The organism is Phenylobacterium sp. (assembly GCF_030693625.1).
Lineage (GTDB): Bacteria > Pseudomonadota > Alphaproteobacteria > Caulobacterales > Caulobacteraceae > Phenylobacterium > Phenylobacterium ferrooxidans.
Map to the genome: position 1 here is coordinate 1 of NZ_JAUYAF010000031.1, position 55,835 is coordinate 55,835.

Consider the following 55,835-nt stretch of genomic DNA (forward strand, 5'->3'; position numbering starts at 1 on the left):
GCGCCCCTCGTCCTGGAAATCGCCATCGAGGCCGCGATGGGCGCGGTCCGAGGAACAAGGAGACTTCACCATGGCGACCATCGGCACCTTCACCAAGGACGACGCCGGCAACTACAACGGCGCGATCAAGACCCTGACCCTCAACGTCAAGTCGGCGGTCCTGCGCAAGGCCGAGAAGACCAACGACAACGGCCCCGACTTCCGCATCTTCTCCGGCCAGACCGAATTCGGCGCGGCCTGGATGAAGACCTCCAAGGAGGACCGAGCCTACCTCTCGGTCAAGCTGGACGACCCGAGCTTCCCGGCTCCGATCTACGCCAGCCTGGTCGACGCCGACGAGGGCTACAGCCTGATCTGGTCGCGCAGCCGCCAGGCCGACTGACCTTCCGCAAAGCGCCCCGCCGGAACCCCCGGCGGGGCGCCGCTTCCCGAAATCCCCAAACACAGGAGGCCGCCATGACGCGCCCTCACGAGACCCCGCGCCCGGACCTCTACAGCCGGGTCACCAACGCCATCGTCGCCGACCTGGAGGCCGGAGTGCGGCCCTGGACCAGACCGTGGTCATCGGAACATCTGGCGGGCTCGGTCAGCCGACCGCTACGCTCGACCGGCGAGCCCTACAGCGGCATCAATGTCGTCCTGCTCTGGACCGAGGCCGTCGGTCGCGGCTTCATCTCGCCGACCTGGATGACGTTCCGCCAGGCGCTTGCGGCCGGGGGCCATGTCCGGAAAGGCGAGCACGGCTCCACGGTGATTTATGCCAACCGGATCACCCGGACCGAGGCCGGCGAGAACGGCCAGGATGTCGAGCGCGAAATACCCTTCCTGAAGGCCTACACGGTCTTCAACGTCGATCAGATCGAGGGCCTGCCACTCACCCCGCATGTTTCGCCCCAGCCCCCGGTCGACGTCGCCCGGCGCATCGACCATGCCGAACGCTTCTTCGCGGCGACCGGCGCCGAGATCCGCCACGGCGGAACCCAGGCCTACTACGCCATCGGCCCCGACCGGGTGCAGATGCCGCCCTTCGAATGTTTCGAGGATCCAGAGGCCTACTACGCCACCCTGGCCCACGAATGCACCCACTGGACGCGGCATCCCTCGCGGCTGGATCGGGACTTCGGCCGCAAGCGCTGGGGCGATGACGGCTATGCCCGCGAAGAACTGGTCGCCGAACTGGGCGCCGCCTTTCTCTGCGCCGACCTCGGGCTGGAACTCGAACCCCGTCCCGACCATGCCAGCTACATCGCCAACTGGCTGGAGGTGCTGAAGGGCGACCGGAAGTTCATCTTCACCGCGGCCGCGCACGCGCAGCGAGCGGCCGACTTTCTGAAGGGCCGGCAGCCTTGACGACATCGCGGGCGCCGCATTCGGCGGCGCCCGCGCCATGCTGTGCCATACTGCCGGGGTGCACAGCCTGCTTACCAATGCCGTTCAGTCGATCCAGATCGGCGTGGAGGACACCGCGTCGCCGGATCCACGCCGCATGCTGTCGGCGGTCCGGAACATCTACGCGGGAATCCTGCTCCTGTTGAAGGAAGAGCTGCTCCGGCGCTCACCGCCCGACAGCAACGGACTCCTCATTCGAGCCAGGCACGAATTCAAGACCCTCCCGGACGGTTCGGTCCATGCCGTCGGGAAAGGCCGCAACACGGTCGACGTCGGTCAGATCAGGGAGCGGCTGAACAGCATCAACACCAAGCTTCCCGCCGACAGCCTGACGCGCTTGTGGAGCGACCTGGAGAAGTTCCAGGCCATCCGCAACGACGTGGAGCACTACAGGACCAAGGCCACGACGGCCGAATTCCGAGCGGTCATCGCCATCGCCACGGCGCTGATCAGACTGATCGTGGTCGATCTCCTGCTGGAGGACCCGGCCACGCTGCTCGGCGATGGGTGCTGGGGCGTCATGCTGACGGAGGAAACGGTCTACGCCGAGCAGAAGGCGGCCTGCGCGGCTTCCTTGGCGGACATCCAGTGGAACACGCACGCACTCACCGAAGCGGCGCCGTTCCTCCGCTGCGGCTACTGCCAGTCAGAACTGGTCGGCCAGGCGGACAAGGCCAATACCTTGCAGGAGAGCGTCACCTTCGTCTGCGCGGCATGCAGTTCGGAGGACGATGCCGACGACGGCGAGTGGCTGATGGAGGCCGTGCTTCGCTCCAAGGGCATAGACCCCTGGTTCGACCCCTCCGACCCGGACGGCGCGCCGACCGGGGACTGCCCAGAATGCGGCAAGGGCGGCTTGGTTGTGGCCGAGGCGGCGTGCGCCCTTTGCGGCTGGGAACATTCCGGCGAGCGCTGCGCGGTCTGCCACGCCGAGGTTTCCGCCTGGGACGATTCAGAACACCCTGGTCTCTGCGGCTATCACGCCGACCTTTTCGCCAAGGATGACTGAGGCAGGGCGAAGCGTCGACGATCAGTCCCAGATCACTTGGCACGCCAGAAACTCGCTCAGGACCATCCGGACGGTCGCACCGTCCTCCTGGGTGACCCGGTAGCGATAACGGCCAGGCTGGACTGTCAGCCAGGCGTCCTCCTCGAAGACCTGATCGCCAACGACGAGGAGCCGCTGCATGGCGCGCGTGCCCACCTCGGGACATGCGGCGAGGCCGCCTTCGTCCCTGCCTTCGAACTGGTCGCGCTGCGCCGCCGTCATCGTCTCCAGCGGTCCGAACCATACCGACGCCGCCTCTTCCAGATGCGGTTCGTTGATCTCGAACGCGACATGGCCGCGGGCCTGCTTGAGCAGGACACGACGGACCCGGGCGACATCGAAATCCCAGACCGGACCATTGTCCGTCTCGCGACGCCCGGCCTCGATCAGCCGTTGCAGCTTCCGGTTCTTGTACAGGGCGCGAGCGATCTCCGGGCGCGCGATCCGGGCGGGGTCGGTGGTCCCGGTGAGCACGCATTCCAGGAGACAGGCGACGTACTCCTCGTCGTCGGAGAAGCCGCTGTTGCACTTGCGGCAGGCGGGAGCGACGGGGAGGTTTTCCGGGAGGGGCCGCTCCAGCAGCGTCTTCGACGGCGCATGGTCGCGCGTGCCGTCGTCGCCCCCGCAGTGCACGCAGTAGCCCTGGTAGCGCTGGTCGCCGAAGTTCTCGAACTGCCGCATGAGACCCTCAGGATGCGCGCGACTCACGAGACAGTCGACACCTCGCGACCCTGCAGAGATGACCTGCGCTGGCCCGGCTGGGGCGACGCGAAGCGGCGGCGGGCGAACGGTCGGGGGCGTAGGCTTACGCCTCGCGACCGCCGAGGGGAGGGGCCAGAGTGGCGCGGTCGTGGTCTATGGCAGGATAGCCTTGGCGGCGGCGGTGTCTTACGCGAGGCGTGATCGTGGCGCTGTTCAATGTCCGGCTGGATGACGACCTGGCGGGCCGCTTCGACGCCTGGGCCAGCCGCCGTGGCGGCCGTTCAGCGAGTCTGCGGGGCCTCATGTCTGCGGCCTGCGAAGGCGTGACGACGGGCGCTACCGGCTCGCCGCGCTGCTCGCGGCCGGAGAAGCTCACCGTTCGTCTGTCGGAGCGCGACGCGGCCGGAATGCAGGCCGAGGCGGTCAGCAGGGGCCTGACGCCGAATGCCTGGGCGGCGGCGGTGCTGCGCCGCCGACTTTCGGGCAGGCCGACCTTCCCTCCTGCCGAACGGGCGGTGCTGATCGCCCTTCATGGCGAGGTGCACCGGGTGGGCGTCAACGTGAACCAGATTGCCCGTGCCCTGAACACTGCGGTGGTCGAGGGTCGGGTCCTGGACCTGGAGCTCGGATATCTCGACGACCTGAGGCGCGAACTTCGCGGGCACATGGGCGCAATGCGCGAAGCGTTCGAGGGCAACCTGGCCTACTGGGACGGAGCGCCATGAGCGACTTCATCCCCGTGCAGGGGTTCGAGGACGTCTGGCGACCGGCCGTGCGCCAGCGGCAGGTACGTCCGCAGACTGTCCTTTCGAAGGCGGGGCTGGGCGCCGACCCGAGGCCGCGCCTCGCGCGGCTGGCGGCGAAAGCGCCGGAGGTCATGGTCAAGGTGACCGGGCGGACCCGCGACGCCGCGCATCTGCGAGCCCATCTCGACTACATCTCGCGCAACGGCGAGCTCCCCCTGGAGGGCCCGGACGGCGTCCTGTTTGGCGGGCGGCGGGAGGTCAGGGACCTGGCGGCCGACTGGGGCGTGGAGGCCATGGCCGATACCGGGCGGCGCGGCGGCAGTCCGATGAGCCATTCGCTTGTGCTGTCGATGCCGGCCGGCACGGACCCCGGCGTCGTCCGGGACGCGGCGCGCGCCTTCGCGGCGGACATGTTCGCAGGGCGGCACGACTACGTGTTCACATTGCACACCGACACCGCACGCCCACATGTTCACCTGTCCATATGTTCACGCGGGCACGACGGGCGGCGGTTCAACCCGAAGAAGGCCGATCTGGAGCTCTTCCGCCGTTCCTTCGCCCAGGCGCTCCGTGACCGGGGCGTCGAGGCGGAGGCGACACCCCGCCGCGCCCGCGGCGTCACGCGAAAGCCCGTGCGCGGCCCAGTCCGACGGATGCTCGAACGCCATGCGGCAGGTCAGGGGCCGGTTCCGAAGGTGGCCCGGGCCGCCCTTCGCGAGGGCGCCCGCACGGCGTTTCAGGGGGATCGTCAGCCACGGCCCTGGGAAACCGCCAGCCTGCGCCGTCAGCAACGTGTCCGGGAGCTCTATCTGGCGCAGGCCCGAGCCCTGCAAGCCTCGCCTGATGTGACGGACCGGAAGCTCGGCGATGCGGTGGCCGCCTTCGTGCGCGACATGCCCCGGCCGGACTTCGAGCGGCTCGCGCTGGCCCGCCACCTAAGGGCCTCCAACCAGGCTTCGAGGGAGTCTGCGCCGCCGAGGCCTCCGGCGGGGAACGGTCGCGAGCGCGACCGATGAACTGCGGGATTCTCGCGCCGCGCCGGGCGTGGCATGGAAGCGGCATGGACATCGTGGACAAGGCGCGCCGCTCGGCCATGATGGCCGGCATCCGGGGGAAGGATACCGCCCCGGAGCTGAAGGTGCGCCGCGCGGCCCATGCCCTCGGATACCGGTTCCGCCTGCACCGCCGTGGCCTGCCCGGATCGCCGGACCTGGTCTTTCCGGCCAGGAAGAAGGTAATCTTCGTCCACGGCTGCTACTGGCACCGGCACGACGGCTGCAGATACGCCACGGTTCCGAAGAGCAACCCGGCGTTCTGGGCCGAGAAGTTCGAAAAGAACGTGGCCCGGGACCGCCGCGTTCTTGAAGAACTGGCGGACCTCGGCTGGGATGCCATGGTCGTATGGGAATGTGAAACTCGGGATGCGACAGTCCTGAACGAACGAATCGCCTCGCATTTGGGGCAGCGCGGGATCGATGAGCTACAGAGCTGACATCAGGGCGAAAAAGCTCGAACGGATTAGGGCGAAGGGCGCTCCGCGGGTGCTCGAGCTCTGTTCGGGCTGCGGGGGCATGTCGCTCGGCTTGGCCGCCGCTGGCCTGGAGCTCATCGCGCACGTCGAACTCGAGCCGGGCGCGGCCGAAAGCTACGCCCTAAACTTCCCGGTCCCGCCGACAGTGCTGGCGGACGCGTGGTCCCAGGCCCGGGACATGGAAGTGGACGCCGCGGACGATCTCGTCCGCGAACTCGGTCTGAAGACGGCCACCGCCGAGAGCTTCGACGTCCTGGCGGCAGGCCTGCCATGTCAGGCGTTCGCACGCATCGGTCGCTCGAAGCTGGCCTCAGTGCGGGGGGAGGAAGACGCGTATCGGACCGACCCCCGCGCCAAGCTCTACAAGCGCTTCCTGGAATACGTGGATGCCACCCAGCCGGTGGCCATCCTGATCGAGAACGTCCCGGACATCCTGAACTTCGGCGGCCACAACGTGCCCGAGGAGATCTGCGCCACGCTTGAGCAGCGGGGCTATCTCACCGGCTACACCCTCCTGAACGCCGCCTACTACGGCGTTCCGCAGATGCGCGAGCGCCTCTTCCTGATCGCCATCGACAGCTCGCTGGGCGTCCGGCCGAGCTTCCCGGCGCCGACCCACCACGTGCAGCTGCCCTCCGGCTACGAGAGCGCCCGCAGCGTCGCCATGAAGCATGTTCCCGAGGATGGCCGCTTCATCCGCGTGCCGGCGCCGGCGGAGGGCCTTCCGCCGGCCGTGACGGTCAAGGCCGCCCTGGCGGACCTGCCCTACATCTCCGAACACGTCCGGACTCCGGAGCAGATGCGCCGCCGGAAGGTCAACGATCGGCTGCCCTATCGCGAATTCCTCGACCTCACGCCCTATCAGCGGCTGATGCGCGAATGGTCCGGCTTCAAGACGGGCGGGGAGGTCGCCGGCAACGTGGTGCGCCTCACGCCCCGCGATTTTCCCATCTTCAAGGCCATGCCCAAGGGGGCCGACTACCCGCAGGCCCGCAAGGTCGCCGAGGAGCTCTTCGAGGCCCGTCTGAAGCTGGAACGGCCCCGGCCGCCGAAGGGCTCGGCGCACTGGAAGGTGCTGCAGGCCGAGCACGTCCCGCCCTACGACCCCGGCAAGTTCCCCAACAAGTGGTGGAAGCTCGATCCGGCGCTGCCGTCGCGGACGCTGACCGCCCACATGGGCAAGGACACCTATTCCCACATCCACTGGGACTCCCGGCAACAGCGGACGGTCTCGGTCCGCGAAGCCGCCCGTCTTCAGTCGTTTCCGGACGGATTCCGCTTCTCCGGGGCCATGAACGCCTCCTACCGCCAGATCGGCAACGCCGTCCCGCCCCTGTTGGCCAAGGCCGTGGCCACGTCGCTCAAGCTTCTACTTGCGCGCGAGCCCGTGCGTGCGACCATCGACGATGCCGCCTGAACCACAGTCGAAAAGCGGTCACTGTCGTCGTCGCCCGATGTGACGGCGCGCTGCCGCGGACGGGGGAGGGCTGGTGCGCAAGATCGAGATCGTTCCGGCAGCCTCGTCGCTGCTCCAGTCCCTTCGCGGCCTTGGCTATTCGCCAGAGACGGCCATTGCGGACCTCATCGACAACAGCATCGCGGCAGGAGCGGCCACCATCGCGGTGGATCTCGACTGGAACGAGGGCGACCCGGTCGCCAGGATCCTGGATGACGGCCGAGGCATGGACGAGGATGCGCTGGTCAAGGCCATGTGTTTCGGCGGCGACGGGCCGACCGGTGGCCGGGCCCAGGACGACCTGGGCCGCTTCGGGCTGGGTCTGAAGACCGCCTCGCTGTCCCAGTGCCGGTGTCTCACCGTCGTGACCCGCAAAGCCGGCGCCTCGGCCACGCTGGCCTGGGACGTCGATGCCGTGATCGCCGCCGGGCGCTGGGACGCGCTGGTCCCCGATCCCCCGCCGGCGTCGGCTCAACTCGAGGACCTGTCGGCACACGAGAACGGCACACTGGTCCAGTGGGATCGGATGGACGCGATCGGGGGCTTGTCCGGCCTCGACCGCGAGGCCTTCTTTCAGCGGGTCAGGGACATCGGCGCCCACCTCGGAATGGTCTTTCACCGCTTCCTCGGGGGTGATGCGCGTAGGGTGGCCATATCGTTGAACGGTCGTCCCCTGAAGGGCTGGGACCCCTTCCAGCGCAGTCACCCCGCGACGATCACCATGCAGTCGGAGCCGGTGCGCCACGCCGGCAAGGTCCTGACGGTGACGCCGTACGTGCTTCCCCACAGGGACAGGTTTGCGAACGAGGCCGAGTGGGAGGCAGCAGGCGGCCCCGGCGGCTGGGGCGAGCGCCAAGGATTCTATGTCTACCGCGGCCGGCGCCTGCTTGTGCCGGGCGGCTGGCTCGGGCTGGGCGGAACCCGGGCCTGGACGCGGGACGAGGCCAGCCGGCTGGCCCGCATCGCCGTGGACCTGCCGACGGACCTCGACGCGGACTGGCGCATCGACGTCCGCAAGTCGCAGGCCCGTCCCCCGGGCCGGTTGCGTAACCGGCTGACAGTCATCGCCGGCCTGTGCCGCGACAAGGCCCGCGAGGTCTTTGCGTGGCGCGGCAGTCGCGCCAAGGGTCAGCTGCGCCATGCGCGCCCGCAGGACGACATCTGGGCAGCGGGGTCTGGGAGCGCGCGATACCGCATCCAGCGCGACCACCCCGCCGTCCGCGCCGTCATCGGAGCCATGAATGGCAATGCCGGCATGGTCGAAGGCCTGCTGTCCATCATCGAGCGCAGTGTGCCGGTCGAACGGATCTGGCTCGATGTCTCGGAGGCCGAAGGCGCGGCCTCGCCTGCGCTCCAGTCCGACGAGATCGCGACGCTGGCGGCCCAGCTTGCCGCGGTCATTGCCACTATGCCGGTTTCCACCCCCGTCGAGGAGCGTGTCGATCAGCTGATCCGGCACCTCCCCGGCGACATGTCGGCGCTGCGCAGCGCCGTCCTCCAGAACCTCAAGGCCACGCCATGACCGCTGATCCGCAGTCCACCCTGACCAACATGGCGCGTCAGCTGCTTACGTCGCAGTCTGGAGCCGTGGTCGATCGACAGGGCGTCGAAAAGGCCGTCGCGGCCGTCTCCCCTCTGGTCTCGGCGACATCGGGGCACACGTTCACACCGGATGAACTCGCCTCGGCGGCCAGGATTCTCGAAAGCCTTTTCGTCGTGGAGCAGGGCGCGGCGCTTGCCCTGAAGGATCGGCGCCGGCCGCCGGACTGGTACGTGGGCGAGCGCCGGCGTCCTGGGCCGTTCATGGACCGCTATCTCCAGAAGCTGGCGGAAGCCAACTGGCCAGTCCAATCGGTCGAGGAACTGCGCGAGAGCACCGCTCGCGTCCTCGAGGTTCTCGACGATCCAGGCCGGGAAGGACCCTGGGACTGGCGCGGTCTGGTTGTCGGCGACGTGCAGTCCGGCAAGACGGCGCACTATGCGGGCGTGATCAACCGGGCAGCGGACGCAGGTTATCGCGTGATCGTCGTGCTGGCCGGCATGCACAACGTCCTTCGCCTGCAAACCCAGGATCGCCTGGAGACCGATTTCCTAGGGTACGACACCGATCCGGCGTCCTTCGGGCCGGACGGTAGGCGCAAGGTGATCGGCGTCGGGCAGATCAACCCGCGCCTGATCGTCGACAGCCTGACCCTTGCGACGGTGAAGGGCGACTTCAACCTGCCGGTGGCCAATCAGGCCAATTTCGCGCCTCTCAGCCAGCCGTGCCTTCTCGTGGTGAAGAAGAACGGCAGCATTCTCAGGAATCTCAATCGCTGGATCACCCGGCTGCCCCAGGAATCCCGGGTCGCACCACTGCTGGTGATCGATGACGAGGCCGATCAGGCCTCAGTCGACACCAAGGATCAGCCCACGCTGCCGGACGGCACCTTCGACGAAGACTACGATCCCAAACCCATCAACGGCGAAATCCGCAAGCTGCTGGCCGCTTTCGACCGCTCGGCCTACGTCGCCTACACGGCGACCCCGTTCGCCAACATCCTCATGCACGACGAGCGGACGGCCGAGGACTATGGCGCGGACCTGTTCCCGTCCACGTTCATCGTGTCACTGACCCCCCCGGACGACTACTTCGGGCCAGTCGCGGTATTCGGGACCAACGACGAGGGCGACGCCGGTGGCCTTCCGCTCACCCGCTACATCGATCAGAGCGGCGAAGGCTGGATACCCGACACGCACGACAAAACACTGCGCCCGAGCTTTGGCGGGGATGACGTCACGCCACCGAGCCTCGACGCGGCGATCGACGCCTTCCTGATCGCGTGCGCGGCCCGTGCCGCCCGCGGTCAGACCCGCGTGCACAATTCGATGCTGGTTCACGTCTCCCGCTTCGTCGATGTCCACGAAGCCGTCTACGGCCAGGTCCTGCGCCAGCTCGACACCGTTAGAGCTCTCATCTCCGGTGGAGACCGCGAGACGCTGGGCCGCCTTCGGACCCTCTGGGAGGGCGATTTCGTGCCCACGATCGCGGCCGTTGAAACCACCGTTTACGGCCGCAGCACGGTCGACGTGTCGTGGGATGAGGTGCGGGCCTGCCTGTCGGACAGCGCCGACAAGATTCGCGTCGTGGTCACCAACGGGAAGAGCAAGACCGGCCTCGACTACGACGCCTATGAAGAAAGCGGGCTCTCCGTCATCGCCATCGGCGGCGACAAGCTCTCGCGCGGCCTGACCCTGGAAGGGCTGACCGTCAGCTATTTCCTGCGAATATCCCGGCAGTACGACAGCCTGCTGCAGATGGGCCGCTGGTTTGGCTACCGGCGCGGCTTTGCCGACCTGTGCCGCCTCTACACTACTCCGGACATGGAGGACTGGTTCAGGCATGTGGCCACCGCCAACCAGGAACTGAGGTCCCAGCTTGCCCACATGCAGCTGATGCTCGCCACGCCGAAGGAGTACGGCCTTCGCGTTGCCGGCCACAGCATCATGACTGTGACCGCGGCCAACAAGCAGAGGCATGCCTCTGCTCGGCCCGTCGGCTATGCAGGCGAGGGCAAGATCCAGACCGTCTTCTTCCGCGACAAGGCGACCGCAGACCAGAACGCCGTGCTCGCCGACGGCCTGATCGAGGGGCTCGGCGCCGGAACGCCTTCGCCCGTTCGTCCCGGGTCTGGAGCCGCAGCGCTTGGGGAACTCTGGACCGGCGTCTCAGGCCGGACCATCGCCGATTTTCTGCGCGGCTTCGCCTTTCCGCCGGAGAGCTACGAGATCGATGGCCCCAGACTGGCGACCTACATCGAGGATCAGATCCGCACGGGCGAGCTTACGGACTGGACGGTCTTCCTCGCGACGGGTGATCGCGGCGCCGAGGTCGAGCTGGGCGGCCGCAGGTTCCTGAGCATCCGGCGGACGCCTCGCGAGGACAAGTCGACGGACTCGCGCTTCATCGTCCGGACCATTCTGAACCCGCCGGACGAGGCGATCGACCTGACCCGCCCCGAGTTCGACGAAGCTCTGGCCGAGACCAACGCGCAGCGTGACCTGTCCGGGCAGGCTCCGACCGACCGGCCGTCCGGACCGAGCATCCGGATGCTGCGCGGTCGCCGGCCGAAGAATGGCCTGCTGATCGTCTATCCGCTCGATCCCGTCGTCGCGAAGACCGGCAGCGACCGGCCTCTGGTGGGTCTGGTCGTGAGCTTCCCGGACAGCCCAACCGCGATCCGCCGCATCTACTATGAAAACACGGTGAGTCAGCGGGAGCAGGATCTGTGAGCGCCGCCTGGGTCGATGAGCTGCAGGCGGCCTGGGCCGACCTCGCCTTGCATCCACCACAGACCCGGCAGTTCCGGACGCAGCGATTGGCGCCCGAGCTTCCTCTCGACATCTATGCAGCCCTGCGGGCGGCGGACGACGCACCCTGCCTCCTGGTCCCCGCAACGGTCGCACCTTCCGCTCTCTTCGAGGTCGGAGGCATGAGGCTGAGCGCTGCGCCCGGCGAGGACGGACCCCTCCTCGTCCTTTCCCTCGAAGACTCTGATCGGTCTGACCTCTTCGTGACCGTCTGTTCGGATGCAGTACAGGCCGCCGCGATAGAAGGGGAGGCCGACAGTCTGGCCGGCTTCCTTGCTCGCCTCGACGCTTGGCGTCGGTTCCTGAAGGAGCGCCGGACGGGCCTGTCCCGGCATGAGGTGGTCGGGCTCCTGGGCGAGCTCATGGTCCTGCGCCGCCTGATCCTCGGCAATCCGTTGCTGCAGGGGACATGGGTGGCGCCGGCTGACGGTCTGCATGACTTCGAGCGGCAGGGCCACGCGCTGGAGGTGAAGACGTCGCTGGGCGTCGCGACCTCGATCCGCATTTCCACGCTCGATCAACTCGACGATGTTGGCCTGCGGCAGCTCGATCTGGTGCATCTCCGCCTGATCGAGACTCCTGATGGCCAGTCGCTCGGTGCACTTGCGGACGAGATCGAGCAGGCCCTGCCTGGGGATGCTGCGAAGCGTGCCTTCAGCAACGCCCTCCTGCGTCGCGGCCTGATGCCAGACGACACCGGTGCCCGAGCGGCTCCGCTGGTGGAGCAGCGGGGCCTGTCTGCATTTCGAGTGGGCCCGACCTTCCCCAGGCTGACCCGCGCCGCCGTTCCCGGCGCGATCCGCGAGGCGGAATACGACCTTGAGCTGCGGGCGATCGACGGGCACACAGTCGATGTGGACGCTGTCTTCACAGCGTTCGCCGGGGGCGGGGCGGATGGTTGACGAGGGCGTGCAGCGCTTCGCAGAAGCGCTAGGTGCAGACGTAGAAGAGGGCTTGAGCCCCGACATGCCGTTCTCGGCAGGCGTCTTCACGCGACTTGTCCTCGAACGTCTCGAAGACGCAGGACACTTGGACAACACCTTCGACCTTCACCAGGAAGGCCGCCTCGGCAACGCCGCCTACCGGATCGACGGCTATGCGTTCGACGAGGACCGAGGCCGCCTTGACCTGTTCACGACGATGTATGTCGGAGAAACGGACCCCGGCCGCGTGCCGGCGGCGGACTCCGCACGGGCGTTCGAACGGGCCCTGCGCTTCGCAAGTGCGTGTCTTGAGGGGCTGGCGAGCAAGCTGGAGCCTTCGAACACGGACGCCAGCGACTTGGCGCGGCGTATCGAGACCGAGGCGTCCACTCTTACCGGCATTCGCATCGTCCTGCTGACCGATGGCGTGATGGCGGGTTCGGCGCCTGACGATTCCGACTGGCGAGGCCGTTCCGTCGAGTTCGAGGCCTACGACATCGTGCGCTTGCAACGCGTCCTCGGAGAGGGCGAGACCCGGGCTGACATCGAGGTCGACCTGGTGGCGCTGGGCGGCGCAGCGGTCCCCTGCCTGCACGTTCCGTCGTTTGACGGCGGCTATGACGCCTATCTGGCAGTCCTGCCGGGGGAGGTGCTGTCCAAGGTCTACGACCGATACGGCGTGCGTCTACTGGAGCTCAATGTTCGGGCCTTCCTGGGCCTAAAGGGGCGCAAGACCGTCAACGCCGAGCTGCGCAAGACGATCGTCGAACAGCCCTCCATGTTTCTGGCGTTCAACAACGGCCTCGTGGCCACCGCGGATGAGATCGAGCTCGTGCAGGACGGTGACGGCCCGCCCTCGATAAAACGGCTGAAGGGCCTGCAGATCGTCAATGGCGGCCAGACGACGGCGTCTCTCCATCGGGCCCGCCGCAAGGAGAGCCTGTCCCTCGAACACGTCGCGGTCCCAGTGAAGATCATCAAGGTCGGCGGCGCCGATCTGGCCGAGATGGTCACCTCGATATCCCGGGCCGCAAACAGGCAGAACACTGTCCAGCTTGCCGATTTCTCGGCGAACGACCCGTTCCACCAGGAGATCGAGACCCTGGCGAACAACACTTGGCTCGAAGACGGGAAGGGCAGGTGGTTCTACGAGCGCGCCCGCGGATCGTATCTCGCAGCCGAATCCAAGGCTGCGTATCGGAAGACCGAACAGAACGCGTTCAAGCTCCAGACGCCCAAGCAGCGGCGGCTCAGCAAGCTCGATGTCGCCCGCTATCTGACGGCGTGGGGCGGTTTGCCCTACCGGGTGTGCCTCGGCGGCCAGAAAAACTTCCAGTACTTCATGCAGCGGCTGAAGGACGGGCCGCCGCCACCGCCGGACACCGACTGGTTCAAGCGCCTGGTCGCCATCGGCATCCTCTACCGGAGCGCCGAACGGATCGTCCGCGCCATGAAATTCCCCGCCTACGGGGCGCAGATCATCGCCTACATCGTTTCCGGCCTCAGCCACCGCACCGGCGGGCGCATCGACTTCAACAGGATCTGGGCGCGGCAGGCGATCTCGCCCGAGCTGGAAGACCTGATCCGTTCCTGGGCGCCGGCAATGGATGCGGCGATGCGCGCCTCAGCCGGTCAGTTGAACCCGAGCGAGTGGTACAAGAAGGAGGCGTGCTGGACAGGGCTCCAGGATGCGCTGCCGCCGCTCGCCGATCCGTTGCCGCCCGAACTCACCTACAGTGATGCCGGCGGTGGAGGAGCGGCCGTGGCCCCCGGCGGTTCTGGCGTTTCCGCTGCCGATTACGAACGGATCGCACGGTGCATGGACATCGGCGGCGCGACCTGGCTCGAGGTCGCGGAGCGCGGACAGCAGTCCGGGGTGATTCACTGGAAAGTCGCCGGAATCTGCCGGAGCATCGCCAGCTATGCAGCGGGCGGATGGCAGAGGAAGCCGTCCGCCAAGCAGGCCAAACCCGCCCTCGACGCCTATGTGGCGGTCGAGCGAGCAGGGCTGCTGAACCCGGTTACGCTTGCGGAGTAGACGTCGGCGCCGATAGCCGGCGCCGCTCACTTCGTCTTGGGAACAAATTTCAGGCGCGGCGTCATGGACACCTTGCTCTGGCGACTGAGATCCTGGTGATCCCAACGTCCCGCCAGGGCGTAGTGCTTGAATGTTGCCTGGAAATCCTCTTCGTCGAAGTACCCGACCAGATCCCATTCGTCCTGCTGTGAGAACGGTACTGCGAAGACGTACATGTAGCAGCCCAGCCTGAACTCGCCGACGATGTGCGGAAGGCGCGGATGAGGTGCCCGCCTCGTGTAGACGGTTAGCTGCGCTGATGGGTCGGGGGGCAGAAACACGACTGCCGTCGCGACCTTGGGCAGTAGACGATCAGTGTTCGGGGTGTGCCGAACCCAGTTGATCGTCTCCTTCAGGAACGGCAGCTGGTCGTCCGCGACGACGGACAAGACCATCTTGGTGAGTGCTCGATAGACGGCCGACGGCGTGAGCGAAGCGCCCTTTCCGAGTTCGACGGTGAGTGCGCCGGACGGGTCGTGGCGCACGGTCTGCGCCGTGATGTTCACCTTGCTTCCATCGTGCACAAGGACATCTTCTCCGAACCAGAGCTTGGGTCGCCCGTCGACCTTGCCGCGCCCCTGCGTGCCCAGAAACACCCGCTGGATGTCGAGCATGGCAATCAGGGACGGCTCGGTGTCACACCCGAAATACTCGTTGCAGTCGTCGCATTCCTGCGCCGACTTGAGATGATCGTTCCCCAACGCGGTCGGTATGACGTGAGCCGCCTTCTTGAACGTGGCACCGTCAGCCGACGTGCGGTTGCAGAAGCGGCATCGGCGCGGAAGGAGGTCCTTGCCGATGACGGTAAGGCGATCGGTCCTCGGATTTGCGATGTCGTAGTGCGTCAGGAGCACACCGAAGAGCTCGTCGCCTTCGGGCTTTTCGTCGGGATGATTGAGCCCATGAAGAAAGCGCTCGACCTCCAGCCGTCCGGCGCTCGTCTCGGGTTGAGCTGGCAGCAGCAGGAAATACTCTCCATCGGCGAGCCGCCCGATGATCTGCTTCAGTTTGTTGAGTTGGGGAACGGCCCCGCCATGCCGCTCCACGAGCTTGTCGATCGAACCCTTCAGCGCCGGGGAAGCGGACTGTACGGCGTCCAGTTCGATTGTATTGCCGTCGGTCGTACCGAAGACAGAGACCACGTCCTGGACGGCTGTCGCCCCCTCGGCCGCATACCTGAAACGCATCTCAGTCCCACCGGTCTGGGTCAGGATGTAGAGAGACAGCTCGCTGTAGATCGTCGGTCCGGTCGGCGTGAACGTGACCCCGGCCACTTCGAACGCGCGGCGGGTGGCCGAGAGGTTGTTCGCTATCGGTGTCCGGGTTCCCTTTTCGAAGTCGGCAATAGTCGACACGCCAACCCCTGCGGCTTTGGCAAGATCGGCCTGAGACCATTGCAAAAGCGCCCGAGCGGCTCTGACGTCGTCGGCGCCCAACTCAATCTCTGCAGACATAACCCAACCTCAACGATTTTCGTTGATATAGCTGAATTTCACGGATTAACAACGGCGGTCCCTTAGCGGTGCGTAGACTTACGCCTTTCGGCGCTGGCGCCGCCGTGGATACCTGAGTCGTGCGATGGCCTTCGCCCGCGCCCCGCGGGCGGCCCGCCGCCAGGAGGACCAACATGTTTGAAGGCGCTCCCATGCCGCCGCGTCTGCTGCGCACGTCCGAAGCGGGCCGTTTTCTAGGTTTGTCCGGTCGGACGCTCGAGAAGCACCGCACCTACGGCACCGGGCCGACCTACCGGAAGATCGGCGGTCGCGTCGTCTACGCGATCGACGATCTCCAGATCTGGGCGGACAAGGGCACGAAGTCCTCGACCTCCGATCCCGGCCAAGGCCGCGTCCACCCCGCCCGTCCGCAGGAGGCGCGGGCGTTTGGCTGAGTGGACATGCCCACGTGATCACACGTACGCGCTAGCGCTCTCCAAACGGGTGCTTTCCGTACTTCCGCATCAGATCGTCGAACGCCTCGCCCATCAGGGCCTGAAGACTGGAGCCCTGCTCCAGCGCTAGCAGATGAAGCCCACGGCTCACCTCTCGGCTGAAATAGCCGCTGATGGCCTTCTTGCCGATCCGTGCGGGCGCCCTTCCGGGCTGCTGATCGGGTTCCGCCATTGCGGGCGGAGCCCTCCGCTGCTCCGACTTTATCGACGCGAAGCGGCTCATAGGCCTGCCGCCGGTGTCCGACCGTGCGCACGTGTGGGCATGTCCAGCTGTTCACATGTCCACCGCCACAAGGCTGCAATCTCCTTCGCGGCCTTGCCCTGGGGATCCAGCTGTCCGGCGGTCTCTCCCTTCGCGGTGCTGTGGTGGAACGCTGCGCGCTCGGGCAGAACTGCCGGCGCAATCGCAAGTCCGAAGGTGCCCCGGATGATCTCGGCCACTTCGCGGTAGATCAGCGGAGCATTGGGAGGTCCCGCCATCAGCACGACGAACGCAGGTGTCTGGCTTGTCTTGACGAGCTCGGCCGTTGCTTCGATCGCCGCGAGGTCGAACGCTTTCGGCCGACACGGAACGAGAATGAGGTCGGCCAGCTTCGCTGCCTGCCGCGCCATGGCGTCGGCATGAGGCGGGGTGTCGATGATCGCCAGCTCTGCGCCGAGCTCCCTCGCCCTCGACAGCTTCGTGGCGAGAAGCGAGGGCGCGCCGCAATCTATCACCTCGGGGTCTTTCCCGCCGCGCCACTCGCTCCAGCGGCTGGCGGTCGCCTGTGGATCGGTATCGATCAGCAGGGCGACCCGGTCCCCCGCAGCTGCGGCGGCCAAGTGCACGGCAAGGGTGGTCTTTCCGGCTCCGCCCTTCTGGCTGATTATGGCGATTGTCCTCATGTCCACCTCCACACAGGAGGCCATGTGAACACGCGTGCGAAGGGCTGCCAGTGGCTGCGCCGGCACGGCGGGGAATATCGCAGATTGGGATAGAAAAAGGCGGGTCGGCCGCCGCTGCTCAATACCAGCGGGGATCCTTAATCGTCATGCCAACCTGCTCTCCCGCATCGCCGCCGATGACGATGTAGGCCTCGCCGGGGAGAATGGGTCCGTCGGTCATCGGCGCCCCGTTGGCCGCCGCGATGGCCCTTCGGACACTCAGGCTCGTCTGCGCCCAGATGAGATAGGCCTGTCGTACGGGTGGGCCCGGGAAGACGGTGTCTGGGTCGAACCCCATGAACAGCTTAAACTTCGCCAGCACCTGCTCGCTCAGATCGTAGAAACCTGGCTGCAGGCGGTCGCGCTCGACCGCATCCTGGTCGAGGATGCAGTACAGCCTCTCCATCTGACGCAGTTTTTCGCCGCCCTGGGCGTCCATGGGCTCGGTGGTGTCCGGCCTCCCGTTGAAGCCTCTGTGCAGCCCTACATGGCAGTCCCGGCAGAGCGTGATGCCGTTGCCTGTCTGAAACTCCGCCTCCGGGAGAAACACCTTCCTGCAGATGTGATGGGCGGACAGGTTGCGCGTCGAATGGCAGTCGACGCAGCGATGGTCATCGCGTTCGCGGACCATCTCGCTCCAGCGCCGCAGGCACCGCGTCCGGCTCTGGCCAGCGGCGACAGCGTGATGCAGGCGGTCGAGCGCCGCCTGGACGCTTTCGATCGTCGTCGCTGGTCGGGCCATCGAGCTCCAGTCTGATGCGCCTTACGCGGCCCGGGAGTCGGCGATGGCGTGCAGAGACTCGGGCTTGAGGTGGGTATAGCGCTTCAACATCTTCCAGTCCTTGTGACCGGTCACCAATGCGACCTGCTGGATCTCGAAGCCGGCTTCGAACAGGCGGCTTGTTCCCTCGTGGCGAAGGTCGTGGAAGTGCAGATCCTCGATCTTCAGGTCCTGGCAGGCGCGCCGAAACGCTGTTCCCGCCGAGCGGTGATTGACCGGGAAAATACGTTCTTCCGAGTTGGTGCGGGATTCTCGCTGCTCCTCGATCAAGCCGAGAGGATCGAAGCCGGACACCTTGAGGAGCGGAATGCGCTGATCATTGCCTTTCTTCTCCCGGGGATCCTTGCGGTCCCGGATCATGAGCATCCTTGTCCGGGTGTTGAGGTCGTCCCAGGTGACGCGGCAGATCTCTTCCTGGCGCATCGCCGTCGCGATGGCGAACTTGACGATCCGCGACATCGGGATCGTCAGCCGATCGTTGCCGTCGAACTCGGCGAACAGCTTGGTCAGCTCATCCTCCGTCGGGCGCCGATCACGCTCGTTGCTCTTGCCGACCAGCCCCAGACGCTTGAGCGCGATACGGGCCTGATCCACCGGCTCCGCCGAAGCGGCAATTCCATGCACGGCGGCGGCGTGCGAGAGCACCAGCCTGATCGCGCCGATGTCCATGCTGACCGTTACCGGGCCAGCGCCCTGGCTGGCGCGGGCGCGACCGAACTTGATGAGACGATCTCGATCGAGGTCGACGACAGCCTTCTTCCCCAGCTCACGCTTGAGCATGTCGAGCGTGGCCGCCTTTGATCGGCCGGGCGCCTTGCCGACTTCGGTCATGTCGGCGACGTGCAGATCGACCAAGTCGGCGAAGGTCGACATCCTGGCGATGCGTTTGGGCTGAGGAGTGCCGCCCTGGTCGATGGTCCGCTCGTTCTCAGTCGCCCAGCGCCGCGCGTCGTCGCGGTTCAGGAACGTCTCGCTTATATAGCGTCCCTTGCGCCTGACCTGGGCGCGCCAGGACCCCGAGCTGAGCTTCGTGTAGGTGGCCATTTCCGTGTGCGCTCCGTGTGCACTGAGGCGTCGAAAGCCCGCGAAAAACGTCGTGCGATAGCGTAAAACGGAGTGCACGCGTCGCGACCTAGCCCTTTGAAGATACGAGAAAAGTGCAGCAATTTCAAGCGCATAGATTGTCTATTGCCCCTATGATGGACTGGACGGACCGGCATTGCCGCGCCTTCCACCGGGTGCTGACGCGCGAAAGCCTGCTCTACACCGAGATGGTGACGACCGGGGCCGTGCTGCACGGCGACCGGGAACGGTTGCTGGGGTTCGACGACGTCGAGCATCCCGTGGCGCTGCAGCTGGGGGGCTCGGAGCCTGCCGACCTCGCGGCGGCGGCGCGCATCGGCGCGGACCTCGGCTATGACGAGATCAACCTCAATGTCGGCTGTCCCTCCGACCGGGTGCAGAGCGGCCGCTTCGGCGCCTGCCTGATGCGCGAGCCCGCCCTGGTGGCCGAGGGCATGGCGGCGATCCGGGCCGCCGTCTCTATCCCGGCCACGGTGAAGTGCCGTATCGGGGTGGACGACCAGGAGCCGGAGGAGAGCCTGTTCACCCTGGTGGACCTCTGCGCCCAGGCGGGCGTCACCACCTTTATCGTCCATGCCCGCAAGGCCTGGCTGAAGGGCCTGTCGCCGAAGGAGAACCGTGACGTGCCGCCGCTGGACTACCCGCTGGTCCACCGGCTGAAGCGCGAACGGCCGGGCCTGAACATCGAGATCAACGGCGGTGTCGGCTCCCTGGACGAGGCCGAGGCCCAGCTGGCCCATACCGACGGCGTGATGCTGGGCCGGGCCGCCTATCATATGCCAGGCATCCTGGGGCAGGCCGATCGGCGCATCTTCGGCGCGGCCGCCGACGTCGGTCCGTTCGAGGCCGTGGAGCTCTACAAGCCCTACATCGCCCGCCAGCTTGAGCGCGGCGCGCACCTGTCGGGGATCACGCGCCACATGCTTGGGCTGTTCCACGGCGCGCCGGGCGCCCGGACCTGGCGGCGAATCCTGACGGTGGAGAGCGTAAAGCCGGGCGCGGATCTCAGCGTCGTGGACGCGGCGCTCGCCGCGGTCTCAGGGCTGAAGGATCAGCGCGGTGCGGGTGGCCTGGAAGCTGGAGAGGCGGCCTAGATAGGTCATGCCCAGCAGGGAGGCGTCGAGCCCCTTGTCGAGAACCAGCGCATCGACGTCCGCCAGCTTGGCGCCGGCCACGGAGACCGAGGCCAGCTTGACGGCGGCGGCCTTGGCCTCGCCGTTGGCGGTCATCACCTTGTAGGCATAGTCCAGCTTGGCGGGGTCGAAGCCGAGACGCTGGGCGTCCGCGGCGGTGAGCGCCACGGCGGTGGCGCCGGTGTCCACCAGGAAGCGGACGCTGGAGCCGTTGACGGTGCCCTGCGCCCAATAGTGGCCGTCGCTGGCCTTGGCGATCGACGTCGCACCGCCCTGCGCGGCGGCGGGCTGTTGTTCCGGAACGAAGTTGGCCACGGCGGCGCGCAGGCCGTCGGATCGCGTGGTCGGGTCAAGGCTGACGACGGCCTGGGCCGCGCCCACGGCCGATACGGCTCCGATCAGGGCCATGGTGGCCAGCTTGATCATACTCGACACCCTCGCCACCCCGGCGTTGCCCGGCCATTCTCGGCCTTGTTGAACGGACAGGTTACGTCAGCGGGGGTTTGCAACCGGTGAACGCGCGATCCGAACTCAGCTGAAAATCGCGAGCTTTTCGGGACGGATGCGCTGCCGACGGGTCGGCAGGTCGGTCATGATCCGGGCGCGGTCCTCATCCGACAGCTTCTGCCAGGCGGCGACCTCGGTCAGCTCGCGGTAACAGCCCATGCAGAGGCCGGTCTCGCCATCGATGACGCAGACCTTGATGCAGGGCGTCTTGATCGGGGCCGGGGGGCGGGGGGGGAGGTCGCTCATGAGGGGATAGCGTAGGTCACGGTCGCCTGCGCCGCCAGCCTGTCCTCGCTCTCGGTCCAGAGCTTGACGTCGCACACCGCGATGCGGCGGCCCAGGCGCAGGAAGCTGGCCTCGGCATGCAGATCGCCGGGCGCTGCGCCGCGCAGGAAGTTCATCACCAGCGAACTGGTGACCGCCATCAGCTGGTCGCCGATGTGAGCCAGGATCAGGGCGTAGGCCGCGGTGTCGGCCAGGCTCATCAGGTTGGGGCCTGCGATCACCCCGCCAGGGCGCAGCATGCCGGGACCGTAGGGGCGCACAATGTGGGCGCCGCCCGGCGACAGGGCGGTCACCTGGGGCAGGGCTCCGGTCGAGGTGTCCGGAAAGGCGTGCGCCATCAGGGCGTTCACGCCGGCGACATCGAGCTTGAGATCGGGTTGGGCCATAACTGTGTTCTGCCGATCCTTGCGAAACATTACAAGATGTTTATGTGATCCAAGTAACTTGGTTCAATGATTAAGGATTGGTAAGATTCGAATACTTAATGTTGCTGCGAATTCATTTGAAGCCTCAGCAGCGCGAGGGCAGGTTCCGCGCATCTTATTTCGAGGGAGAAACACATGCGTATCGCTACCGCCACGCTCGCCGCCGTCGCCGCCCTGATGGCCGCCGGCTCCGCCCTGGCCGCCGCCCAGGTCACCGACGTGGACTACATCAAGGCCAGCCGTTGCCGCGGCATCGCCATCTCCGCGGCGGCCGACACCGCCGACCTGGACGCCTGGCTCAAGGCCGCCAGCAAGTCTCGCACCATGACCGTCATGGACAAGGCCGCCGTCGCCGAGGACGCCGGCCGCCGGGAGGCCAAGACCACCAACGCCGAACGCAAGGCCCGCCTGGCCACCGAACTCAGCGGACCCTGCCAAGCCTTCAAGGGCTAGTCTCTCGAACCGCCCCTGATGGAGCGCGTCGGCCCCCCCAGAGTCGGCGCGCTCTTTTCGTTGGTCTCGCGGCTTGGGGCTTACAGGGACTCGACGGGAACCCGACCTGGGCGCACGCTTTCTTGCAGCATGCCGTAAACGGGGTTTCGATCGGTCTATGAGCGTATTGAAACCTGGAGACACGGTCTGGCGAACAGGCCGCGCCAACCGCGCCGCCTTTCTGATCGACACGGAAGCCTATTACACCGCTGTCTATGAGGCCCTGCGCAAGGCCAAGCGCTCGGTGCTGTTGCTCGGCTGGGGGTTTGATCCCCGCACCCGGCTGTTTCCCGATGGGCAGGAGACGGCCGACGACCCCGACGAGGCCGGCCGTATCCTGGTGGAACTGGCGCGCGCGCGCCCCGAACTGGATATCCGCCTGCTGATCTGGAAGTCGGCCCTGCCCATCGCGGCCAGCCAGGAATTCTTCCCTCACAAGGCGCGCAAGTGGTTTGAGAAGACCGGCGTCAAGTTCCGCCTGGACGACGCGGTCCCCATGGGCGCCTGCCATCACCAGAAGCTGCTGGTGGTGGACGACAAGCTGGCGATCTGCGCCAGCGGTGACATCTGCGTCGACCGCTGGGACACGCCCGGGCATCGGGACCATGAGCCCCGCCGCATCATGCCCGACCAGGAGTGCCATGCGCCTCGCCACGAGGTCATGCTGATGGTGGACGGCCCGGTGGCCAAGGACCTGGGAGACCTGGCCCGGGAACGCTGGCGCCGCGCCACCAAGGAGGTGGTGGCGCCGCCGCCGGAGCTGGAGGGCGATCCGTGGCCGGCTCACGTGCCAGCTCATCTGCTGGACATGGACGTCGGCATCGCCCGCACCATGCCGGCCTGGCGCCATGAGCCCCAGGTGGAGGAGATCCGCCGGCTGACCCACGCCTCGATCCTGGCGGCCAGGGACGTCATCTACCTGGAGAACCAGTACTTCACCTCGCCCCTGATCGCCGAGGCCCTGGCCACTCGCCTGGCGGAGCCCAATGGGCCGGAGATCGTGCTGATCTCGACAGGGGCGAGCCCCAGCTGGTTCGACCAGCTGACCATGGACCGGGCGCGGTCGAACATGCTGTGGCGCCTGCGGTCAGCCGACATCTTCGGCCGCTTCCGCGCCTTCTATCCGATCACGCCGGGCGGCACGAAGATCATCGTCCACTCCAAGAGCACCATCATCGACGACAAGATCGCCCGTGTTGGCTCGGCCAACCTGAACAACCGGTCCGGCGGCTTCGACACCGAACTGGAACTGGCCATCGAGGCGACCACGGAGCGGGCGCAACTGAACATCGCGGCCTTCCGGGACCGGTCAATCGGGCACTTCCTGGGCTATACCGGCGACGCGGTGGCCAAGGCCCGGCAGGAACGAGGCGGCCTGATCGCCGGGATCGACGCCCTCAACCGCGAGGGACGGCTGTCGCCGGTGCTGGCGATGAAGATGACCGCCTTCGGCGAATTCGTGGCGGCCTATCACCTGGGTGACCCGGTGAACGTCAGCGATTCGTGGCGACCGGGCCGCCGCCGCGACCGCCTCTATGCCGAGGCGCGGGCGCTGGGCGAGGGCGGCATGTTTGAGTCGCGCAACTGGCGCGCGCCGGTCAAGAAACCTCGAAATCCATGACCAGCGGCAGGTGGTCCGATGCCGCCCGCGTGAGGGGGTTGAAGGGCGCCGAAAGGTCCGTCACCCGAATCTCCTCACTGACGAACACGTGGTCGATGCGGAGCACCGGTAGGGCCGATGGGAAGGTGGAGGTCGGCTTCTTCTGCGGCGCGAGGCGGCGAGCCCCCTGCAGCCGGCCAATCAGGCTGCGATAGACGACCGAGGTCGGACTGGCGTTGAAATCGCCCAGCAGGATCGTCGGGCCCTGGCACTTGGGATGGCCAAGCCAGGCGGGCCCGGCCAGGCAGGCGGCCTGGATCTGTTGCTCCCTGGGGACCAGACCCAGGTGGGTGTTGATGATCTGCACGCTCTTGCCGTCGATCTCCACGGCGATCCACAGGGCGCCCCGCGGCTCCAGTTGGGGGATTCGGCCGTAGCCGGGGAGGGGCCCGACCTGCACCATCTGTTCGGGGTAGGCGGTCAGGATGGCGTCGCCGTAGAGTTCCTCCTCCACCATCATGGCGGGGTGGAAGTGGACCGCCATCTTCAGGCGTTGGGCGATCTCGTGAGCCTGATCGACGTTGCCGGTTCGGATCCGCCCGACATCCAGCTCCTGCAGCGCCACGATGTCTGGCTCGAGGCTGGCGATGACGTCGGCGATGCGGCCCACATCCAGGCGGCGGTCGGTGCCGACGCACCGGTGGACATTGTAGGTGATGATACGCGGCATGGGGCCCGTGTGATGCGCGCCCGGGCCGTCGGACGCAAGATGGGGAACGACTGGTGTGCGGCGAAGGTTCGCTTCATGTGAGGCGAAATCAGGAGAGCATGTAGATGATCTGGATCGCCGCGGCCGCGGCCGCCACCAGCGTCATGGCCGGCCAGGGGCTGGCGACCGTCCAGTGCCGGGTGGCGGCGGGCCAGAGCTTGCGCGACTGCGTGGTGCTGTCGGAGACGCCTCAGGGCGCCAATGTCGGCGCCTTTGCCTTGAAGCTCGCCAAGGGGTTCCATCCCCCGCCGGGTGACCGGCGCATCCGAGACGGCAAGATCGTCATCAGGATGAAGTTCAAGCTGCCTTGACGGACGCCCCCCACGGCCGGGAGATTGCGATCATGCAAACGACCGCCGACTTCATTCGTGGCCTGCCCAAGGCCGAGCTCCACCTGCACATCGAGGGCAGTCTTGAGCCCGAGCAGATGTTCGAGTTCGCCCGGCGCAACAAGGTCGACCTGCCATTCAAGACGGTCGAGGCGGTGAGGGAGGCCTACGCCTTTTCCAACCTTCAGGACTTCCTGGACATCTACTATCAGGGCGCGGGCGTGCTGCAGACCGATGAGGACTTCCGCGACCTGGCGATGGCCTATTTCCGGCGGGTGGCGGCGGACGGGACGGTTCACGCCGAGATCTTCTTCGATCCCCAGACCCACACCGATCGGGGAATTCCCTTCGCTGTGGCCGCCGACGGCCTGCTGGCCGGCATGGCTCAGGCGGAGCGGGAGTTGGGGGTCACCTCCAAGCTGATCCTCAGCTACCTGCGGCACCTCTCCGAAGAGGACGCCTTTAAGACCCTGCGAGAGGCCGAGCCCTATCTGGACCGCATGGTGGGGGTCGGGCTGGATTCCTCGGAGCTGGGCCATCCGCCGAGCAAGTTCGCCAAGGTGTTCAAGGCGTCGCGCGAACGCGGCCTGAAACTGTCAGCCCACGCCGGCGAAGAGGGGCCGCCGGAATATGTCTGGGAGGCGCTGGACGGTCTGGCGGTCGACCGTATCGACCACGGCAACCGCGCCCTGGAGGACCCGGTCCTGGTCAAGCGGCTGGTGGCGCAAGGCATGACCTTGACCGTCTGTCCGCTGTCGAACCTGAAGCTCTGCGTGGTGGACGACCTGAAGAACCACCCGTTGAAGCGGATGCTGGACCTGGGGCTGAAGGCCACCATCAACTCCGACGACCCGGCCTATTTCGGTGGCTATATCGGCGAGAACTGGACCGCGACCACAGAGGCGCTGGGGCTCTCTCGCGACGAGCTGGCGACGCTCGCCCGCAACAGCTTCACGGGGTCGTTCCTTGCGCCTGCCGACATCGCGTCCAGGGTGGCGCAGGTGGACGCCTATCTCGCCAAGGCCTGACCCCGCCTAACGGGATTTTGTTGACGCTGACGTTAACGTCATCTTCCCAAGGCGAGGGCGTTTGCCTATGGTCCGACCGCACGCAATACGCTGTAAGCGGAAGCGCCAGGGAGCCTTGTCATGAACCTCGATTTCTCGCCCGAAGATAACGCCTTCCGCGAAGAGGCCCGCGCCTTCCTCGCCCAAAGTTACCCCAAGGAGCTGCGCGAAAAGCAGGCCCGGGGCGAGACGCTCGGCAAGGAGGATTATCTCTCCTGGCACCGCATCCTGGCCAAGAAGGGCTGGGCCGCGCCGTCCTGGCCCAAGGAGTGGGGCGGGACCGACTGGACCCCCACCCAGAAGTACATCTGGTCGGAGGAGCAGGCCCGCGCCGATACGCTCGGCATCCTGCCCTTCGGCGTCGCGATGCTGGCGCCGGTGATCTACACCTTCGGCACCGAGGAGCAGAAGGCCAAGTTCCTGCCCGACATCCGGGACGGCAAGATCTGGTGGTGTCAGGGCTATTCCGAGCCGGGCGCCGGCTCTGACCTCGCTTCCCTGAAGACCCGCGCCGAGCGCGTGACCGGGGACGACGGCAAGGAATACTACATCGTCAACGGCCAGAAGACGTGGACGACGCTGGGCCAGCACGCCGACTGGGGCTTCTTCCTGGTCCGTACCGACCCCGACTCCAAGCCGCAGGCCGGCATCAGCTTCCTGCTGATCGACATGAAGACGCCCGGCATCACCGTGCGCCCGATCATCACCCTGGAGGGCGGCCACGAGGTCAACGACGTCTTCCTCGACAATGTGAAGGTGCCGGTGGAGAACCGCGTCTTCCACGAGAACCAGGGCTGGACCTGCGCCAAGGCGCTGCTGGCCCACGAACGCTCCGGCATCGCCGGGGTGGCGCGCTCCAAGCGCGGCCTGGAACGGGTCCGCGAGATGGCGTCGACCGAGCTGGCCGACGCCGGCGGCGCCCTGCTGGCCGACCCCTTCTTCAAGCGCAAGGTCGCCGAGCTGGAGATCGACCTGACGGCGCTGGAGTTCACCGAACTGCGCACCCTGGCCGGCGAAAGCAGCGGCAAGGGCCCGGGGACAGAGAGCTCGATCCTGAAGATCAAGGGCACCGAGATCCAGCAGCGCCTGCAGGAGCTGGCCCTGGAAGCCGCCGGCCACTACGGCGCGCCGTTCCTGGGCGAGGGCGGCCACAACTCCGGCGTCGGCCCCCTGCATTCGATCGACACCGCCGGCGACTACTTCAACGGCCGCAAGACCTCGATCTACGGCGGCTCCAACGAGATCCAGCGCAACATCATCGCCAAGATGGTGCTGGGGCTCTAGGGCGACCGACAGAACACGGACAGCCGCAAGGTAGGACACCCGCGGCTCAACCCCTCCCCGCAAGGGGGAGGGGCTATAGGAGGAACGACCTTGGATTTCAGCTTCACCGAAGAACAGTCGATGCTGCGCGACACGGTCGCCAGCTACCTGGCCGACAACTACAGCTTCGACCAGCGGCGCGCGGCGCTGAAGGCCGAGCCGGGCTGGCGGCCGCAGGTCTGGAAGGCCTTCGCCGACGAACTGGGCATCCTAGGCGCCGCGTTCAGCGAAGAGCAGGGCGGCCTGGGCGGCGGCACGACCGACAACATGGTCATCATGGAAGAACTGGGTAAGGCCCTGGTGGTCGAGCCCTACCTGCCCACCGTGGTGATCGGCGGCGGCTTCCTGAAGCACGGCAAGCCGGCCGGGGCCGATGAGCTGATCGGCAAGATCATCGCCGGTGAGGCCATCATCGCCTTCGCCTACGCCGAACCGCAGGGGCGCTACACCTGGAGCGACCTGAAGACCACAGCCAAGAAAGACGGCGCGGGCTATGTGCTGAACGGCCACAAGGCGGTCGTCATCGGCGCGCCCTACGCCACCCACCTGATCGTGACGGCCCGCACCGGCGGCGGCCAGCGCGAGACCCAGGGCGTGTCGGTGTTCATCGTGCCCAAGGACGCCAAGGGCGTGACGACGCGCGACTATCCCACCGTCGACGGCTTCCGCGCCTCGGAGGTCTACTTCGAGAATGTCGCCGTGGGCGCCGAGGCCATGATCGGCCCCGAGGGCCAGGCCCTGCCGCTGGTGGAAAAGGTGATGGACGAGGCCGTGGCCGCCACCTGCGCCGAGGCCTGCGGCGTGCTGCGCCAGCTTCACGAAGGCACCGTCGAATATGCGCGCCAGCGCAAGCAGTTCGGCCAGCCGATCTCCAGCTTCCAGGTGCTGCAGCACCGGATGGTGGACATGTTCATCCAGCTAGAGCAGTCGATCTCCATGACCTACATGGCCGATATCATGCTGGCCGGAAGCGATCTGGAGCGGGCCAAGGGGGCCTCGGCGGCCAAGGTGCAGATCGGCAAGGCCTGCAAGTTCGTCGGCCAGAACGCCATCCAGATCCACGGCGGCATGGGCATGACCGACGAGATGGCCATCGGCCACTACTTCAAGCGCGCCACCATGATCGAGGCGGCCTTCGGCTCCACTGACCATCACCTCGCCCGCTACGAGATCCTGTCCCTGGGCAAGGTGGCCTAGAACCTGGGCCCTCTCCCCGTCGGAGAGAGGGCGTCGAGGCGCGCGGGAAATTCATGCCGTGTACGGATGAATTTCGCGTCACTCCCCCTGGGGGTGATTCAAGCTGAATCCGCGGTCTTTCCGGTGTGTCCCATGTGCGACACGCCGTCCCGATCGCGTGGCGGATAAGTTCATCATATTCAACAAAATCAAGAGCTTGGCAATTGTTCTGTGAGCGGAAATAGTCCGTAGACAGATGTTTTTCTTGCAAATTCTCGGTGACGGGCGGACCCTTATCGCCCGACGCGCTGACGACTAGGAGGGTGCAAACCCCTGGAAGCCGCTTCGCGTCTCTTTCTGGCTCGACCAGCTGGTCAAGGAGACGCCAAATGACCGTTACCAAGATGGACCACGCCCTGTTGTCCTTCGCATTCCTGGGCAACCTGTCCGCCCCGGCGAAACGCAACTACGGCCGGCCGCCGCCGGAACCCAAGAGCCGCAACGCCAAGTCCAAGGCCTAGCTTGCGCAGCCCCGTCCGCTTGGCCAAGCTTGGTTCGGACGGGGAGGGACGCCGTGGGCAAGGGCGCTCAGGTTCGCGCGAGGTTCGCTGAGGGGGAGGACGTCGGCCGCCTGCAGTACGAAGCGCCGCGCCTGCTGTTCCGGGGCGCCGCGCGCCGGGTGTTCGAGGGGGATGACCTGCGGGGCGTCCGCGCCGAAGCCGGCGACCTGGTCCTGGCCGACGGCTCGCGGTTTACGCTGGGCGAAAGGGCCGCGGCGAACTGGGCCGACGCCATCCTCAATCCCCGGAGCCGACTGGACAAGCTGGGGGTGAGACCCGGCATGAGGGTCGCCGTGGTCAATGTGGCCGACGAGGCCCTGGCCGCCGAGCTGGCCGCGCGCGATGCGGCGCCGGTCACCGATCTCGCAGACCTGGATCTGCTGTTCTACGCCGCCGGCAGTCTGGCGGACCTGGACCGCATCCCCGCCCTGATCCCGGCGCTCGCCGAGAAGGGCGCGCTATGGATCGTCTCACCCAAGGGCAAGGCCGCCGCGCTCAAGGATGTCGAGGTGATGGCCGCGGCCAGGGCGCACGGCCTCGTGGACAGCAAGGTGGTCGGCGTCTCCGACGCGCTCACCGCCCTGCGGTTCACCCGGCGACGGAGCTAGCGGTTCCCAGCGTCACGAAACCGCTCTAAGCCCGGCTCATGTCATTCCGGGACTTCGCCCTTCTCGCCTTCGTCTGCGTCGTGTGGGCGGCCAACAACATCGTTTCGAAATTCGTGGTCACCCACCTGGGCGTGCCGCCGATGTTCTATGCTGGTGTGCGGTTCGCCATCGTGCTGCTCGCCGTCCTGCCATGGCTGCTGCCGATGCCGCGTCCGCGCTGGCGCATGCTGGTGGTGGGCACTCTGATGGGGGCGGGCACCTTCGCGCTGGTGTTCATCGGCCTGAAGACCTCCAGCCCGTCGGCCGTGGCCATCGTCAGCCAGGTGGGGGTGCCGATCACCACCCTGCTGTCCTTCCTGATCCTGGGGGAGCGGCTGACCGGCCGCCGGGTCATCGGCATGCTGCTGACCCTGACGGGCGTGCTGGCGGTGATGTGGGACCCGCATGGGTTCAAGATCTCCACCGGCCTGCTGTTCATCGTCGCGGCCTCGTTCCTGGGCGGGCTGGGGGCGGTGATGATGAAGCAGATGGAAGGGGTCAAACCCCTGCGGCTGCAGGCCTGGGTGGGGCTGTCCTCCCTGGTCCCCATGGTCGTCCTGTCGGCCTGGCTGGAGCCGGGGCAGGTGGAGGCGGGCGTCGCCGCCGGTTGGCCCTTCGTGGCCGCGGCCCTGTTCTCGGGCCTGGTGGTCTCGGTCCTGGCCCACACCCTCTATTACAGCCTGATCCAGAAGTATGAGGCCAATCTCATCTCGCCCCTGACCCTCATGACGCCGCTGGCCACCATCGCCATGGGTGTGGTCTTCACCCAGGATGTCTTCGACCTGCGCATGGCCTTCGGTACGGCGGTCGCCCTGGCCGGCGTCCTGGTCATCGCCCTGCGACCCAGCCAGGCCCTGGCTTTGCTGGTGGCCTTGCGCAATCGCTCGCAATAACCTTGAGCACATGACCCCGATCCCCGCGCCTTCGCCGAACTTCGACGTCCGCAAGACCCCGCCGGACATGATCGTCCTGCACTATACCGGCATGCAGACCGGCGAGGCCGCCCTGGCCCGCCTGCGCGATCCGGAGGCCAAGGTCTCGTCCCACTATGTGGTGGAGGAGGACGGACGGGTCTTCACCCTGGTGGCCGAGGAACGCCGCGCCTGGCACGCCGGTGTCTCGTCCTGGAAGGGCGAGCGCGACATCAACGGCCGCTCGGTGGGCGTCGAGATCGTCAATCCCGGCCACGAGTTCGGCTATCGCCCGTTCCCGGAGGCGCAGATCGCCGCGGTGATCGAGTTGGTGGCGGAGATCCGCACCCGCTGGACCATCGAGGACGGCGCCATCGTCGGCCATTCCGACGTCGCCCCCAGCCGCAAGCAGGACCCCGGCGAGCTCTTTCCCTGGAAACGGCTGGCGGAGGCCGGTCACGGGCTCTGGGCCGAACCCGCCGCTGCGCCGGGCCAGCCGATCAGCGAAGGCGAGACCGGCGCCGCGGTCTTCGCCCTGCAGGCCGGTTTCACCCGGCTGGGCTATGACTGCGCGCCGTCCGGAACCTTTGACGCCCACACCACCGCCGTGGTCACCGCCTTCCAGCGGCATTGGCGGCCGGAAAGGGTGGACGGGATTGCGGACGGGGAGACCCGCGCGCGGCTGATCGGCCTTCTGCGGTTGGGCGCGGCCTGATGCATCCCGCCTTGCCTTTCCGGGTGAGCGACGAGGCTGTGCTGCTGGATCACCTCGCCGGGTTCCCGTTCTCGACCATCGCCGCGTCCGTCGATGGCCGGGCCGTGGTCGCCCATGCGCCGGTGATCGCGCGGCGGATGGCGGAGGGCCTCGTGCTCGACTTCCACCTGTCGCGGGGCAACGCCCTGAGCCCGGCCCTGGCCGAAGGATTTCACGCGGTGGCCGTGAGCTTGGCCACCGAGGCCTATGTCAGTCCCGACTGGTACGAGAACCGCGACAGCGTGCCGACCTGGAACTACGTCTCGGTGGAGGTGGAGGGACCGGTCACGGCCCTGGACGAGGCCGGCCTCGTCGCGCTGCTGGACGACCTCTCGGCCCTGGAGGAGGCGCGCCTCCTGCCCAAGAAGCCCTGGACGCGGAACAAGATGAGCCCCGGCAAGTTTGAGGGCATGCTGAAAGGCATCGTCGGCGCGCGAATGACGGTCATGCGGCTGCAGGGTGTCACCAAGCTGTCGCAGAACAAGTCTGAGGCCGACCGCGATGGCGTCATGACGGCCCTGGGCGATCACCCCATCGCGCGGCGTATGCGCGACCTGGGATGAGTCTGGAGCTCGCCAGTTGCGTCCTGGAAGTCGGTGAATACACGCTGGCCCCCCTGCAACGCGACGACGCCGATGGGCTCTTTGAGTTGTTCCGTGACCCTTTGGTGGCGGAATACATGGACATAGCTCCGCTTGAGAGCGTCGCCGAGGCCCATGAGATCATCGACTGGGGCACGGAACTGGCGGCCGGCGATGGCGGGGTGCGCTGGACCATTCGGCGGGCCGGCGCGCCCGACCTGATCGGCACGGTGGGCTTCAACAACCTGATCTTCGACCGGGCCCGCCGCGGGGAGGTGGCCTACGACCTGCGCCGCGCGGAATGGGGCCGGGGCGTGATGAGCCAGATCCTGCCGCACGTGCTGTCGTTCGGCTTCAATGACCTCTCCCTGCGGCGCATCGAGGCCATGGTCACGCTCGGCAATGCCCGGTCCTGCGCCCTCCTGGAACGACACCGGTTTTCCCTGGAAGGCACCCTGCGTGACCACGCCCACTGGAAGGGGCGCTATTGGGACCAACTGGTCTACGGCCGCCTGGCCGATTGACGGGGCCCGCGTCCCGGCCCATCAAGCGCGCGGACCAGATGGCTGGGCGGTCGCGCCTGTTTGCGCAGGCGAGGAAAGTCCGGGCTCCACGACGACATGGCGGTGGGTAACGCCCACCGGGGGTGACCCTAGGGATAGCGCCACAGAGAGCAGACCGCCGGCGTTTCGGCGCCGGTAAGGGTGAAAGGGTGCGGTAAGAGCGCACCGCGGACCCAGCAATGGGGACGGCATGGCAAGCCCCGCCAGGAGCAAGACCGAATAGGGGTGTCGCGCCGGTTCGCCGGTAGGGCTGTCGTAGGCCCGAGACACCCGGGTAGGTCGCGAGAACCGTCCAGCGATGGGCGGTCCAGAGGAATGATCGCCAATGCCCGTTCGCGGGCGGCACAGAACCCGGCTTACAGGCCGTCTGGTCCATCATTCCTCTTGAGGCGACCCGTAGAGCAAGGGCGACAGCACAGCCGTTGCGCGTGACTCTAGTTGTCCACAACCTATGCGACGTTCTGCCGCTATATTTAACAAGTTCTCTGTATGTTCTGTGGAGTGTTTGCGCGCGTTAACCATAATCCTCTGCGACATCTTTGAATCCACGCCAAATAGTCATTCAGAGGCATTGTCGCCCAGTTTAGCCCGTGTTAACCCAGTTCTTGTCTGCTGACGGCTGCGCCCGTGCGATTTGCGGTGCTGCCAGGTGGAGCGAGGGGTCCGAGCGGGGACCGGTTAACTGGGGCGCGGCGGGATGTTCGTCTCGACGTTCGAGAAGCAGCTGGACGCAAAGCGGCGCATCGTTGTGCCGCAGGAATTCCGCGCTCTCGCCTCTGGTCCCTTCGACGGAATCATCTGCTTTCCCTCCATCGAGGCCGACTGCATCGAGGGTGGGGGAAAGACGCTGCTGGACCGCTACCTGGGCGTCATCGACGAGATGGATTTCGGCGACCCTCTGCGTTCGGCCCTGGAAACCTCGATCCTCGGCGGCATGGCGAAGATGAGCTTCGACACCGCTGGCCGCGTGACCCTGCCGGAAGGCCTCTGCGACATGTTCGGTCTGAGCGACTGGGTCGTGGTGGTCGGGCTCGGCGACCGGTTCCAGATCTGGGAGCGCGAGGCGTTCCAGGCCCACCGCGCCGCCCAGCGCGAGATCGCCCGTGAGGGCCTGGCCGCCCTGCGCGCCGCCCAGCGCACCGCCCGCGCCGGGGTCGGCGCATGAGCGCCCCTCACGTCCCCGTCCTGATGGCCGAGGTGATCGAGGCCCTGGCGCCCGGTCCCGGCCAGAAGATCGTCGATGGCACCTTCGGGGCCGGCGGCTATTCGCGCGCCCTGCTGGCCACCGGCGCGGAGGTCATCGCCTTCGACCGTGACCCCACCGCCCGCCGGTTCGCCGAGGGCCTGGGCGACAGGTTCCAGCTGATCGAGGCCTGCTTCTCCGAGATGGACGAGCGGCTGGGGGAGGGCTCCGTCGACGGCGTGGCCCTCGATCTCGGCGTCTCCTCCATGCAGCTGGACGAGGCCGACCGCGGCTTTTCCTTCATGCGTGATGGTCCGCTGGACATGCGCATGGGCGCGCAGGGCCCGACCGCCGCCGAGTTGATCAACACCGCCGAGCCCGCCGAACTGTCGCGGATCTTCTGGGTCTACGGCGAGGAGAAGAAGGCTCGCCGGATCGCCGGGGCCATCGCGCGGCGCCGCGAGGAGCAGCCCTTCGAGCGGACCCTGGAGTTCGCCGACTTCGTCGAGCGCGTCCTGGGCGGCCGCCGCGGCGCTAAGGTGCATCCCGCCACCCGCACCTTCCAGGGGCTGCGCATCGCGGTGAACGACGAGCTTTCCGAACTGGAGGCCGGACTGGTCTCGGCCGAGCGGGTGCTGAAGCCCGGCGGTCGGCTGGCGGTGGTGACCTTCCACTCCCTCGAGGACCGGATCGTGAAGTCCTTCTTCACGCCCCGCGCCGGACAGACGCCCGCCGGCTCGCGCCATCTGCCACCGGCCCAGGCCGGTGCGCCGCCGAGCTTCGAGCTGATCTTCAAGGGCGCCCACGCGCCCTCCGACGCCGAGACCGCCGCCAATCCCCGCGCCCGTTCGGCCAAGCTTCGCGCCGCAATCCGCACCGCGGCGCCGGTCTGGGAGGAGGCCGCATGAGCCTGCTCGATCGCCGCGTCCGGGGCTTCCGCCTCGTCGATGTCGTGGCCCTGGGGCTGCTGATCGCCCTGGTGATGTCGGTCTATCTCGCCAAGACCATCGCCGGCCGCGAGCGGACCGAGATCGCCCTGGTGGAGCGGCAGATCGCCGCCGAGCACGACCGCATCCGCCTGCTCAAGGCCGAGGTCAGCCACCTGGAACAGCCCAACCGGATCGAGCAGCTCTCCACCGGATATCTGGGCCTCGCGCCAATCGCGGCCGCCCGTGAGGTCACCCCCGACGCCCTGGCGCAGATCGCCCGCCGGGAACCCAAGTCTTGAGCCTCGCCCACCCCAACTTCGCCGCGCCCGGCTGGGGCTGGCTGAAGGCGCGGCTCTGGGGCCTGGAGCACGCCTTCGAGCGGGCGCGCGCGGCCGGCAAGGCCGAGGACGACACCCGCATCCGCATCTTCTTCGTGGCCGCCATGTTCGCCGCGAGCTTCGTGACCCTGGGCGTCGGTGCCACGCGCATGGCGCTGTTCTCCAGCGCGGGGCAGGGGAACGGCATGACCGCGCCGGTCGGGGCGGCCCGCGCGGACCTCACTGATCGCAACGGCGCCATGCTGGCCGCCGACCTGCTGCACTACGGTCTCTATGTGGACCCGCGCGAAATCTGGGACGCCAACGAGATCCGCGCCGCCCTGCGTCTGGCGATGCCCGGCCTGTCGCCCGCGCGGCTGGAGCGGGCCCTGCGCGGTGAACGCCGCAGCTTCCTGGTGGGCGGCCTGACCCCTGAGGTGCGAAACCGTATCCATCAGCTGGGCCTGCCGGGCGTCACCTTCGAGCCCGAGCAGCGCCGGGTCTATCCGCTGGGGTCCACCGCCGCTCACCTGATCGGTTTCGCCGATACTGGCGGGGAGGGGCTGTCCGGCGCGGAGCTGGCGCTCAATGACGAGATCCGGCGCGGCGCGGCGCAACGCGGCGCCACCGCGCTCTCCATCGACCTGCGGGTCCAGGCGGCCCTTGAGGACGAGCTCTACAAGACCGCCGTGGCGCACCAAGCCAAGGATGCCGTGGGCATCATCACCAATGTGCACACCGGCGAAATCCTCGGCATCGCCTCCTATCCGACCTTCGATCCCAACGCGGCGGGCAAGGCGACCCCCGAGCAGCTGATCAACCACGCCGCGGCGTCGGTCTATGAGATGGGCTCGACCTTCAAGGTCTTCACCGTGGCCATGGGGCTGGACTCAGGCGCGGCGACCCTGGCCTCGACCTTCGACGCCCGCCAGCCGGTGAAGATCGGCGGCCAGACGATCCACGACTACCACCCCGAGAACAAGATCATGTCGGTGGCCGACATCTTCGTCCACTCGTCGAACATCGGCACCACCAAGCTCGCCCTGCAGGCGGGCGCGCCCACCGTACAGAAGTATTTCAAGGCCTTCGGGCTGACGCGCGCGACGCCGGTGGAGCTTGCCGAAAGCGCCAGGCCGATCGTGCCGCGCCGCTGGAACGAGAACGACGTCGCCTCCACCTCCTTCGGCCACGCGATCTCGGTCTCCCCCCTGGCGGTGGCCGCCGGCATGGGAGCGATCCTCAACGGCGGCACCTATGTGCCCCTGACCATCAAGCCGATGAAGCCCGGCGCGCGGCCCGAGGGAACCCGCGCGGTCTCCGAGGAAACCTCTCGCGCCCTGCTGGACCTGATGCGGGTCAATGTGGTGCGCGGCACCGGCGGCAAGGCCAATGCGCCCGGTCTGCGGGTGGGCGGCAAGACCGGCTCGGCCAACAAGATCATCGGCGGACGCTACTCCAACAACATCCTGGTCTCCTCCTTCGCCGCGGTCTTCCCGGCTGACGGGCCGCTGGAGGCCGACCGCTATTTCGTGCTGATCCTGATGGACGAGCCCAAGGGCACGGCCGAGACCTACGGCTTCGCCACTGGCGGCTGGACCGCCGCGCCGCCGGCCGGCCGGGTGATCGACCGCGTCGCGCCCTTCCTCGGCGTCGCCCGCCGCCCCGACCTGGTGGCGGCGACCCCGGCCGACGCTGTCGTGCCCATCGAGAGCGAACACTGATGGGCGTGCGTCTCTCCCAACTGGTGGCGCGTGATCTGGCCGTCGATCCGGTGATCGAGGGCGTGACCGCAGACAGTCGCAAGGTGAAGCCGGGCTTCCTGTTCGCCGCCCTGCCGGGAAGTCAGGCCGATGGCTCGGCCTTCGTGCCCAGCGCTGTCGCCGCCGGCGCCGCCGCGGTGATCGCCACCGCGCAGGCGCCGGGGGTCGATGTCCCCTTCGTGGTGACGCCCGACCCGCGCCGCGCCTATGCGCTCGCCGCCGCCGCCTTCTGGAAGGTGCAGCCCGCCACCGTCGTCGCGGTGACCGGCACCAACGGCAAGACCTCGGTCGCCGCCTTCTGCCGCCAGATCTTCAACGCCTGCGGCCATCGCGCAGCCAGCATGGGGACCCTGGGGGTCTACGCCACCGGCCCCGACGGGTTCGAGGCGCAACTGACCCCCCCCGGCCTGACCACCCCCGACGCCGCCGATGTCGCCGAGCTGATGAGCAAGCTGGTGGAGATGGGCGTGACCCACCTGGCGCTGGAAGCCTCGTCCCATGGCGTCGACCAGCGGCGCCTGGACGGCGCGCGGATCCAGGCCGCCGGCTTCCTGAACCTGACCCAGGACCACCTCGACTATCACCTGACCATGGACGCCTACCGCGACGCCAAGCTGCGGCTGTTCACCGAGCTGCTGCCGCGCGGCGGGACCGCCGTGCTGAACGCCGACTCCGACGCCTATGACGCCTTCGCAGCCGCCGCCGTCACCAACGGCCAGAGCGTGATGTCGGTGGGGGAGGCGGGCCAGGGCCTGACCCTGGTGTCCCGAACCCCGACCCCGGAAGGCCAGCGCCTGACCATCCTGGCTCACGGCCAGACCTATGAGGTCAACCTGCCGCTGGTGGGCGGCTACCAGGCTTCCAACGCCCTGGTGGCGGCGGGCCTGTGCATCGCCGCCGGGGAGCCGGCGGCCGGCGTCATGAAGGCCCTGGAGACGCTCGAGGGCGCTCCGGGCCGGCTGCAACTGATCGGGACCGGTCCCAGGGGCGGCGTCGCCTATGTGGACTACGCCCATACGCCGGACGGCCTGGAGACGGTGCTGAAGGCCCTGCGGCCGCACGTCGAGGGCAAGCTGATCGTGGTGTTCGGGGCGGGCGGCGACCGCGACCGTACCAAGCGTCCGCTGATGGGCGGCATCGCGGCGAAACACGCCGACGTCGCCATCGTCACCGACGACAACCCGCGCAGCGAGGACCCGGCCGCCATCCGCGCCGAGGTCTCGGCGGGCACGACCGGCATGCAGGACATCGGCGGCCGCCGCGCGGCGATCCGCGCCGCCGTGGCGCTGATGGAGGCTGGCGACGTCCTGGTGGTGGCCGGCAAGGGCCACGAGGACTGGCAGATCGTCGCCGGAGTCGTGCATCACTTCGACGACGTGATCGAGACCGAGCAGGCCCTGCGGGGCGAGCCATGAGCCTCTGGACCGCAGACGAGATCGCCCAGGCGACAGGCGGCAAGGTGGTCGGCGATTTCGCCGCCCTTGGTGTCTCCATCGACACCCGCTCCATCGAGACCGGCGACCTGTTCGTGGCGCTCGCGGGCGTTCGCGATGGCCATGAGTTCGTGGCGCCCGCGCTCGCCAAGGGCGCCACCGGGTCCCTGGTCAGCCAGGCGGTGGACGGCCCTCACGTCCTGGTGGAAGACACCTTCAAGGCCTTGGAAAAACTGGGAGAAGCCGCCCGTGTTCGCGCGCCCCAGGTGCGTCGCGGGGCGGTCACCGGCTCGGTGGGCAAGACCAGCGTGACCCAGGCGGTCCGCGCCGGACTGATGCTGGCCGGCAAGGCCCATTCCTCGGTCAAGAGCTACAACAACCACATCGGTGTGCCGCTGACCCTGGCCCGCATGCCCCGCGACACCGAGCGCGCGGTCTTCGAGATCGGCATGAACCACGCCGATGAGATCACCCCGCTGTCGCGCTTCGTTCGTCCCCACGTGGTGGCGATCACCACGGTGGGCGCGGTCCATGTGGAGAACTTCCCCGACGGCGAGATCGGGGTGGCGCGCGCCAAGGCCGAGATCTTTGATGGTATCGAGCCCGACGGTGTCGCCATCCTCAACGCCGACAACGCCTGGTTCGATCTGCTGGCCGACGCGGCCCGCAAGGCCGGCGCCAAGGTGCTGAGCTTCGGGGCCGGCGAAGCCTGCGACGCCCGCCTGATCGACTTCCAGCCCCAGGCCGACCACGCCGTGGTCCAGGCGCGGATGCATGGCCAGGCGCTGGACTTCCCCATCCTGCAGAAGGGCTTCCACTGGGGCCCCAACAGCATGGCGGTCCTGTTGATGCTCGAGGCCCTGGACGTGTCGCTGAGCGACAGCCTGGCGGCCCTGGGGTCCTTCGAGCCCCTGGAGGGCCGGGGCGCCGAGAAGACGATCCACCTGGCGGGCGGGGCCTTCACCCTGATCGACGAAAGCTACAACGCCAATCCGATCTCCATGATCGCGGCGTTCAAGAGCCTGGGCGCGCGCAAGACCTTGGGGCGGCGGATCGTCGCGCTGACGGACATGCTGGAGCTTGGCGAGGCTGGGCCGCAATACCATGCAGGGTTGGCCGAAGCGCTGGCGCAGGCCGGTATCGACCAGGTCTTCTGCGCCGGACCTTTGATGAAATCCCTCTGGGACGCCCTTCCGCCGACTCGGCGAGGCGGGTACGCCGAGTCTGCGGCCGAGCTAGCGCCGCAGGTCACCCGGGCCGTAGAGCCTGGGGATCTGGTGATGGTCAAGGGTTCCAACGGCTCGAAAGCGGGCGCGGTGACAGCCGCCCTGGCCGCTCTCGATGTGCGTTCAGGGAAGGCGGGCTGATGCTCTACTGGCTTTACGAGCAGCTGTCGGCCACCGGGCATATTCCTGCCCTCAACCTGCTGAAATACCTCACCTTCCGCACCGGAATGGCGCTGTTCACGGCGCAGATCGTCGTCGTCCTGATGGGCTCGCGCTTCATCCGCTGGATGCAGGCCAAGCAGGGCAAGGGCCAGCCGATCCGCGCCGACGGCATCGCCCGCCATGTGGTGGAGAAGGCTGGCACGCCGACCATGGGCGGGGTGATGATCCTGGCCGGGCTGCTGGTGGGCACCCTGCTGTGGGCCGACCTGTCCAACGTCTATGTCTGGGCGGTCATCCTGGTCACCGTGGGCTACGGGATCCTGGGCTTCACCGACGACTACGCCAAGGTCACCAAGCAGACCACCGACGGGATCTCGGGCCGGGTGCGGCTGCTGCTGGAGACCTTGATCGCGCTCGCCGCCGTCGCCCTCATCGTCATCTATGGCGGCCGCCCGCCAGAATCGCCGGAACTGGCGACCTCGGTGGCCTTCCCGATCTTCAAGGGCCTGCTGCTGGACATGGGCTGGTTCTACCTGGCCTTCGGCGCCTTCATCATCGTCGGCGCGGCCAACGCCGTGAACTTCACCGACGGCCTCGACGGCCTGGCCACCGTGCCGGTGATGATCGCCGCCGCCGCCTTCGGCCTGATCACCTATCTCGTCGGCAACTACGTCTTCGCCAAGTACCTGCAGCTGCACTTCGTGCCCGGCGTGGGCGAGGTCGGCGTGTTCTGTGGGGCCATGATCGGGGCGGGCCTCGGCTTCCTCTGGTACAACGCGCCCCCGGCCAAGATCTTCATGGGCGACACCGGCTCCCTGGCGCTGGGCGGGGCCATCGGCACCGTGGCCGTGGCCACCAAGCATGAGATCGTGCTGGGCATCATCGGCGGTCTCTTCGTGCTGGAGACCCTGTCGGTGATGATCCAGGTGGCCTCCTTCAAGCTGACGGGCAAGCGGGTGTTCCGCATGGCCCCGATCCACCATCACTTCGAGAAGCTCGGCTGGTCGGAATCCACCGTGGTGATCCGCTTCTGGATCATCGCGGTGATGCTGGCCATCTTCGGCCTCGCCACCCTGAAGCTGCGGTAGGGAGGGCGTGAACAGGTCATGATCCCGGTCCGCGGCTTCGAAGGCAGGACGGTCGCCGTGTTCGGCCTGGCCCGTACGGGTCTGGCCGCCGCGCGCGCGCTCGTGGCCGGCGGCGCCCAGGTGGCGCTGTGGGACGAGCGTCCCGAGGGCCTCGCCGCCGCCCAGGCGCAGGGCCTGCCGCTCGTCGACCTGACCACCGCCGACTGGACCCAGTTCGCCGCCCTGATGCTGTCGCCCGGCGTGCCCCTGACCCACCCCGAGCCGCACTGGACCGTCACCAAGGCCAAGGAATTCGGCGTCGAGATCGTCGGCGACATGGAGCTGTTCGCCCGCGCCGTGAACGCCGCGCCCGAGCACAAGCGTCCGAAGATCGTCGCCATCACCGGCACCAACGGCAAGTCCACCACCACCGCCCTGATCGGCCACATCTGCGCCTCGGCCGGCCGCGACACGCGGGTCGGCGGCAATATCGGGGTGGGCGTCCTGGACCTCGAGGACATGCACGGCGGGGCCGTCTACGTCCTGGAGATGAGCTCCTATCAGCTCGACCTGACCACCAGCCTGAAGCCCGACGTCGCCATCCTGCTGAACGTCTCGCCAGACCACCTGGAGCGTCACGGCGGCATGGAGGGCTATGTCGCCGCCAAGCGCCGCATCCTGCTCAACCAGGGCAAGGGCGACACCGCCGTCATCGGCGTCGACGATCCCTGGGGCCAGCGGATCTGCACCGAAATCACCGCCGCCAACCGCCGCACCATCGTGCCGATCTCGGCGTCCAAGGCCATGGGCCGAGGCGTCTACGCCCTGCAGGGCCTGCTCTATGACGCCACCGGCGAGCGCGCCGTCGAGGTGGTCGACCTGCTGCGGGCCCGCTCCCTGCCGGGCCGCCACAACTGGCAGAACGCGGCGGCCGCCTATTCCGCGGCCCGCGGCCTGGGGATTTCCGCCGAGGACGCCGCCGAGGGCCTGATGAGCTTCCCCGGCCTGGCGCACCGCATGGAGACCGTGGGCCAGCTGGGCCGCGTGCGCTTCGTCAACGACAGCAAGGCCACCAACACCGACGCGGCCCGCCAGGCCATGTCGAGCTATCCCAAGTTCTACTGGATCGCCGGCGGCCAGCCCAAGACCGGCGGCATCGACGCCCTGGCCGACCTCTTCCCTAAGATCGAGAAGGCCTACCTGATCGGCGAGGCCTCCGAGGCCTTCGAGGAGACCCTGAAGGGCAAGGCCCAGACGGTCGCCTGCGGGACCATGGAGGTCGCCGTGGCCAAGGCCTATGCCGACGCCGCCGCCAAGGGCCAGGACGCCGTGGTGCTGCTGTCGCCGGCCTGCGCCTCCTTTGACCAGTTCGCTGACTTCGAGGCGCGGGGTGAGGCGTTCCGCGCCGCCGTCCAGGGCCTGACCGCACCCGCGGCCAAGGGGGCCCGCGCATGACGGCCCCCACCCAACAGGCCCACGCCTTCGCCCGCAGCGACCGCACGCCGGTCGGCGTCTGGTGGTGGACCATCGACCGCTGGATGCTGGGCGCCGTCGGCGTCCTGATCATCCTGGGGGTGCTGATGTCCTTCGCCGCCAGCCCGTCGGCGGCGGCCCGGATGAATGTCGGCGACCCCTTCCACTTCGCGGTCCGCCAGTGCGTGTTCGCCGCGGCCGGCGCGGTGATCCTGGTCTCGACCTCGATGCTGGACACCAAGGGTGTGCGGCGGGCCGCCTTCTTCATCTACATCGCCGCCATCGCGATCATGATGATCCTCCCCTTCATCGGCCACAGCGCCAAGGGCGCCACCCGCTGGATGGAGTTCGCAGGCTTCACCCTGCAGCCGTCGGAATTCATGAAGCCGGCCCTGATCATCCTGGTCTCCTGGATGTTCGCCGAGGGCCAGAAGGGGCAGGGCGTGCCCGGCGTCACCATCGCCTTTGGCCTCTACCTGCTGTCGGTGGGCCTGCTGCTGATCCAGCCGGACGTGGGCCAGACCGTGCTGATCACCGTGGCCTTCGGCGCGGCCTTCTGGATGGCCGGCGTGCCGCTGTCCTGGGTGATGTTGCTGGGGGGGATCGCGCTCGCGGGCCTGTCCTCGACCTATTTCCTGTTCCCCCACGTGGCCAGCCGGGTGGACCGTTTCATCAGCCCCGACCGGGCCGACACCCACCAGGTGGACCGCGCGGCCGAGGCCATCGCCGCTGGCGGCTTCTTCGGACGCGGCCCGGGCGAAGGCGTCATGAAGCGCCACGTGCCTGACCTGCACACCGACTTCATCTATTCGGTGGCGGCCGAGGAGTACGGCCTGATCTTCTCGCTGATGCTGATCGCCCTGTTCGGCTTCATCGTGATCCGCGGCCTCTACAAGGCCATGAAACTGACTGACCCCTTCCAGCAGGTGGCGGCCGCCGGTCTCTTCGTCCTGGTGGGCGAACAGGTGTTCATCAACATCGCGGTGAACCTCAACATGATCCCCACCAAGGGCATGACCCTGCCGTTCATCTCCTATGGCGGCTCCTCCATGCTGGCCATCTGCCTGACCCTGGGCCTGGCCCTGGCCCTGACCCGGCGACGACCGGGGGCCTATTCCCAGAGCGAGGGCCTCGCCAAGTCCGCGGCGTTCGCCTAAAGCGCACCCATGCGCAAGATCGCCGTCGTCGCCGCCGGAGGCACCGGTGGGCACCTCTTCCCCGCCCAGGCGCTTTCCGAAGCCCTGATCGCCCGTGGCTGGCGCATCGTGCTGGCCAGCGACGAGCGCGTCGCCGCCTTCGCCGAGAGCTTCCCGGCCGAGGAGCGGATCGGGCTTTCGGCCCGCACCTACAAGCCCCGCGACCCGGTCGGCATGGCGCTGGCCGGCCTCTCGATCCTGCGCGGCGTCATGCAGGCGCGGACCGCCTTCCGCCGCATCAGGCCCGACGTGGTGGTGGGCTTTGGCGGCTATCCCTCCGTGCCAGGCCTGCTGGCCGGGATCACGCTGAACCTGCCCACCGTGATGCACGAACAGAACTCGGTCATGGGCCGCGCCAACCGGCGGCTGGTGAGCCACGTGAAGGCCGTGGCCTGCGCCTTCCCCATGCTGCAGAAGGCCCCACCCAAGGTCGCCCAGAGCGCCGTGGTGGTGGGCAATCCGGTGCGCCCTGAGATCCGCGCCCTCTACGAGCTCGCCTATACGCCCCCGACGCAAGACGGCCGCATCCACCTGCTGATCACCGGCGGCAGCCAGGGCGCGCGCCTGCTGTCGGAGCTGATGCCCGAGGCCATCCGCAAACTGCCCGAAGCCCTGCGCGTGCGCCTGAAGGTGCAGCAGCAGACCCGCGCGGAGAACATGGAGCAGGCGCGCAAGGTCTATGCCGACGCCATGGTGGACGCCGAGATCGCGCCCTTCTTCCGCGACATGGCCGGTCGCCTGAAGGACGCCCATCTGGTGGTCGGCCGCGCCGGCGCCGGCACGGTCTGCGAGTTCGCGATCGCCGGCAAACCCGCCATCCTGGTGCCCCTGGCCATCGCGCTCGACGACGACCAGGGCCAGAACGCCCAGGTGATGGTCGACGCCCACGGCGCCCAGATGGCCCGCGAACACCAGCTGACCGTCGACTCCATGGCCAACGCTCTGGAAAAACTGCTGACCAATCCCGACCGCCTGGCCCGCATGGCGGCCGGCGCCCGCTCCATCGCCAAGCCCGACGCCGCCGAGCGTCTGGCCGACCTGGTCGAAAAGACCGCAGCCGGGAAGTGACCTGATGAACCGCCGTCCCGTCCCCTTCGCCGTCGGCCCCGTGCACTTCATCGGTATCGGCGGGATCGGCATGAGCGGCATCGCCGAGATCATGCTGCGCATCGGCTACAGCGTGCAGGGTTCCGACGCCAAGGCCAGCGCCAACACCGAGCGGCTGGAGAAGCTGGGGATCAAGGTCTTCATCGGCCAGGGCGGGGACAATATCGAGGGCGCGTCGGCCATCGTCTATTCCACCGCCATCAAGGCCGATAACCCCGAGATGCTGGCCGCCCGCGAACGCCGCCTGCCGCTGGTGCACCGCGGCGAGATGCTGGCCGAGCTGACCCGTCTCCGGTTCTCCGTGGCCGTCGGCGGCACCCACGGCAAGACAACCACCACCTCGCTGGTGGCCGCCCTGCTCGACGCCGGCGGCATGGACCCCACCGTGGTCAACGGCGGCATCATCAACGCCTACGGCACCAACGCCAAGGTGGGCGAGGGCGAGTGGATCGTGGTGGAGGCCGACGAGAGCGACGGCACCTTCCTGAAGCTGAAGTCCACCTGCGCCATCGTCACCAATATCGACCCCGAGCACCTGGACTATTACGGCGACTTCAACGCCGTGAAGAAGGCCTTCCAGGACTTCGTGGAGGCCGTGCCCTTCTACGGCTTCGCCGCCGTCTGCACCGATCACCCGGACGTCCAGGCCATGGCGGCCAAGGTGGTGAACCGCCGCCTGATCGCCTACGGGACCAATCCCCAGGCCGAGGTGCGCGCCGAGAAGATCAGCATGGGTCCCGACGGCTCGCGCTTCGACGCCGTCATCGCGCCCCGTGACGGCGAGCCCATGCGCTGGGAGGACCTGCACCTGCCGATGGCCGGCCACCACAATGTCATGAATGCGCTGGGCGCCCTGGCCATCGCCCGCGAGCTGGGGGTGTCGGAGGCCGACATCCGCCAGGGCCTGACCACCTTCGGCGGCGTGGGGCGCAGGTTCACGACCGTGGGCGAGGTCGGCGGCGTCCGCATCATCGACGACTACGGCCACCATCCGGTGGAGATCTCCGCGGTGCTGAAGGCGGCCCGCGCGGTGACCAACGGCCGGGTGATCGCGGTGGTGCAGCCGCACCGCTATTCGCGCCTGCACGACCTGTTCCCGGAGTTCTGCGGCTGCTTCAACGACGCCGACGTGGTGATCGTGTCTGATGTCTATACCGCCGGTGAGAGCCCCATCGCGGGCGCCGACCGCGACGGCCTGGTGCAGGGCCTGCGCCGCTTCGGCCATCGCCGCGCCGTGGCCCTGGAGAGCCCGGCCGCGCTCGCGCAACTGGTGTCGCAGGAAGCCAAGCCCGGCGACCTGGTGGTCTGTCTGGGCGCTGGGGACATCACCAGCTGGGCCTACGCCCTGCCGGCGCAGCTTGAGGCGCTGTCCGCAAAATGAGCGGGCTCGATAACCTTCCCAAGGTGCGCGGCAAGCTGCTGGCCAACGAGCCGCTCGCGCCCTTCACTTGGTTCCGGGTCGGCGGTCCGGCTGACGTCCTCTTCCTGCCGCAGGACGAGGATGACTTGGCCGACTTCCTGCGCGGCCTGGACCCCGCCGTACCGGTGACCGTCCTGGGCGTCGGCTCCAACACCCTGGTGCGCGATGGCGGCGTCGACGGCGTGGTGATCCGCCTGGCCGGCCGCAGCTTCGGCAGGATCGAACCGCGCGACGACAACCGCATCTATGCCGGCGCCGCGGCCCTGGACGCCATGGTGGCGCGCGAGGCGGGCAAGGCGGGCATCGCTGGTCTGGAGTTCTATCGCGGCGTCCCGGGCTCCATCGGCGGGGCGGTCATGATGAACGCCGGCTGCTACGGCGCCGAGACCAAGGACGTGCTGGTGGAGGCCTATGCGGTGACGCGGGCAGGCGAGCGGGTGACCCTTTCCAACGCTGAGATGGGCTTTTCCTACCGCAGGTCGGCCAAGGCCGCCCAGGGCGGGCTGATCTTCACCGGCGCCCTGTTTGCAGGAACCCCCGACGACCCCGCCGCCGTCGAGGCCCGCATGGCGGAGATCACCGCGCGCCGCGAGACCACCCAGCCGATCCGCGAGAAGACCGGTGGCTCCACCTTCAAGAACCCGCCGGGCCATTCCTCCTGGAAGCTGGTGGACGAGGCCGGCTGGCGCGGCAAGCCCTTCGGCGGGGCGATGTTCTCGCCCCTGCACGCCAACTTCCTGATCAATACCGGCGAGGCCACCGCCGCCGACCTCGAGGGCCTGGGCGAAGCCGTCCGCGCCGACGTGAAAGCCAAGACCGGGATCGAGCTGGAATGGGAAATCAAGCGCATCGGCCGGCCCTGATCCTGGTCAAGCACGGCCAGCCGGCCATCGTGCCCGACGTGCCGCGCTCCCTGTGGGCCCTGTCGGACGAGGGGCGAGCCTCGGCCTCACGCTTGGCTGGAAAGCTCGCCCGGTTCCATCCACAGTTCCTGTTCGCCAGTCCTGAGCCCAAGGCTCATGACACGGCCGCCGCCATGGGCGAGGTCCTGAACCTGGCCGTGCGGACCGACCAGGACCTGGCTGAGCACCGCGCCGACCGCAATCCCTTCGTCTCACCCGCCGAGATCGAGGCCCTGATAGAACGCGCGCTGCGCGACCCCGATCATCTGGTCATGGGCGAGGAGGCCGGGGCAGTGGCGCGCGCCCGCTTCGCCACTGCCATGGAACGGGTCGCCGCGGCGGGGGAGGGGACCAAGGTGGTGGTCGCCCATGGACGGATCATCAGCCTATGGCTGAGCGCCGAGCTGGGATTCGACCCGGTCCCGTTCTGGCGCCGGCTGGGGTTCACCTCTGGCGCGGTGCTCTCGGAACATGACGGGACGTTCGAGATCATCGACGCCTGAGCCTTTCGCGGCGCCCTGCTGCTGGCGGCATTGGATGAGCAGGCATGGAATTAAAACATACTATTGCCTAGCCGCCCGGCGCCCGCGATGATCGCGCCACAAGAGGATCGGCCCCGTCGCGGGCCGGCGGCCAGGGTGGAGATGCCTGCGATGAACAAGCCCCTGCAGGCTGATGCCTGGACCCATCGGGAGATGGACACCCCGGAGATCCTGGCGCTGCGGGCCCACCTTGAGGCGCACAACGGCATCAAGGGCCTGGATATCCTCGAGCCCGGCGACACCGAGCACGCCGTCAACCTGTTCCGCCGCGACGGCTTCGTGGTCATCGCCAATGTGCTCACCAGCGAGCAGACCGACTTCCTGGCCAAGGGCTGCAACGCGGTGGCCCGGGAAATCCTCGCCCTCGATGGCGACCGGGCCGGCAACCGCGGCTCGCACCGCTATTCCTTCGGCGGCAGCAGCCTGACCCGCAGCCAGCTGCACCGGCCGGAGTGGCAGATGCTGCTGGATATCCCGGCCGTCACCGAGATCGTCACCGCCATCTTCGAGAGCCCGAACTATGTGCTGCGGGCCGCCAGCGGCGACTTCTGCCTGCCCGGCGCGGTGGAGTACCAGCCCCTCCACGCCGACGTGAACGACTGGCGCAGCGACGAGCGGACGCCGTTCAGCGCCTATCACGACCCGTGCGGCCAGATCTCAATTCGCGATTTGCCGTGCCCCTATGTCTGCGTCAACTTCCTGCCGCAGGACGTCACCCGGCTGAACGGGCCGACGCGGCAGATACCCGGCACCCAGAACTCCCGCGTGCGCATTCCCCGCCTGGATGACGAGCCGGAATGGATGCGGCTGAGCACGGTCTGCCCGGCGCCGGCGGGCGGCATCATGATCCGCGACGTGCGCGCCTGGCACGGCGGCACCCCCAATGTGTCCGACAGCATGCGGGCCATCCCCAACCTGGAGTTCTACGCGCCCTGGTTCCGCGAGCCGATCGTCCCAGGGATCACCTACGAGGACTATCGCAAGCTGTCGGAACACGCCCAGCGCCTGGTCCGCCACTGCGTCGCCGACTCCAGCGAGACCCTGGTCACCGGCCCCACCCTGCGGGCCCCATGAAATATCGCCAGCTCGGCCGCTCGGCGCTGAAGGTCAGCGAACTCTGCCTCGGCACCATGAACTTCGGCCCGCGGACCTCCGAGACGGAGTCCTTCGCCGTCCTCGACGCCGCCGTCGAAGCCGGGATCAACTTCGTCGACACCGCCAACCAGTACGGCGGTCGCCTGGGGGTCGGGACCACCGAGACGATCCTCGGCCGGTGGCTGGCCCAGGATCCGAGCCGGCGCGACCGGATCGTCCTGGCCACCAAGGTCCATGAGCCGATGTCCGACGACGTCAATGACCGGGGCCTGTCGGCGCGCCACATCCAGATGGCCTGCGACGCCAGCCTGAAGCGCCTGCGGGTCGATCACATCGACCTCTACCAGATGCATCACATCGACCGCCTCGCGCCGGCCGAGGAGATCTGGCAGGCGATGGACCGGCTGATCGCCCAGGGCAAGATCACCTATGTCGGCTCCAGCAACTTCCCCGGCTGGAAGATCGCCCAGCTCAATGAGCGCGCGCAGCCCCGCCTGGGCCTGGTGTCGGAACAGAGCCTCTACAACCTGATCGAACGCCGCGCCGAGATGGAGGTCCTCCCGGCCTGCCAGGCTTACGGCCTCGGGCTCATCGCCTGGAGCCCCCTGGCTGGAGGATTGCTGGCTGGGAAGACCCCGGCGGAAGCCGGCCGCCGCCAGAGCGACGACATGAAACGCGCGGCTGCGGCGCGCGCCGATCAGCTGTCTCGGTTCGCCGATCTCTGCGCGGAGCTGGGGCAATCCCAAAGCGCGGTGGCCCTGGCCTGGCTGCTGCATCAGCCGGGCCTGACCTCGACGATCATCGGACCGGGCGGCCTTGAGCAGCTGACCTCGATCCTGCACGCGCCTGACATCGAGCTCGGCGCCGACCTGCTGGCGAAGATCGACGCCATCTTCCCACCCGTCGGTCCGGCGCCCGAGGCCTACGCCTGGTGAGCGCCTGGGCGTCCGGGCGGGTCGAGGTCTCCGGCGGCCATCTGGCCTATCACCGCACGGGCGGGGAGGGGCCGGCCCTGGTCCTGTCCCACGGCCTGACGGACAACGGCCTGTGCTGGCGAAGGTTGGCGCAGGCCCTGGCGCCCGAGTTCGACATCATCATGCTGGACGCTCGGGGCCATGGCCAAAGTTCGCGGGCGGGCGACCATGACCCGGCGCAGGACATCGCTGAGGCGATCGAACAGCTCGGCCTGGTCCGGCCCATCGTCATGGGCCATTCGGTGGGCGCCCGGGCCACGGCGGCCTATGCCAACGCCCATCCTGGCCGGGTGTCGAAGGTCGTGCTGGAAGACCCGCCCTTCCTGCCGCTCATCGACCGGGCCCAGGCCGACCGCCGGGCCGTACGGTTCCGGGAGCAGGTGGAGACGTTCCAGGCCATGTCCTTGGCCGAGCTGATCGCCATGGGCAGGGCGCAGTCGCCCCTGTGGCACGACGACGACTTCCCGGCCTGGGCGGTGGCCAAACATCAGACCGATCCGCAAGCCATGCCGGTCTACGCCACGCCCTGGCAGGAGATCCTCACCCAGATCACCGCCCCGATCCTGCTGATCCACGGCGACAGCGTCCACGGCGGCCTGGTCACACCGCAGATCGCCGCTGAGGCCCGCGCCCTCAATCCCAATATCACCACGGTCCTGGTCCCGGGCGCAGGCCACAACACCCGCCGGGAAAACTTCCCGGACTATCTTGCGGCGGTTCGCGACTTTCTGGGCCCTGTGGGCTGACCTCGCGCCCCGCTTGAGCACAGCACGCGCCAAGCCCGGCGCAACACAGGCGACGCCCTTCAGCTGCCGGGTTCCGCGCCGCCGATCTTGGGGTTCCGAACGGGTTTTCCCGCAAGGCCCCAGCGCCACCGCGCCGCAACCTCAGAGGGCCGAACCGCCGGGATACCGCGTCGCGCTCGTGACCATGTGACGCGGAGTCGACATATGTCGGCGCAAGGCGGGTGCGGCTAAGGACCGGTTAACCTGCCTGGATCTTGGTTGAAGCGGGGGATGGCCACGGTGGAGGTCCAGGGGGAACGGCGATGAAATTGCACGACAATATGCGCCAGCGCCTCGACTTCATCAGGCTCGAGGCCCGCGACGTCACGGCCCTGCAAGAGCTTCGCCCGCTCATGCGAGGGGCCATTCCGGTCGCCCTGGACGCCCTCTACGAACAGATCCTCGCCTTCCCCGAGACCGCGCGGTTCTTTCCGGACACCGCCACCCTCTCCGGGGTCAAGACCCGCCAGCGGGCGCATTGGGAGCGCATCTTCGAGGCCCAGTTCGACGACGGGTTCGCCGGCGCCGCGCAGCAGATCGGGCAGGCCCATGCCCGGATCGGCCTGAACCCCAGCTGGTACATCGGCGGCTACGCCACGATGCTGCAGCATCTCGTCGCGGCCATCCTCCCTGAGGATACGACGCGCCCGGCCGAGGCCATGTCCACCCGGACGGCCATAGGGGCCCTGATCAAGTCGGTCCTGCTCGACATCGACCTCTCCGTCGCCGCCTATCTGGAGGCCAGCGAACAGGCGCGGGCGCAGGTCGAGGCGGCGGCCTTCATCGAGGTCCAGGCCGCGCTGGAACGCACCCGACGCTCGGAGCAACGGCTGGAGCTCGCCCTGGAGATCGCCGATGTCCATGTCTACGAGATGGATTATATGCGGCGTGAACTGATCAAGGCCGGGGCCGAGGACACCTTCTTCACCACGCCGAAGACCTACGACGAGCTCCAGCGGGACATCTATTCGGCCATCGATCCTCGAGATCGACCCCGTGTCGAAAAGGCGTGGCGACGCCACATTGAGGCCGGGGCGCCCTTCCACCCCGAATACCGGGTGGTCCGCGCCGACGACAAGGAAGTCTGGGTCTCCGCCGCCAACAAGCTGATCACCGACCCGGATGGCCGCCCCCTCCATCTGATCGGCGCCCTTCAGGACATCACCCCCCGGAAGGCCGCCGAGCAGGCCCTGCTTCAGGCCAAGGAAGAGGCCGAGGCCGCCAACCTGGCCAAGTCGATCTTCCTGGCCACCATGAGTCACGAGATCCGAACCCCGCTCAACGGCATCCTGGGCATGGGACAGGTGCTGGCCAAGGAGGACCTCACCGAGCGGCAGCATGGGCAGGTGCAGGTCATCCTGCAGTCGGGCGAGCTGCTGCTGAGCCTGCTCAACGACCTGCTGGACATCTCCAAGATCGAGGCTGGAAAACTGACCATCGAGGCGGGGGAGGTCGACCTCGCCGAGATTGCCCGCGCCGTCTTCGCCAACCTCCAGGCCATGGCCGCCGGGAAGGACGTCGCCGTAACCCTGGAGATCGCGCCGGAGGCCGAGGGAATCTTCAAGGGGGACCCGACGCGTGTGCGCCAGATCGTCACCAACCTGGCCTCCAACGCCCTGAAGTTCACGTCCCACGGGCTGGTCGCCCTGGTGCTGTCGAACTGCGACGGTCAATTGCGCTTCGCCGTGCGGGACACGGGGATCGGGATCGCGGCCAGCAAGATCGGCGACCTGTTCCAGAAGTTCACCCAGGCCGACCCCTCGATCACCCGGCGGTTCGGGGGCACGGGCCTGGGCCTGGCGATTTCCCGGGAGCTCGCACGCCTGATGGGCGGGGATATCGTCATCGAGAGCGAGGAAGGCGTCGGTTCGACCTTCACCGTCAGCCTGCCCCTGGCCCGGTCGGAGGCCCAGCGACCGGCCCCCGCGGCGGCGGCGGCCGAAGCGGCATTCGACGATCCCGGCGCTCTCCGCATCCTGGTCGCCGAGGACAATCCCGTGAACCAGATCGTCATTCAGACGATGCTGCAGCAGGCGGGGCTCGATCCCGTGGTGGTCAATGACGGCCAGGAAGCCGTCGAGGCCTGGCGGACGGCGAATTGGGACCTGATCCTCATGGACGCCCAGATGCCGGTCATGGACGGGCTGACCGCGACCCGCGTCATTCGCCAGGAAGAGGCCGGGCGCGGCGCCCCCCGGACTCCCATCCTCGCCCTGACCGCCAATGTGATGGCCGATCATCTGGCCGCCTACAGAGCGGCCGGCATGGATGGGCTGGTCGGCAAGCCGATCGACGCAGCCAAGCTGTTCCTCGCCATGGAGGCGGCGCTGGACGAGGCGCAGGTCGCCGGCTCGACCCTTCCGGATCAGACTGAATCAACCTGATCGGACAAATGGGTCTAACTGCTTGAAGCTAGAGCATTGTCCGATAACGGCCGAAGGGGGCCTCAGAAGCTGGCGTTCAACGACACCCGCACGGCGCGCGGCGCGCCCGGCATGATGTTGTTGTCGCCATGGCTGGTGGGAAAGTAGCGCTGGTCGAACAGGTTCTCGATGTTGACCTGGGCTCGCAGCGCCTCCGTCAGCCGCACGAACACCGCCGCATCGACACGGGTGAAACCGGGCAGGGTCACGGTGTTGGAGACCGAGGCGAACATCTTCGTCTGGTGGACGATCCCCAGGCCTGCGCCGAACCGATCGCTGAAGTCGTACTTGTTCCACAGCGAGAAGGTGTGCTCGGGCGCCAACGGGACCTCCCGCCCGGCCGGGGCGGCCGAGGTGGTGCTGGTGATCTTGGCGTCCTGCCAGGCGTAGCCGCCAACCACCTGCCAGTGCTCGGTGAGGCGGCCTGCGAGGCCGGCCTCGAAACCATCGGTGCGCTGGGACCCGGTGAGGACCACCTGGCCCGGGCGGGTCGGATCGGGCGCGCTCGTGTTCTCCCGGTCGAGGCGGTAGAGCGCCGCCGTGAAGAGCAGATCAGGCGTCACCTCCCACTTCAGGCCCACTTCGCGGTTCTCGAACGCCTCGGGCTCCAGGGTCTCGCTGGTGGCGTTGAGCGAGGCGAACTGATCGCCCGAGCTCGGCAGATAGGACACGCTGTAGCTGGCGTAGAGCGACACCGGTTCGATCGGCTTGAACACCAGCCCCAGACGCGGCGACCAGAGGTCGTCCTGTCGCGAGAAGTCGCGCCGGCCGGTCACCGACGCGCGGAGGTCGGAGAAGTCCACCTCGAAGCTGTCGAAGCGCAGGCCCGCGATCAGCTGCAGCTGGGGCGTCAGCTCGATCTGGTCCTGGACATAGGCCGCCGCCACCGTGGCCTTGACCCGGTTGTCGGCGTCGCCGCCGGTGGTGGTGAAGAAGATGGGCAGGCCGCGTCGGGTGGGGTCGGTGAAGGGGTTGCCGGCCAGGGTGGTCGGGCCGGTCACCGTGTTGAAGTGGCCGGTGCGCCGGAGATTGGAAGTCTTCTGCAGGCCGAACTCGGCCCCCGCGAGGAATGTGTGCTGCAGGCCGCCCAGCGCGGTCCTCCACACCAGGTCGGTCTGGTTGAACAGGTTCTCCCGCGGGCTGTCGTTCTGGTAGGCCTGCAGCGGATAGGTGGAGGCGGCGCCGCCGACCGCCACAGCCGCTCCGGCGGGGAAGATGTTGGCGTAGAACTTGTCGTAGTCGCCATACACGGTGCGGTTGCGCACCACCAGGCTATCGGTGACCTGGTATTCCACGCCCAGGTTCACGAGGTCGACCTTGGTGGTGGCGTAGCTGCGCTCGGGATCGCCGAAAAAGGCCCCCCGCGGCGCGGGCGACGGACGGCCGGCGAAGGCGGGAACGCCGCGGTCGGTCGTGCGGTCGTCCTCGAAGTGCTCGTAGGACAGCGAAACGGTGAGGCCCGCGCCGTTGCGCCACGCGACGGAGGGGTTGAACCCCCAGCGCTCGATGTTGGTGAAGTCGCGGAAGCTCTCCGAGCGCTCGTGGAGGCCGACCAGGCGGACGGCGAAGGCGTCGTCGATGGGATGGGCGACATCCACGGTAAGGCGACGATGATCCCATGACCCGAGCGCCACGGCGAGCGAGCGCTCATCGGACCAGTCGGCCATCTTGGTGACGCGGTTGATCACCCCGCCGCCGCCGCCCCGGCCGAAGATCATGGCGTTGGGGCCCTTCAGGACCTCGACCCGCTCGACATTGTAAAGGTCGCGAAAGTACTGGACGTCATCCCGCACGCCATTGACGAAAAAGTCGGCGGTCGTCGAATTTCCCCGGATCGTCGGCGCGTCGCGATGGCCCTCGCCCTGGCCCATGGTGACGCCAGGCACGTAGCGAACGACGTCGGCCATCGTCTGCATCGCCTGGTCGCGGATCAGCTCGTCCGTGATGACCGTCATAGCCTGCGGCACGTCGCGGAGCGGCGTGTCGGTCTTGGTGGCCGTGGTCGTGCTCATGGCCCGATAGGCGTCGTCGCGGGGCGCGGTCACCGTCACGCCGGCCACCTCGGCGTCGGCGTCGGCCGCCCGCGCCTCATGGCTGGCCAGAGCGAGCATAAGCGGCGCGAGGGCGACAAGGGCGGCGTTCCGACGAGCGTTCACGAGGGGCCTCTTTAAAGATGATACTGCAAATGCGAGGCGTTCTTAGGCGATCACCTCAGCCTTGGCAATGAGAACCGTTCGCAAAATCTCCAATGGAGCTGGCGCCCCCTCCGATGGCGCCACCGAACGCCGGGGAATTACCTGGTCGGCTTAAAAGGGCCGATCGGGGTGACGGATGGGCTCTGGGTCGGTCCAGGTGAGGGGCATGTTGATTTGCAGGAAGGCGTCGTCGTACTGGCCCCGCTTCACCCGCCCCGGGTACTCGTTGCACATCGGCAGGAGGCTCCTATTGGGACGGTGACTCTGACACGTCTGGCAGACGAGCCCGCTTTGCTTTGCCAGCCTCCTCCACCTATGGTGCAGCCAGATTGCCTGGGGGGCGAAATGGTTGGCTTGGCTCGTAAGTCTCTCTTTGGTGCGGCCGCGCTTGCTGCCTTGTTCGCCTGCTCCACAGCCATCGCGGCCCCGGTGACCGCTTCCGATCCTGATACCGTCGTCGCCGCCCTTCAAAACAGCGGATACAAGGCCAAGCTAACGACAGATAAAGACGGCGACGCCTGGGTTGAGACAGCGTCCGAGGGAAACGATATTCGGATCGCATTCCTTAGTTGCAACAACAAAAAATCCTGCACTCAGCTAGAGTTCTTAGCGTTTTGGGATTGCGATAAAGAAGTTAAGCGCTGCGAAACGCTTAATAATACGTGGAATTCTGAAGAAGTATTCTCCCATACGATTATGATCGATAATAAGATCGCCATGTACCGTCATCTGCTTCTGGATGAGGGCGGCGCGTCAGAGGCATTGTTCATCAAGAATTTCGAATTCTTCTCGCGAGACGCCGCCGGTCTCATGGATAAATTTTAGTTCCCACCGGCGGGCTCTCAGTCGAACCCAGAGCACCGGAATCCCGAATTCGACGATCTTGGCGCCCTTCGCATTCTTGTCGCCGAGGACAATCCCGTGAACCAGATCGTCATTCAGACGATGCTGCAGCAGGCGGGCTCGATCCCGTGGTGGTCAACGACGGCCAGGAAGCCGTCGAGGCCTGGCGGAGCGGACGGCAGGTGGTGACGCCTGAGGCGGGGGCCACGGTCGCCTAATCCACGCGCCGCTGGGCCCGAGGCGTGTGTCCCTGAAGAACGACACCGGAAACGCGGTGTCTCGCAAGAATGAATTCGAGTCTCGCGGGCGCTCAGTGTGACAGGAACACGGGCAGGGGCGGGTCTCCGACGATGGCCTTTGTCGCGCCGCCCAGGACGAAATCGCGCATGCGGGAGTGCCCGTAGGCGCCCATGACCAGCAGATCGATCGCACGCGCGTCCAGGTAGGCCTCGAGAGCTTGGCCGATCGTGCGCCCGGCGGCGTCTTCCTCGTCAAGCACGACCTCGACGCCGTGACAGGCGAGATGCTTGGCGAGCTCGGCGGCGGAGCGCCGGGTGTCGATCTTCTTCTCCTTCGTGATCGTCACCACCCTCACGGTCTTGGCGGCCTGCAGGATCGGCAGCGCATCGGCCACCGCGCGGGCCGCGGGCCGGCTGAAGTCCCAGGCCACCGCGACGACATCGAGGGGCGTGGAACTGCGGCGCTTGGGCGCTTCCGGGAAGA

At 67.6% G+C, this 55,835-nt stretch carries 56 protein-coding genes and 1 other RNA gene (1 of these 57 running past the window's edge); 44 read left to right on the top strand and 13 right to left on the bottom strand.

Annotated elements, in window-relative coordinates; genetic code table 11:
- The first annotated feature begins 70 nt into the window (after window positions 1-70).
- The 3 genes from Q8N10_RS06720 (at window position 71) to Q8N10_RS06730 (ending at window position 2,398) form a co-directional block, all read left to right on the top strand.
- A complete protein-coding gene (locus Q8N10_RS06720) occupies window positions 71-382 on the top strand; it encodes a DUF736 domain-containing protein (RefSeq protein WP_304777754.1) in 312 nt (103 codons plus the stop codon).
- Window positions 383-456: 74 nt separating this feature from the next.
- Window positions 457-1,350, top strand: a complete 894-nt coding sequence (locus Q8N10_RS06725) for an ArdC family protein (RefSeq protein WP_304777756.1) — start codon at window positions 457-459, stop codon at window positions 1,348-1,350.
- A 37-nt stretch (window positions 1,351-1,387) separates the two neighbouring features.
- Complete coding sequence (locus Q8N10_RS06730) at window positions 1,388-2,398, top strand: hypothetical protein (protein WP_304777759.1); 1,011 nt, start codon at window positions 1,388-1,390, stop codon at window positions 2,396-2,398.
- 21 nt (window positions 2,399-2,419) lie between these two features.
- On the opposite strand, the gene Q8N10_RS06735 is transcribed toward Q8N10_RS06730, so the two are convergent.
- Window positions 2,420-3,118 carry a hypothetical protein gene (locus Q8N10_RS06735; protein WP_304777761.1) on the bottom strand — a complete coding sequence of 233 codons (699 nt, stop codon included), beginning with the start codon at window positions 3,116-3,118 and terminating at the stop codon, window positions 2,420-2,422.
- Between the two features lie 224 nt (window positions 3,119-3,342).
- On the opposite strand from Q8N10_RS06735, the gene mobC reads away from it, so the two are divergent.
- From mobC to Q8N10_RS06775, 8 genes are all read left to right on the top strand, one after another.
- Complete coding sequence (gene mobC, locus Q8N10_RS06740; RefSeq protein ID WP_304777763.1) at window positions 3,343-3,864, top strand: plasmid mobilization relaxosome protein MobC; 522 nt, start codon at window positions 3,343-3,345, stop codon at window positions 3,862-3,864.
- Window positions 3,861-4,901: a relaxase/mobilization nuclease domain-containing protein gene (locus Q8N10_RS06745; RefSeq protein ID WP_304777765.1), complete on the top strand. Its 1,041-nt coding sequence runs from the start codon at window positions 3,861-3,863 to the stop codon at window positions 4,899-4,901. Before mobC ends, Q8N10_RS06745 begins: the two co-directional genes overlap by 4 nt.
- A gap of 44 nt (window positions 4,902-4,945) precedes the next feature.
- Window positions 4,946-5,377, top strand: a complete 432-nt coding sequence (locus Q8N10_RS06750; RefSeq protein ID WP_304777768.1) for a very short patch repair endonuclease — start codon at window positions 4,946-4,948, stop codon at window positions 5,375-5,377.
- Window positions 5,361-6,833, top strand: a complete 1,473-nt coding sequence (locus tag Q8N10_RS06755; protein WP_304777769.1) for a DNA cytosine methyltransferase — start codon at window positions 5,361-5,363, stop codon at window positions 6,831-6,833. The genes Q8N10_RS06750 and Q8N10_RS06755 overlap by 17 nt, the downstream gene beginning before the upstream one ends.
- A 73-nt stretch (window positions 6,834-6,906) precedes the next feature.
- Window positions 6,907-8,394 (top strand): ATP-binding protein, encoded by a 1,488-nt coding sequence (locus Q8N10_RS06760; RefSeq protein WP_304777771.1) that lies wholly within the window; start codon window positions 6,907-6,909, stop codon window positions 8,392-8,394.
- The gene (locus Q8N10_RS06765) at window positions 8,391-11,144 is read left to right on the top strand and encodes a Z1 domain-containing protein (protein WP_304777773.1); all 2,754 of its coding nucleotides are present in this window, start codon (window positions 8,391-8,393) and stop codon (window positions 11,142-11,144) included. The genes Q8N10_RS06760 and Q8N10_RS06765 overlap by 4 nt, the downstream gene beginning before the upstream one ends.
- Complete coding sequence (locus Q8N10_RS06770) at window positions 11,141-12,124, top strand: PD-(D/E)XK motif protein (protein ID WP_304777775.1); 984 nt, start codon at window positions 11,141-11,143, stop codon at window positions 12,122-12,124. Before Q8N10_RS06765 ends, Q8N10_RS06770 begins: the two co-directional genes overlap by 4 nt.
- Window positions 12,125-12,176: 52 nt before the next feature.
- Window positions 12,177-14,183 (top strand): AIPR family protein, encoded by a 2,007-nt coding sequence (locus Q8N10_RS06775; protein WP_304777777.1) that lies wholly within the window; start codon window positions 12,177-12,179, stop codon window positions 14,181-14,183.
- A 26-nt stretch (window positions 14,184-14,209) separates the two neighbouring features.
- Here Q8N10_RS06775 and Q8N10_RS06780 read toward each other — a convergent pair whose 3' ends face one another.
- The gene (locus Q8N10_RS06780; protein ID WP_304777779.1) at window positions 14,210-15,658 is read right to left on the bottom strand and encodes an HNH endonuclease; all 1,449 of its coding nucleotides are present in this window, start codon (window positions 15,656-15,658) and stop codon (window positions 14,210-14,212) included.
- A gap of 191 nt (window positions 15,659-15,849) precedes the next feature.
- Between Q8N10_RS06780 and Q8N10_RS06785 the strand changes: the two genes are divergently transcribed.
- A complete protein-coding gene (locus tag Q8N10_RS06785; RefSeq protein ID WP_304777781.1) occupies window positions 15,850-16,110 on the top strand; it encodes an AlpA family transcriptional regulator in 261 nt (86 codons plus the stop codon).
- A gap of 31 nt (window positions 16,111-16,141) precedes the next feature.
- Here Q8N10_RS06785 and Q8N10_RS06790 read toward each other — a convergent pair whose 3' ends face one another.
- The 4 genes from Q8N10_RS06790 to Q8N10_RS06805 all read right to left on the bottom strand — a co-directional run bounded on the left by Q8N10_RS06790 (window position 16,142) and on the right by Q8N10_RS06805 (window position 18,919).
- The gene (locus Q8N10_RS06790) at window positions 16,142-16,342 is read right to left on the bottom strand and encodes a ribbon-helix-helix domain-containing protein (RefSeq protein WP_304777783.1); all 201 of its coding nucleotides are present in this window, start codon (window positions 16,340-16,342) and stop codon (window positions 16,142-16,144) included.
- A 47-nt stretch (window positions 16,343-16,389) separates the two neighbouring features.
- Complete coding sequence (gene parA, locus Q8N10_RS06795) at window positions 16,390-17,055, bottom strand: ParA family partition ATPase (RefSeq protein ID WP_304777785.1); 666 nt, start codon at window positions 17,053-17,055, stop codon at window positions 16,390-16,392.
- Window positions 17,056-17,173: 118 nt separating this feature from the next.
- Window positions 17,174-17,836 carry an HNH endonuclease gene (locus tag Q8N10_RS06800; RefSeq protein WP_304777787.1) on the bottom strand — a complete coding sequence of 221 codons (663 nt, stop codon included), beginning with the start codon at window positions 17,834-17,836 and terminating at the stop codon, window positions 17,174-17,176.
- Between the two features lie 21 nt (window positions 17,837-17,857).
- Entirely contained in the window at window positions 17,858-18,919 is a 1,062-nt protein-coding gene (locus Q8N10_RS06805) for a site-specific integrase (RefSeq protein WP_304777789.1), read from the bottom strand.
- Between the two features lie 113 nt (window positions 18,920-19,032).
- Here Q8N10_RS06805 and dusA point away from each other — a divergent pair, with 113 nt between their 5' ends.
- Entirely contained in the window at window positions 19,033-20,052 is a 1,020-nt protein-coding gene (dusA, locus tag Q8N10_RS06810) for a tRNA dihydrouridine(20/20a) synthase DusA (protein ID WP_304777791.1), read from the top strand.
- On the opposite strand, the gene Q8N10_RS06815 is transcribed toward dusA, so the two are convergent.
- From Q8N10_RS06815 to Q8N10_RS06825, 3 genes are all read right to left on the bottom strand, one after another.
- On the bottom strand, window positions 19,996-20,517 hold the full coding sequence (locus Q8N10_RS06815; protein ID WP_304777793.1) for a TIGR02281 family clan AA aspartic protease: 522 nt from the start codon (window positions 20,515-20,517) through the stop codon (window positions 19,996-19,998). The genes dusA and Q8N10_RS06815 overlap by 57 nt on opposite strands.
- A 105-nt stretch (window positions 20,518-20,622) precedes the next feature.
- On the bottom strand, window positions 20,623-20,844 hold the full coding sequence (locus Q8N10_RS06820) for a DUF1289 domain-containing protein (RefSeq protein WP_304777795.1): 222 nt from the start codon (window positions 20,842-20,844) through the stop codon (window positions 20,623-20,625).
- A complete protein-coding gene (locus Q8N10_RS06825; protein ID WP_304777797.1) occupies window positions 20,841-21,269 on the bottom strand; it encodes a PaaI family thioesterase in 429 nt (142 codons plus the stop codon). Before Q8N10_RS06825 ends, Q8N10_RS06820 begins: the two co-directional genes overlap by 4 nt.
- A 174-nt stretch (window positions 21,270-21,443) precedes the next feature.
- On the opposite strand from Q8N10_RS06825, the gene Q8N10_RS06830 reads away from it, so the two are divergent.
- Window positions 21,444-21,761 carry a hypothetical protein gene (locus tag Q8N10_RS06830; protein ID WP_304777799.1) on the top strand — a complete coding sequence of 106 codons (318 nt, stop codon included), beginning with the start codon at window positions 21,444-21,446 and terminating at the stop codon, window positions 21,759-21,761.
- Between the two features lie 157 nt (window positions 21,762-21,918).
- Window positions 21,919-23,421, top strand: a complete 1,503-nt coding sequence (locus Q8N10_RS06835; RefSeq protein WP_304777801.1) for a phospholipase D-like domain-containing protein — start codon at window positions 21,919-21,921, stop codon at window positions 23,419-23,421.
- Here the strand turns inward: Q8N10_RS06835 and Q8N10_RS06840 are convergent.
- Window positions 23,399-24,130 (bottom strand): endonuclease/exonuclease/phosphatase family protein, encoded by a 732-nt coding sequence (locus Q8N10_RS06840; protein ID WP_304777803.1) that lies wholly within the window; start codon window positions 24,128-24,130, stop codon window positions 23,399-23,401. The genes Q8N10_RS06835 and Q8N10_RS06840 overlap by 23 nt on opposite strands.
- Before the next feature lie 104 nt (window positions 24,131-24,234).
- Between Q8N10_RS06840 and Q8N10_RS06845 the strand changes: the two genes are divergently transcribed.
- From Q8N10_RS06845 to Q8N10_RS06980, 28 genes are all read left to right on the top strand, one after another.
- Window positions 24,235-24,480, top strand: a complete 246-nt coding sequence (locus Q8N10_RS06845) for a hypothetical protein (protein WP_304777805.1) — start codon at window positions 24,235-24,237, stop codon at window positions 24,478-24,480.
- A 32-nt stretch (window positions 24,481-24,512) separates the two neighbouring features.
- Window positions 24,513-25,526, top strand: a complete 1,014-nt coding sequence (locus Q8N10_RS06850) for an adenosine deaminase (RefSeq protein ID WP_304777807.1) — start codon at window positions 24,513-24,515, stop codon at window positions 25,524-25,526.
- A 120-nt stretch (window positions 25,527-25,646) separates the two neighbouring features.
- Window positions 25,647-26,849: an acyl-CoA dehydrogenase family protein gene (locus Q8N10_RS06855; protein ID WP_304777809.1), complete on the top strand. Its 1,203-nt coding sequence runs from the start codon at window positions 25,647-25,649 to the stop codon at window positions 26,847-26,849.
- A gap of 90 nt (window positions 26,850-26,939) precedes the next feature.
- Complete coding sequence (locus Q8N10_RS06860; RefSeq protein ID WP_304777811.1) at window positions 26,940-28,085, top strand: acyl-CoA dehydrogenase family protein; 1,146 nt, start codon at window positions 26,940-26,942, stop codon at window positions 28,083-28,085.
- Between the two features lie 368 nt (window positions 28,086-28,453).
- On the top strand, window positions 28,454-28,585 hold the full coding sequence (locus Q8N10_RS06865) for a hypothetical protein (RefSeq protein WP_304777814.1): 132 nt from the start codon (window positions 28,454-28,456) through the stop codon (window positions 28,583-28,585).
- Between the two features lie 53 nt (window positions 28,586-28,638).
- Complete coding sequence (locus Q8N10_RS06870) at window positions 28,639-29,232, top strand: DUF3052 family protein (protein ID WP_304777816.1); 594 nt, start codon at window positions 28,639-28,641, stop codon at window positions 29,230-29,232.
- Window positions 29,233-29,270: 38 nt separating this feature from the next.
- Window positions 29,271-30,164 (top strand): DMT family transporter, encoded by an 894-nt coding sequence (locus Q8N10_RS06875; RefSeq protein WP_304777820.1) that lies wholly within the window; start codon window positions 29,271-29,273, stop codon window positions 30,162-30,164.
- A gap of 10 nt (window positions 30,165-30,174) precedes the next feature.
- Window positions 30,175-30,897 carry an N-acetylmuramoyl-L-alanine amidase gene (locus Q8N10_RS06880; protein WP_304777822.1) on the top strand — a complete coding sequence of 241 codons (723 nt, stop codon included), beginning with the start codon at window positions 30,175-30,177 and terminating at the stop codon, window positions 30,895-30,897.
- Complete coding sequence (locus Q8N10_RS06885; protein ID WP_304777824.1) at window positions 30,897-31,499, top strand: FMN-binding negative transcriptional regulator; 603 nt, start codon at window positions 30,897-30,899, stop codon at window positions 31,497-31,499. The genes Q8N10_RS06880 and Q8N10_RS06885 overlap by 1 nt, the downstream gene beginning before the upstream one ends.
- On the top strand, window positions 31,496-32,041 hold the full coding sequence (locus Q8N10_RS06890) for a GNAT family N-acetyltransferase (protein ID WP_304777826.1): 546 nt from the start codon (window positions 31,496-31,498) through the stop codon (window positions 32,039-32,041). The genes Q8N10_RS06885 and Q8N10_RS06890 overlap by 4 nt, the downstream gene beginning before the upstream one ends.
- 34 nt (window positions 32,042-32,075) lie before the next feature.
- Window positions 32,076-32,455: RNase P RNA component class A (gene rnpB, locus Q8N10_RS06895), an RNA gene on the top strand.
- A 322-nt stretch (window positions 32,456-32,777) separates the two neighbouring features.
- Window positions 32,778-33,245: a division/cell wall cluster transcriptional repressor MraZ gene (locus Q8N10_RS06900; RefSeq protein WP_304777828.1), complete on the top strand. Its 468-nt coding sequence runs from the start codon at window positions 32,778-32,780 to the stop codon at window positions 33,243-33,245.
- Entirely contained in the window at window positions 33,242-34,171 is a 930-nt protein-coding gene (rsmH, locus tag Q8N10_RS06905) for a 16S rRNA (cytosine(1402)-N(4))-methyltransferase RsmH (protein WP_304777830.1), read from the top strand. Before Q8N10_RS06900 ends, rsmH begins: the two co-directional genes overlap by 4 nt.
- A complete protein-coding gene (locus tag Q8N10_RS06910; protein ID WP_304777832.1) occupies window positions 34,168-34,491 on the top strand; it encodes a cell division protein in 324 nt (107 codons plus the stop codon). Before rsmH ends, Q8N10_RS06910 begins: the two co-directional genes overlap by 4 nt.
- Complete coding sequence (locus tag Q8N10_RS06915; protein ID WP_304777834.1) at window positions 34,488-36,230, top strand: penicillin-binding protein 2; 1,743 nt, start codon at window positions 34,488-34,490, stop codon at window positions 36,228-36,230. Before Q8N10_RS06910 ends, Q8N10_RS06915 begins: the two co-directional genes overlap by 4 nt.
- Window positions 36,230-37,684 (top strand): UDP-N-acetylmuramoyl-L-alanyl-D-glutamate--2,6-diaminopimelate ligase, encoded by a 1,455-nt coding sequence (locus tag Q8N10_RS06920; RefSeq protein WP_304777835.1) that lies wholly within the window; start codon window positions 36,230-36,232, stop codon window positions 37,682-37,684. The genes Q8N10_RS06915 and Q8N10_RS06920 overlap by 1 nt, the downstream gene beginning before the upstream one ends.
- A complete protein-coding gene (murF, locus tag Q8N10_RS06925) occupies window positions 37,681-39,069 on the top strand; it encodes a UDP-N-acetylmuramoyl-tripeptide--D-alanyl-D-alanine ligase (protein WP_304777836.1) in 1,389 nt (462 codons plus the stop codon). The genes Q8N10_RS06920 and murF overlap by 4 nt, the downstream gene beginning before the upstream one ends.
- On the top strand, window positions 39,069-40,178 hold the full coding sequence (mraY, locus tag Q8N10_RS06930; RefSeq protein ID WP_304777837.1) for a phospho-N-acetylmuramoyl-pentapeptide-transferase: 1,110 nt from the start codon (window positions 39,069-39,071) through the stop codon (window positions 40,176-40,178). The genes murF and mraY overlap by 1 nt, the downstream gene beginning before the upstream one ends.
- A gap of 18 nt (window positions 40,179-40,196) precedes the next feature.
- The gene (gene murD, locus Q8N10_RS06935) at window positions 40,197-41,612 is read left to right on the top strand and encodes a UDP-N-acetylmuramoyl-L-alanine--D-glutamate ligase (protein WP_304777838.1); all 1,416 of its coding nucleotides are present in this window, start codon (window positions 40,197-40,199) and stop codon (window positions 41,610-41,612) included.
- Window positions 41,609-42,787: a putative lipid II flippase FtsW gene (gene ftsW, locus Q8N10_RS06940; protein WP_304777840.1), complete on the top strand. Its 1,179-nt coding sequence runs from the start codon at window positions 41,609-41,611 to the stop codon at window positions 42,785-42,787. The genes murD and ftsW overlap by 4 nt, the downstream gene beginning before the upstream one ends.
- A 9-nt stretch (window positions 42,788-42,796) precedes the next feature.
- On the top strand, window positions 42,797-43,894 hold the full coding sequence (gene murG / locus Q8N10_RS06945; protein WP_304777842.1) for an undecaprenyldiphospho-muramoylpentapeptide beta-N-acetylglucosaminyltransferase: 1,098 nt from the start codon (window positions 42,797-42,799) through the stop codon (window positions 43,892-43,894).
- 4 nt (window positions 43,895-43,898) lie between these two features.
- Complete coding sequence (gene murC / locus Q8N10_RS06950) at window positions 43,899-45,314, top strand: UDP-N-acetylmuramate--L-alanine ligase (RefSeq protein WP_304777844.1); 1,416 nt, start codon at window positions 43,899-43,901, stop codon at window positions 45,312-45,314.
- The gene (gene murB / locus Q8N10_RS06955) at window positions 45,311-46,216 is read left to right on the top strand and encodes a UDP-N-acetylmuramate dehydrogenase (protein WP_304777846.1); all 906 of its coding nucleotides are present in this window, start codon (window positions 45,311-45,313) and stop codon (window positions 46,214-46,216) included. Before murC ends, murB begins: the two co-directional genes overlap by 4 nt.
- The gene (locus Q8N10_RS06960) at window positions 46,186-46,758 is read left to right on the top strand and encodes a histidine phosphatase family protein (protein ID WP_304777848.1); all 573 of its coding nucleotides are present in this window, start codon (window positions 46,186-46,188) and stop codon (window positions 46,756-46,758) included. Before murB ends, Q8N10_RS06960 begins: the two co-directional genes overlap by 31 nt.
- A 150-nt stretch (window positions 46,759-46,908) precedes the next feature.
- Window positions 46,909-47,871, top strand: coding sequence for a phytanoyl-CoA dioxygenase family protein (locus Q8N10_RS06965; protein WP_304777850.1), 963 nt, complete (start codon window positions 46,909-46,911; stop codon window positions 47,869-47,871).
- Window positions 47,868-48,827 (top strand): aldo/keto reductase, encoded by a 960-nt coding sequence (locus Q8N10_RS06970; RefSeq protein WP_304777852.1) that lies wholly within the window; start codon window positions 47,868-47,870, stop codon window positions 48,825-48,827. Before Q8N10_RS06965 ends, Q8N10_RS06970 begins: the two co-directional genes overlap by 4 nt.
- Complete coding sequence (locus Q8N10_RS06975; protein WP_304777854.1) at window positions 48,824-49,612, top strand: alpha/beta fold hydrolase; 789 nt, start codon at window positions 48,824-48,826, stop codon at window positions 49,610-49,612. The genes Q8N10_RS06970 and Q8N10_RS06975 overlap by 4 nt, the downstream gene beginning before the upstream one ends.
- 302 nt (window positions 49,613-49,914) lie before the next feature.
- Window positions 49,915-52,035: a protoglobin domain-containing protein gene (locus tag Q8N10_RS06980; RefSeq protein WP_304777856.1), complete on the top strand. Its 2,121-nt coding sequence runs from the start codon at window positions 49,915-49,917 to the stop codon at window positions 52,033-52,035.
- Window positions 52,036-52,097: 62 nt separating this feature from the next.
- Here the strand turns inward: Q8N10_RS06980 and Q8N10_RS06985 are convergent, their stop codons facing one another.
- On the bottom strand, window positions 52,098-54,230 hold the full coding sequence (locus tag Q8N10_RS06985; protein WP_304777858.1) for a TonB-dependent siderophore receptor: 2,133 nt from the start codon (window positions 54,228-54,230) through the stop codon (window positions 52,098-52,100).
- Between the two features lie 150 nt (window positions 54,231-54,380).
- Window positions 54,381-54,503 carry a hypothetical protein gene (locus tag Q8N10_RS06990; RefSeq protein WP_304777860.1) on the bottom strand — a complete coding sequence of 41 codons (123 nt, stop codon included), beginning with the start codon at window positions 54,501-54,503 and terminating at the stop codon, window positions 54,381-54,383.
- Window positions 54,504-54,527: 24 nt separating this feature from the next.
- Here Q8N10_RS06990 and Q8N10_RS06995 point away from each other — a divergent pair, with 24 nt between their 5' ends.
- Complete coding sequence (locus Q8N10_RS06995) at window positions 54,528-55,094, top strand: YbjN domain-containing protein (RefSeq protein ID WP_304777862.1); 567 nt, start codon at window positions 54,528-54,530, stop codon at window positions 55,092-55,094.
- A 328-nt stretch (window positions 55,095-55,422) separates the two neighbouring features.
- Here Q8N10_RS06995 and Q8N10_RS07000 read toward each other — a convergent pair whose 3' ends face one another.
- On the bottom strand, window positions 55,423-55,835 hold the 3' end of the coding sequence (locus Q8N10_RS07000) for a universal stress protein (protein ID WP_304777864.1). It continues 436 nt past the right edge of the window; the window shows 413 of its 849 coding nt (coding positions 437-849); the start codon falls outside the window, past its right edge; the stop codon is at window positions 55,423-55,425.

Excerpts from the sequence above, each read along its gene's own strand:
- mraY (WP_304777837.1), top strand. The coding sequence starts at position 39,069 with ATGCTCTACTGGCTTTACGAGCAGCTGTCGGCCACCGGGCATATTCCT.
- Q8N10_RS06890 (WP_304777826.1), top strand. The coding sequence starts at position 31,496 with ATGAGTCTGGAGCTCGCCAGTTGCGTCCTGGAAGTCGGTGAATACACG.
- Q8N10_RS06900 (WP_304777828.1), top strand. The coding sequence starts at position 32,778 with ATGTTCGTCTCGACGTTCGAGAAGCAGCTGGACGCAAAGCGGCGCATC.
- Q8N10_RS06725 (WP_304777756.1), top strand. The coding sequence starts at position 457 with ATGACGCGCCCTCACGAGACCCCGCGCCCGGACCTCTACAGCCGGGTC.
- Q8N10_RS06755 (WP_304777769.1), top strand. The coding sequence starts at position 5,361 with ATGAGCTACAGAGCTGACATCAGGGCGAAAAAGCTCGAACGGATTAGG.
- Q8N10_RS06875 (WP_304777820.1), top strand. The coding sequence starts at position 29,271 with ATGTCATTCCGGGACTTCGCCCTTCTCGCCTTCGTCTGCGTCGTGTGG.
- Q8N10_RS06805 (WP_304777789.1), bottom strand. The coding sequence starts at position 18,919 with ATGGCCACCTACACGAAGCTCAGCTCGGGGTCCTGGCGCGCCCAGGTC.
- Q8N10_RS06880 (WP_304777822.1), top strand. The coding sequence starts at position 30,175 with ATGACCCCGATCCCCGCGCCTTCGCCGAACTTCGACGTCCGCAAGACC.
- Q8N10_RS06960 (WP_304777848.1), top strand. The coding sequence starts at position 46,186 with ATGGGAAATCAAGCGCATCGGCCGGCCCTGATCCTGGTCAAGCACGGC.
- Q8N10_RS06910 (WP_304777832.1), top strand. The coding sequence starts at position 34,168 with ATGAGCCTGCTCGATCGCCGCGTCCGGGGCTTCCGCCTCGTCGATGTC.
- Q8N10_RS06920 (WP_304777835.1), top strand. The coding sequence starts at position 36,230 with ATGGGCGTGCGTCTCTCCCAACTGGTGGCGCGTGATCTGGCCGTCGAT.
- Q8N10_RS06825 (WP_304777797.1), bottom strand. The coding sequence starts at position 21,269 with ATGGCCCAACCCGATCTCAAGCTCGATGTCGCCGGCGTGAACGCCCTG.
- Q8N10_RS06790 (WP_304777783.1), bottom strand. The coding sequence starts at position 16,342 with ATGGCGGAACCCGATCAGCAGCCCGGAAGGGCGCCCGCACGGATCGGC.
- Q8N10_RS06990 (WP_304777860.1), bottom strand. The coding sequence starts at position 54,503 with ATGTGCAACGAGTACCCGGGGCGGGTGAAGCGGGGCCAGTACGACGAC.
- Q8N10_RS06855 (WP_304777809.1), top strand. The coding sequence starts at position 25,647 with ATGAACCTCGATTTCTCGCCCGAAGATAACGCCTTCCGCGAAGAGGCC.
- Q8N10_RS06835 (WP_304777801.1), top strand. The coding sequence starts at position 21,919 with ATGAGCGTATTGAAACCTGGAGACACGGTCTGGCGAACAGGCCGCGCC.
- Q8N10_RS06850 (WP_304777807.1), top strand. The coding sequence starts at position 24,513 with ATGCAAACGACCGCCGACTTCATTCGTGGCCTGCCCAAGGCCGAGCTC.
- Q8N10_RS06745 (WP_304777765.1), top strand. The coding sequence starts at position 3,861 with ATGAGCGACTTCATCCCCGTGCAGGGGTTCGAGGACGTCTGGCGACCG.
- Q8N10_RS06845 (WP_304777805.1), top strand. The coding sequence starts at position 24,235 with ATGATCTGGATCGCCGCGGCCGCGGCCGCCACCAGCGTCATGGCCGGC.
- murB (WP_304777846.1), top strand. The coding sequence starts at position 45,311 with ATGAGCGGGCTCGATAACCTTCCCAAGGTGCGCGGCAAGCTGCTGGCC.
- Q8N10_RS06865 (WP_304777814.1), top strand. The coding sequence starts at position 28,454 with ATGACCGTTACCAAGATGGACCACGCCCTGTTGTCCTTCGCATTCCTG.
- Q8N10_RS06820 (WP_304777795.1), bottom strand. The coding sequence starts at position 20,844 with ATGAGCGACCTCCCCCCCCGCCCCCCGGCCCCGATCAAGACGCCCTGC.
- Q8N10_RS06840 (WP_304777803.1), bottom strand. The coding sequence starts at position 24,130 with ATGCCGCGTATCATCACCTACAATGTCCACCGGTGCGTCGGCACCGAC.
- murC (WP_304777844.1), top strand. The coding sequence starts at position 43,899 with ATGAACCGCCGTCCCGTCCCCTTCGCCGTCGGCCCCGTGCACTTCATC.
- Q8N10_RS06730 (WP_304777759.1), top strand. The coding sequence starts at position 1,388 with ATGCTGTGCCATACTGCCGGGGTGCACAGCCTGCTTACCAATGCCGTT.
- Q8N10_RS06735 (WP_304777761.1), bottom strand. The coding sequence starts at position 3,118 with ATGCGGCAGTTCGAGAACTTCGGCGACCAGCGCTACCAGGGCTACTGC.
- Q8N10_RS06800 (WP_304777787.1), bottom strand. The coding sequence starts at position 17,836 with ATGGCCCGACCAGCGACGACGATCGAAAGCGTCCAGGCGGCGCTCGAC.
- Q8N10_RS06815 (WP_304777793.1), bottom strand. The coding sequence starts at position 20,517 with ATGATCAAGCTGGCCACCATGGCCCTGATCGGAGCCGTATCGGCCGTG.
- rsmH (WP_304777830.1), top strand. The coding sequence starts at position 33,242 with ATGAGCGCCCCTCACGTCCCCGTCCTGATGGCCGAGGTGATCGAGGCC.
- Q8N10_RS06765 (WP_304777773.1), top strand. The coding sequence starts at position 8,391 with ATGACCGCTGATCCGCAGTCCACCCTGACCAACATGGCGCGTCAGCTG.
- ftsW (WP_304777840.1), top strand. The coding sequence starts at position 41,609 with ATGACGGCCCCCACCCAACAGGCCCACGCCTTCGCCCGCAGCGACCGC.
- Q8N10_RS06750 (WP_304777768.1), top strand. The coding sequence starts at position 4,946 with ATGGACATCGTGGACAAGGCGCGCCGCTCGGCCATGATGGCCGGCATC.
- Q8N10_RS06980 (WP_304777856.1), top strand. The coding sequence starts at position 49,915 with ATGAAATTGCACGACAATATGCGCCAGCGCCTCGACTTCATCAGGCTC.
- Q8N10_RS06830 (WP_304777799.1), top strand. The coding sequence starts at position 21,444 with ATGCGTATCGCTACCGCCACGCTCGCCGCCGTCGCCGCCCTGATGGCC.
- Q8N10_RS06965 (WP_304777850.1), top strand. The coding sequence starts at position 46,909 with ATGAACAAGCCCCTGCAGGCTGATGCCTGGACCCATCGGGAGATGGAC.
- parA (WP_304777785.1), bottom strand. The coding sequence starts at position 17,055 with ATGAGGACAATCGCCATAATCAGCCAGAAGGGCGGAGCCGGAAAGACC.
- murD (WP_304777838.1), top strand. The coding sequence starts at position 40,197 with ATGATCCCGGTCCGCGGCTTCGAAGGCAGGACGGTCGCCGTGTTCGGC.
- Q8N10_RS06785 (WP_304777781.1), top strand. The coding sequence starts at position 15,850 with ATGTTTGAAGGCGCTCCCATGCCGCCGCGTCTGCTGCGCACGTCCGAA.
- Q8N10_RS06720 (WP_304777754.1), top strand. The coding sequence starts at position 71 with ATGGCGACCATCGGCACCTTCACCAAGGACGACGCCGGCAACTACAAC.
- murG (WP_304777842.1), top strand. The coding sequence starts at position 42,797 with ATGCGCAAGATCGCCGTCGTCGCCGCCGGAGGCACCGGTGGGCACCTC.
- Q8N10_RS06970 (WP_304777852.1), top strand. The coding sequence starts at position 47,868 with ATGAAATATCGCCAGCTCGGCCGCTCGGCGCTGAAGGTCAGCGAACTC.
- murF (WP_304777836.1), top strand. The coding sequence starts at position 37,681 with ATGAGCCTCTGGACCGCAGACGAGATCGCCCAGGCGACAGGCGGCAAG.
- Q8N10_RS06885 (WP_304777824.1), top strand. The coding sequence starts at position 30,897 with ATGCATCCCGCCTTGCCTTTCCGGGTGAGCGACGAGGCTGTGCTGCTG.